Raw genomic sequence first — 55,877 nt, 5'->3', positions numbered from 1 at the left:
AGAAAATTTCAAAGTATTTGGTAAATGTGCCAATCCAAACTGGCATGGCCACAATTATACACTCCTGGTTACAATTAAAGGACGTATCAATTATGAAATGGGTTATCTGATGGATCTTAAAGCGCTGAAAGTGATCATCAACGAACATGTGATCGAAAAACTGGACCATCAGAACTTAAACCTCGATGTGGCTTTTATGCAGGGCAAAATGGCTACCACAGAAATTCTTTGTGCCGAGATTTTTAATCAGTTAAAAGCTCCGGTAGAACAACACAATGGGGTATTGCTTCATTCGATTAAACTTTATGAAACCGAAAATAACGCTGCTGAGTATTTCGGGGAAATATAATTAACACGTCCCATCACGAAAATTTAGTACTTGCTGGGCTCTTTTTAAAAAAATGACTGATATAACATGTTTAGCTTTTTATCCAAATCATGAAAGATTTAACCAACATCACATCAACTTTGAACAGTATCGATAATGCTGACAACATTGCTATGGAAGAACAATCCAATCAAACACTTCTCGCAAATACGGTACATCTGACTGAAAAATTTTCGCTATCCGATTATGAAGATGATGAGGACGATTCTGGCTTCAGTTGCCCTTGTTGCTTACCGCGTTAATCACATTTCTTATTCAAATAGAAGGCCTCCAATTGAAATCACTCAATGGAGGCCTTTTGATGCTAAATAAGATGTAATTTTAAAACCCTCCTAATGAAATACCGCCAGATCATTAAAGAAAATCTTTGAAAAGTCAACGGTAACGCCATCGCCTCCATATTTGACTTTTTTAACCAAAGCGCCGGTTGAGGCGTTATAAATCAACAGGTAATTTACTGTCGAGGCGGCACCATACCCCTGAATTCCGTTTACCACAATATAATCCTTGTTTTTATCATAACGGATAGCTCCGTAAACCATGAAAGGGCTTTCAGTAATGGTAATAAAGGGTTGCGACAATGATGCTGCATTACCATCAACATACTTATAAATGGATTTACCAGAATGATAAAAAACAGCATTTTCTTTTGTGGATGCGGTAATGCGGGTTGGCTCTTCAAAAAGAAAAATACCTACCGGAACTTTTAAGGCAACACCTGTTGTATCCAGATTGTTATCGATAGCAATTAAGCGACTACCAGTTGAGGTCCAAACCTTGCCATTTGGTGTTTGTGCAAAACCACGGTTAATGTTTGAGAAACTTTTCACCAGTGAATAATTGCTTGCTGATACAATTTTAGCACCATTGCTTTGCAACAGATAAACATAGCCGTCTTTTTTCCACATCTCACTTGTATTTAAGGCGCCAACACTGGTCAGTTTGTTTTGCACGGCCAATGTATTCAAGTCGATCTGATAAACACCATCATTTGCACTTACCAGGCCTCTGTTTCCATCAACCTGGATCATACTTCTCCAGTTGCTACTTTCCTGTACACACCTGGCCTCTTCTTTTAAAGTATATTCGTTTAATCTAACAATCGGACCGTTTACCTTACTCATTAAATAAATGCTTCCGTTCATGATTGAAGCAAACTGTAAAGTACTTGTTTTAGCTGCATTTGATAATATTTTACCTGGATTTTCCTTTTCGTAAGCCCTGATGGCCAGGGTATCTGCTCCGTAGCGGTAAAAACTTACTGCACCAGCACTCTGTGCATAAGAGCCCTCACCGATCACAAAGAATCCATCTGCATACTTGCCCGCTACTGGGGCTACCTGCAACTCTTCTGTAACATTGTCCTTCTTACACGAATAAAGCCCGGTTACAAGGAGCAGGCCAGCAAATAATAATTTTCCAGAGTTAAATTGTTTCATATTGTGTTATTTATTTTTTTAAAAGTTTAAGATCTACTGCGCCACCGAATTCGGTCGAAATCTCGCCCAGATAGCGGGAACGTTCGTTGTTATTGTCGGGACTGAAAGGATTGCCATTGCTATTTTGGCCGGTATATACCTTTACAAAATCAACAGCAGCTAAGTTTACCTTTTTACCATTTGCATCTACAGCCGAATCGAAATCGAAAGTATTGTATCCCCTACCCAGCGATTCCTGTAAAGCAATGTATTCGCTCGATCCATTGTCTGCATAACCAGCGGCAAAGGGTTTATTGGTGATGATGTCGCCAGGAGTTAATGTGTTTTTAAGCAGCGTTCCGGTAAAAGAAATTTCATTTGTGGTGGCCCACGAAGGGAAATAATCCTGCTCATGGAATTGATTTCTGAGCACAAGTCCTTCTTTGCCCTGATTATCGGTCCAGCGCACATCGTCCGTTAATTTTGCCGGCCTGTAATAAGTGATCTTATAATTTTTGATGGTTGTTGCGGCGTTATATTCGCTTCCGGCAAGTTCATGCCAAACATCATCCGGCAAGCCGTTTTTGTTTACATCCTGCATTACCGATACAATGCCCGGTTCCGAGAATTCCATATCCACACCGATCAGTGGGTTGCCGTAAATGCCCAGGTCTACCCCTGTTGCATTGCTTATACTGTGATCGAAACCGAATACAATGTAGCCCCCGTATCCGCCAAGCGAAACCAAACCATTGCCCCCATTTCCAATCAGGATATCAGTTTTCACCAGATCGTTGGTAAACTGACCGGGTGCCTGTTTAAACTCGTAAATTTTGTTGATATAGGGCGAGGTGCCAGCTACTGGTTTGTCGCCCGGCCCTTCTTTTTCATCTGCACTTTCCTTTTTACAGGAAAAAAGCACAACTGATAAAAGGCTTAAGGTGATGATCAATTTTGTTTTCATGTTTTAAAAATCGGGTGTCAGATGTCGGAAAACCGAGGCTAAGGCGTCTGATATCAGACGCCTGGCCCCTATGCTCTTCGCTTTTTTGTTTAACATTCAGATTATGGATAATAAAAGCGCGTTAATCCCGGATAATCTTTTTGAGAGATTTATTACATGCCTAAATCTGCGGCGCCTTTAACTTCGGTAGATATTTCGCCCAAAAGAGTATTTCCCTTTTCTCTTTGGCCGGTATATACCTTTACAAAATCGACGGTATTTAAAGCGATTTTCTTTCCGTTTTGATCAACTGCCCAATCTAAATCGAAACTGTTGTATCTTTTCGTGGCGTAATCATCACCGGTCGACCAGCTATCGGTATATCCCCAGGCAAATGGACTATTGATAAAAATACCGCCATTTTTTCCCCAGGTAGAGGGAAGCAAGGTACCTTTTAGCGTTAATTTTTCCTGGTTAGATGCAAATTCAGGATAGTAATTGTGCTTGTGAAAATTGTTGATATCGTATGTTCCACTGCCACCCTGGTTATCTGTCCAGCTTACATTGGCATAACCTTTCGGGTTGGTATAGGTAATTTCGTAGTTTTTGATCGTTAAGGGGTTATTGTATTCGCTACCCGCAAGTTCGTACCATGCATCGTCGGGTTTACCGTTTCCATTTGCATCCTGACTAACCATTACAATACCAGGCTCGGCCCAGGGCGATGCCCCACCAATTGGGTTCCCATAAATGGCCAGATCGGCTCCTGCTTTATTCACTACCGAGTGGTCGAAGCCGAAAACTACATATCCGCCAAAACCGCCCAGGGTAACCATGGAGGTTTGGTTTACATCGCCAATAATTTTTTGTGCCCCGGCAAGGCTTCCTAAACCTTCATTAATAAACTGGCCCGGCGCTGGCAGGTATTCGAAAACCGTTGTAATAAACTTTGTACTGCTTGGGGTAATCGCGACCACAGGAATGGGCACCGTTACGGTATATTGATGTGAGAATGATCCAACATTGTTGCTTGCGGTATACCCGATCACATAAGTACCAGCTGTTGTTGGTGTAAAATCGAAATTATAGGTCGTACTGATTACTTTGCCATCTAGTTTCCATTGGTGGTTAAATCCTTTGCCATTATTTGTTCCCGCAGCAAAGGCAATTTTGCTATTTACTTTCGAGGTCATGCTCTCCCCTTTGATGAAAAGGTTTACATCAGGAGCAGCTTCATTGTCTTTTTTACAACTATAGATTAATGTGGCGATACCCAGCATTAAGGTGAGGTATGTTTTTTTCATGTGTGATATTATTATTATTTGGATATTTTTAATGTAATCAGGTGATTATAAAATTGTCATCCTGTCCAAAGGACTCCTACGGAGAGCCTGTCCAAGGACTAGCATGAAGTCTTCTTTTTTTTATTTATAACTATAATTAAATACGGCGTGCTGCGGAAGACCAGCAGTTTCGAAGCTGAATTTTACCTTTCCATCGGTTCCAACGCAATAGGCAAAACCCTGGCTACCGCTATAGTTATTGGCATCGGCCACCATCACCTCTTTACTGAAAGGGTTTACCGTTAATCCATAAATGGTATTGATGAGCTGACCATCGGTAATCAGGCTTGCGCCAAGCACACCAGAAGCGGTATTGAGTACCTTGATATCGGGATTGCTATACACATCTTTAGCTACATAAGCAGCAGAACCATTGATGGTAATGGCACCTAGATCATAATTGTAAGAAGCAATCCTGGTATCACTCACACTGCTGATCCTATCGAGTGAAGGGTTGTTGTTAATGATATAATCATTCCAGGTGATCACGAATAAATCGCCGTTATCTGCGGTCTGTATCCTTACCGGGTTATTGTTTACCGTGATATCCTTAATTTTGGTAAAGGTGGCCAAATCAACTACAGAAACTTTGTTTTTACCACCATTTTGATAGTATGGATGCGATGAATTGCATACATATAACTTTCCGTTGGCTATGGCCAATTGCTCCAATCCTTCCGAAAGCATAATTTCGCCATCAATGGCCATCGTTGCGGTATCAATACGGCTCACTTTCCCATCATAACGAGATACATAAGCTTTGTCCTTGTAGAAGGCTACAAACCTGGGCATGTAACCATCAGTTGCAGAATTGAACGGAATCCTTTTTAAGGATTTGCAGGTTTTGATATCGATGATATCTAAAAATGATTGTTTTGTACCTTGAATGCCGGCTACAACGCAGTACATTTTGCTACCATATTGCTCCAGGTCGTTTGCGGTTTCGCCAAGCGATACTTTATTCACCTGTTTATAATAATCTGCAACTGTAGTTTTAGTGGCAATATCATAGTACGAAATTGCGCTATTGTTGCCGCCCATCAATCCTTCGCAAAGCATATAAACGCCCTTTGTTCCAGAGATTTCCGGAACCTTCACGGTAAGTTCTTCTGTACTGTCTTTTTTACAGGCGGCCATCAGCCCAATTCCAAGCGTAAGTGCGATAAGTGTTTTTTTGTTCAATTGTAAAGGTGTTTTCATCATATTAAGGTTTTAGCGTTAGTATACAAATGCAAAATGTGCCGGAATATCGCCGGTAACAATCGACCACTTCTTTTTTCCCAAAGGATCAAAACAGTAAAGCGTTCCAGGCGTTACATAATCCCTGGCATCGGTTACATACACATCCTTGGTATAGGGGTCGACAATAATCCCGTATGGAATTTTAATTTGTGCCTCGGTTCCATCGGTAATAAACTTTTTGCCCGTTAAGGTTTCGTCTTTCACATTGATGGTCGCATAGGTAATGGTATTTTTTTGCTGGATGTAACTCCATTCGGTTGCGTAGATATAAGCCGTATCGTCGTCGATCCAGATATTGCTCGCCGCGATATCAAATGTCTTTTTCACCTGATCGGTTTTGGTATCAATTACAAATAGTTTGGAAGGGATATTGTAGTAGTCGCCCCGCGAAGTCACATACAGATCACCATAACGATCGGCCTTCAGCCGGTCCAGGTTAATGGCTACATCGATCCTTTTGATTTCGGTAAAGGAATTCAGGTCAATTACCGAAACTGTTCTTTCGTAATTTGGCGGACTATACCCTCCCGAATTTGCGATATAAAGTTTTTCACCCACAATGGCCATTTCCTCTGGCTGACGTCCCACATCCACCCTTCTGGTAATCTGTAGCGTGGTGGTATCAATTTCCGAAATATTGCCATTGGGCGCATTCGGATCGCCTACCTTACCTAAATAAGCGCTTACATAAACCTTTCCCTTGTGAAAGGTTACATAACGGCAATTGGTAATGTCGATCTGTTTGATTTTTTTGGAGGTTTTTACATCCAGGATTTCCAGTTTGTTGGAAATGTTCACCACTACATATAGTTTAGAACCATACACCCCAATGTCGTTCCCTACATCGCCCAGGCCCTTCACCACTTCAGGGTTGGCCTGACCGTAAATATTCCTTCTGTATATTCCCGTACGCAGATCAACATAATCAAGCGAAGCCTTGTTCATGTTCATATTGCCTTCATTGAGCAGATAGAGCCCTTTTACAACACTCCCTGGATTGGGAGGAAAGGCCGTTTCGGTCTGCTCGGGCGTAACGGCAGGATCCTTCCGGCAGGCTGCAAACATCAACAGCGCCATCATTAAGAACAGCAGGTTATTTCTCATATTGTATAATTTAATTTAAACCGGTAAAATCTTGGTGGCAAGGGGAAATTCGCAATGATATCACGGTTATGATTTAACACATTATTGATCTCGGTGGTGATCTTAGCCGTTTTGCCAAAAAGCCTGAATGTATAACCGATACCCAGATCGTGTGTATACCAGGGTTCCATGCGGCTGTAAACCGCGCTTTGGGCGGTGCTGATCTGATTGTAACGTTCGCCCACGTAGATATAACTGTAGTTCAGCTCCAATCTTTTCCAATCAGCAGCCATGGTAAAAGAACCCGAATGCAGCGGGATATAGGGAATATTGTAAGGGTAGATATCGCCTTCGGTAATATCCCGCGATTGCTGAAAGGTATAACTCAGGGAGGCATTCAGCGAAAGTTTGTCGGATATTGTCCAGGCCGATTGCACATTTGCTTCCAAGCCCTTTATCCTTACCCGGCCGATGTTGTACATTGTCCAACGGTAGAGGTTCGAACTGGGTACGGCAACAATTTTATCCTTAACGGTATTGTAATAGGCATCAACCTGAACAGATAGGGAAGTCAGCAAAGTCTGTTCTGGCTGCAGGGTGTAGGTAGCGCCAACATCATACTGATCGGTAAATTCTGGCCGGAGCAGTGTATTGCCGATAAAAGTGTAATAAAGATCATTAAAGGTAGGCAGCCTGAAGATGTTTTTATAAAAGGCCCTGAACATCAGCCCTTCACTCCAGCCTGGACGGAAGGTTGCGATAAGCGTGGGGCTAAGTTCCTGTTTATTGCCTGCACTGCTATATTCCCTTACCTTGTCGAACACAAATGTGCCAAGCAGCGAGCCCTGTAGGCTAAAGTTTTTAAGTTTGAGCTCCGAAGCCAGCGCAGTAAGTACCGTATGCCTGGTAGGATAGGGAAAACGGTACAGGTTGGCATTGAGTTTATTCCATTGATAATCGGCTGAAAGCGCCACTTCCCAAACCGGCAGGATGCGGAACCGGTTGGCCACAGAAAGGTACACTTCATCCTGATGGTAACGGTTATCCAAAAAGCCGTCATCCTTCACAAAATCAGGATCAAGGTAACGCAGATAATCTTTGGCGTATTTGGCATTAACCATCAGCACATAACGGTTTTGTTCGGGGGTTTGAAAATTGCCCTGCACAAAAAGGTTCCGGTCCCATTGGCGCTGGGTAAAATCGTACCTGTTGGCCACAATCGCACCTGGAAGCCCTCTTTCAGAATAATATCCGTAACCTTTAACAGCCCAGATAGAACTATCGGCCAGCACACCATTTAACCCTGCCTCTAAGCGGTAGGCATCCAGATCGGCATTTGTACGCACAAAGGTGCTATCATTATGTCCGTTGCCCCTGTCGTAGAATTTATACCTGCCATTGGCATTCACCCATTCACCACTTAACGAGGCTGATGTTTTATTTGTTATTTTTTGTTCGTAGGCAAAGGAAGGATTGGCCAGACCAAAGGAGCCTGTTTTAAATCCGGTTTTGAGGTTAAAGGTTTTTCCATCTTCAAAAACCGGTCTTTTGGTGCGCAAATAAATCGTACTCGCCGCAGAAAAAGATTTTGCCGCTTGAAAAATAGTGCTTTTCTGCCCATTGTAAAGCGCCACCTCTTCCATATTATCCAAAGAGAACCTTCCCAGATCTACCTGCCCGTTCTGGGCATTGCCCATCTGCACGCCATCATAGAAAACAGTAGTATGGTTGGTGCCCATGCTCCGCACATTAATGGTTTTTAGCCCACCAATACCACCATAGTCTTTTAATTGTACCCCACTGAAATACCGGAGGGCATCGGCCACCGAAAAACTGTTCAGTCTTTGTAAGGCTTCTCCGCCGATAACCTGTGCAGGAGTGGAAGAAGTATTTCTAACAGATGCTTTATTTGCCCGCACCTTTACTTCTTTGAGGGTATGCACTTTCGTCGAATCCCTAACCTGGGCAGTGGCAACTTGTGCCACAAATACCAGTGCAAGCAATATAACTCCCCGTAATAGCATACCGAAGCTACAACGCCGGGCATTTCTCCCTTTGTCGGCAAATGCCAAATCCATACCTGTCCCAATTTGGGTTACACAGTAGATTAAAATCAAAATCGTAAATTGAAATAATATATACCCCATTCCAGCCCTATTACCCGAAAGCCATTGGAATGATCATGCATATGGTAGGTCTTCTGACTTATCTCCCGGAGTTTCCCGCCTTCCCATTCCGACGGAGTCGGGACAGTGGCAAAATGAATAGAAATCCGTTAATGGAGCTTACAGCTGCGGGACAGTTCCGGACTTACACCGGATTCCCTTTTAATCCCGTTCGTTACGACGGGAACCAAAAAGCGTTGCGAAGTTAAGAAATTATTACGGTGTAGCGTATTTTAATTTTGCGTTGGGGGTGGATTTAGCCTTGCGTTTGGGGTTGGGCGTTTGGCGTAGATTAACTGATTAGACAGTCTAGAGTCCGAAGTCCTGAGTCCATAGTTGATTAATTTCCCCTAATACGTCCTCCTGAACTTGTTTCAGGATCTTTAAAAGAGATAGATCATGGGATTAAGTCCAAATTAGGTTATTGCTAAGGTACACTCGCCAGTAATTGCGAACCATAACATCACAAGTATTAAGATCCCCTCCTGCGCGAGATCCGATAGCTATCAGATGACAACGCAATAAGGGGGACCAATGATCTGTCAATATCATCTTAATTAATCATACAACAGAATGAATAAAAAGATCAATTATAAAAACTACTATCATGAACATTTTTGAATATAAATAAGATGGCAATTAAACTACACACAGGCGAACTAAAAGCAGATTAGTACCGCTAACCAACTGTAACAGAATTGATAAGTTCAGCATACTACTTAACGCGGTATAGCCGGTGAGAAAGTAGCTTCCAAAAAATACTGTATTTTGGGACATACAAAACAAGCTAAGTACTCACTCTTAACTAATCTTATGAAAAACCATCACGTTCACGATCACGGCTGCGCACAATGCTCATGCAACAACCCAGTTTTAGAAATTCTTAAAGAAGAACTGTTCAGTCCCGAAAATCTGGCAAAAATGAAGTCCGGATTAAAGAAAAGCAAACCTGTACCCCCACAAAACCTGATGATCAGTGGTGGTACCATCCGGCCCATGATCAACGGTTTAACCGATACCGTTGAAGCCATCGGCTTTGCCGGTGGATCTGTAGCGATTACTGGCGATAAAAAGACCGTAGCCGCATATATGACTAAAAACCACCCTGGATATCAATCCAAAGAACTATCCCTCAGGGAAACCTTGCTGCCTGGCCTTATCGAACCACACGTGCACATCGTTCCAACCGCAATGATGACGGAATGGATAGACGTAAGCCCTTTCGACGGACAGAATTTAAAGTCGCCATACAATTTAAAATCTGTCGGAAAAGCGATAAACGGCAATCTTCCTACAAATCCGAAATTTGTGATTTTAGGAAGAGGCTTAGACCCCTCGCTGATGCCTTTTATAAAGGTAAATGGTGAAAAAGAATTGCAAACAATTGATAATACGATACTCGATAATATTAATGATAAACTTCCGATGATGCTATTGAGCGCCTCTATGCACACGCTTTATTTAAATACCAAGGGTTTACAGTATGTGTTTGAAAACAACGAGGACGTGCGCAAGGAGTATTTAACCCTTGAACATTATATCAAGAAAACCAAAGGCACGCTGGAGCAAAGTCCGGAGATGACCCCTGCAATGAAAGTAGTGGGCCCACAGATCATGGAGATGGCCGTGAATATTGAACAGTACCTGACCGAACTTTTTCAAACGGCCAATTCGAGGGGCGCTACTTTTATGTATGACGCGGGCCTGAACAGTGGTTTTGAAATACTTTTGAAAAGTTACGTAGCTACCCACCCACACCTCGTGCGCATGGGCGGTGCCTACCTTTGTGCTGATGCGGCTGATGTTGCTGCCCGTGGAATCTATGCACAGCCGGTCGATTACAAACCTGTATATTATGGACATATTAAAGTGGTTTCGGATGGCTCGAACCAGGGACTAACAGGCTACCAAAGTGCGCCTTATCGTTGTGATCCGCCTGATAATACCGGGATCTTCAATTATCCTCAAACAGGCGTGCCGGCAAATACGATGCCACCAAACTACAATAGCTTAATCCGCAGCGTGGTAAACCAGGGCTGGCCTTTGATGATCCACGCCAATGGCGATCAGGCGGTAACCTTTGCCATAGCGGCCTACCAAAGTGCGCTGGCGCAATACAGAGGCCCTGAACTGCGCAACCGTATTGAACATTGCTCACTACTCACCAAAGAACAGATCACCGAGATGTTGCAAATGGGCGTTTCGCCAAGTTTCCTGATTGGCCACGTGGGCTATTGGGGCCATGCTTTTAGCAAGGTGATATTCGGCAAAAAAGTAAAAATGCTCGACCTCTGCGGTTCTGCCCTTGCGGCCGGCATGCGGATTACACTGCATAGCGACAATGAGGTAAGTCCGTTAGGTCCCTTGCGGATGATGGAACAATCCATTACCCGGATTATGGAAGAACATCCCAAAAACATTGAAGTATTAAATGCCGAAGAATGCCTTACGCCTGAGCAGGCCCTGGTTGCCGTTACGTACGATGCCGCCTGGCAATGTTACGCCGACAATTGGGTGGGATCGCTAACCAATGGTTACTATGCCGATTTTGTGATCTTGGCCGAGGATCCGCTTTCCTTAAAAACGCAATCCGAACAGTTTATGAAAATGCGCGATATCCCGGTAGTGGAAACCTGGCTGGGCGGCGTGCCGGTGTATGTGGCGGATGAGCAACTTCAAGGCTAGTAAGAATAGATTTTTAGATAAATGTTATAAATAGAGCTTGTATCATAAATATAAATGTCATCCTGTCCAAAGGACTCCTACGGAGAGCTTGTCGAAGGGCCTATCTTAATCTCTTAAAAGGCGTTTCGACAGGCTCAACGTGACAAATTCGAATGAAACTACCACTTATGATACAGCCTCTATTTTGTTTAAACAGGGCGGAATATTGGATAACCCATCTAGCGCAAGTCTTAGCGCCACGGCCTCAAGAAAGGCCAGACTTGTGCTTTCCTTAAATCAATACCTTAATACCTTTTAGAAATCCTCCTCCCCACAGCATCGCTTTTTGCAACTATTCCACATATTGCCTATCTTCATTGCTTAACGCACTCCATACCATGATTTTTAGATTCACTGAACCGAAAGACACTGCATGTTTCGTATGTAATCATGTCTTAACTAAACAAAAACCAATCTTTACGCTACACAAGGCTAACGATATACGCTAAGGCATGCGACATATGAACCTAAGCACAGCAGTAAAAATAATTTCCATTATTGGATTGGCGTTTGGCCTAAACAGTTGTTTTTCCTCTACAGCAGATTGTGATTCATCAGCACAAAAAACTGCGTTAAGGTCGGAAGATGCTCAATTCAAACAAGAGGTTATTAAAAACATGCCTGCTTATGTACAACTAAAAGATTTTATACTCAAAAATCTACCTGCTATTTTAGCACATAACGATAAAAGAAGTTTACCAGTTGAGCGCTATACCTATGCTTTTTTTGATTATGGAAAAGGAAATGAAATGAAAGATCAGGTTCCCGAGGCGCTTTATCCTGAACTAAAGAAAATTTACCAAAACTTCAATAAGGATAACTTCTATTCAGTTCATTTCGTAAGAGACAGTTCGATTATCATATGTATCACCAACCCTTCTGTGTATAACCAAAGGGGAGTAGGAATAAACCACAGTATTAGATGGGAGAACCCAAAGTATAACACCAGCAATGAGATTTACTCAATATCAAAGACACAACCATTAATGGAGCAGTTTACACGGTGTTTGTAGATTGCTATCGGGGCATTTGAATTCCATATCTCATTGTCGCATATATTTAAATTGAACGACCATATTATGACAGACCAAAACGACATTCCAAATTCAGTTGAAATCATTGACGAACACCTTGATGATTTCTTCGACCCCGCCGAAATCCTGGTGTTACACGAAAAGGAATCTGAAGTTATTCATTCAGACATTTATATCTTTAAACCAGCCGATCACAGAAATTACCATCTGTTGCTCACTTGCGGTATGAGTGCATTAGCCATGAAGGTACCTGATGACCTTGACTATTTAAAATTTGCAGAAATTACCATGTTATTGCCACCTGATTGGAATCCTAACTATGATGAATTTGTTGATGAAAATAATTACTGGCCAATCAAAGCGTTAAAGCAACTTTCGAAATACCCGCATTTAAATCACTCGTGGTTTGGTTATGGACACACCGTACCATTGGATAAAACCAATAAAGTTGACCATACATTCGACAGTATCATTTTACTTAAATCGATGATGCTTCCTGGCGACTTTACTTACATTGAGACCAATGAAAAGGAGATTTATTTTTATTCGGCTATACCCATTTATAAAGAGGAACTTGAATATAAGTTAGAAAAAGGAACAAATCAATTACTTGAACTATTTCAACAGTTCGATATTTCCGAAATTGTGAATGTCAACAGGGTAAATGTTTGCAAACACATCAAAAAATGAACGAGGACAAAATAAGATTGTATTTCGAAAACGTCGACAGTAATATCGAAAAACATGGATTCCACGTAACGTACGTGATGGAGTCGATAGACTTTACTCCTTTTGGCTATTCGACGGGGCTGTATAAAAATTTTGGAATACCCGAAGCGTTTGTTTCCGGATTGCCGAATGGGCTTACCAATACTTTAATTACGAATTATGCTCAGACATTTAAGCATCAAAAAATACCCTTAAATAAAAAATTAGACAATTTAACCGACCGTTTTTCAGTATATATTATCGCTGTGAAAAATGAAGATTTAAGTGAAAAAATATTAAGTTCGTTCAGATGCTATGAAGACAATGACTTCGAATCTGTTCAAATTATTTTTCCTGATTTAGCCGGGAAATTTCCTGAAGAGATGGGCTATGATTATGATCAGGAAATATTCGGTCCTTTACTTAAATGAGAAAAATGAGTTTGCGTGAAACTATGAATTAAATGTGGTTAGACAACCTTATCTAGCGCAAGTCTTAGCGCCACGGCCTCAAGAAAGGCCAGACTTGTACTTTCCTTAAATCATTACCTTAATTCCTTTTAGAAATCCTCCTCCCACAACATTGCCTTTTGTAATTATTGCGGATATTCCCTACCTTCATTGCTTAACGCACTCCATATCATGATTTTTAGATTCACCGAACCAAAAGATACCGCATGTTTCGTATGCCATGATGTTTTAACTAAACAAAAACCAATCTTTTTGCTACAAACGCCCCCATGCAGCTCACAATCCGTGCAATGATATAAGCAGCGAGTAATGACTGAAATTGAAATAAAAGGAAAAATAGTTGATCTATTTAACGAAAAAAGAGAAAGTCCCAATACGAACTTTAATGAATCTCACTTTCTCGACTTTCTAAAGAGTCCTTCTTATAAGAAACACACGATAAAGAATTCTTTTAAAGGAGCGAGACAATATTATAGGTTTATGGATGCGGTAGAACTCGAATTCGGCATCTGCTTTAGGCTATCTGACCTAGATCACTATTATAGTGTGGATAGCCTGACAAAGAAAGTATTGCAACGCATAAAAAAAGGTCGTGGAAACCTAATGATATTAAAACAGCGAAACGCAGAGAAAGAGCAATACTGGATTGAGGCTGTATTGATTACGATTTTAGTGACAACCTATTTTTGGCTTAAAATTCACTGGTTTCCCATCTTACTTACAATTTTATTCGGAATAGCCATTTGGTGGATCTTAAGCAGTAAAGTAAACAATAAGCTGCATAACAAACAATTGACTCTGAAAATTTTGAAAGAAAAATAACAATCTAATCTTATTGCCAACATTATTGAATAAGGATGAATTTTACTTTTTAACCCATGCAAAGCCATAAGATTTTTAAACGGTCTGCCAGTCAGATCAAAGATCTCATCCCACATAGGGGCGGATGTATGGCTACGGATAAAATTACCATAGATGGACTACCTGTTAAATTTATGTACAGACAGGAATTAGATTATGAACACGATACAGGATGGATTTTTCTATCCAGTACAGAAACACAAGGGTATCTTGATGACCATACCAATACCATGATTTACGAAGTAAATACTATCGCCGATTATGATCCTGCCATTATTCCATATCTTAACCTGCCAGTTGGAACTGATTTAGAACGAGTAGACGGTACAGACCGTTTTATAGATTATTCAGGTTAATCTTATCTAAAGCTTATTCCTTCTCTCGAATAAAGAATTAATAAAAGACCAGCATGCTTAAACTATACAAATTAATAGATCAACAGCTTCATTATTGGGAGACCTGGAATGATGACGATAAAACGGCAACCATACATTGGGGCATTGTTGGGAAACATGGCAGTCAAAAGAAAATTACAGGGGGTTTTTTCTCCAGTTTCCAAAAGAAAGTGCAAAAGGAAATCGTAGCTAAACTGAACGAAGGTTATACCGAATTTGATGAGGATAAAAAGGCTTTCCTGGAGGTTGAATATATCGTCGATGGCTTCGGTACAGATGAAGATCTCGATAAACGCCACAGGCTTGAAGATCACTTAGATGAACTTTTAGGTTGGACAGGGCTTGGCCATGTTGACGGCGGTAGCATTGGAAGTGGAACCATGGAGGCAGGCTGTAGAGTTGTAGATTTCGACATCGCCAAAAAAGTAATCGAAGAGAATTTGAAAAACACGGAATTTGCGAACTATTCACGGATATTTAAAATAGGTGAAGAATAAATATGATCACGTTAAAAGAGTCATTAATCTATAAGGAGTCTTAGCGAGAGGCTAAGACCAACTGAGGCAACCAACTCGTGCAAAACAAAAAAAATGATTAAAATAAAGATCCTGATGATATTAATTGTTTTTATAGTAGCCTGTTCAGATAATTACGAACAACATTATAAAGACTTTGAGAGTTTCAATAAAACCAACCTAAGAAACAAAAGCTGGTTCCCTGAAATTATTGATACTTCGGCTTATGATTTTAAGAGCATTTCTCATCTTGAAAAGTTAGCAGGCTTTGGAACATTCAGGTATTCAAAAGCAGAATATTATGATCTTATTTTTAAAGACAGGAAGGTCAGAATCGCGTTCTCCGAATTCAAAAGAAACGTGAATAAACATCCTAAACAAATCCCAGCCTGGTTTATAGATGTAAATAAAGCAGATATACATAGCTTTGAAACCATAAAGATAGACCGATTTTACATCACCAGAAACAGACAGAAAAAACAAATTTATTTCGTGCTGACAAATTAAACCCAACTATGACCGAAGAAGAAATATTAAATACCCTCGACAATTCCAATGATGGATACTATCGCTCATTTGTTGAACTTGGCCATGTATACTCTTACCTGATTGATACCCGGTTAAATGTTTTCGGTAACGACCATAAGCACTGGGCCATTGCTGTTGAGCGGCTTGGATATAACCCAAGGGCAGGGACAATCATCCTCGAAATCCATTATTACGGCAATTGCCTGATCAATCTGGAACATTACAACAAAAGGCCAACAAGTACTTATGATGTATTTCCAATTGATGAAGAAAATTTTAACGAAACGATTGAAGACGAAATCTTAAAACCAGATGCCAAATTTTGGCTGGTTAAAGGACAACAGGTTGCCTTAAGCCATCATGCGCCAGATTATAAAAACGCGGGAATTGAACTGAAAGCCTATACACCAAATGAAATCCGTGCGGAAGAAGCTGGCCGGCTTGCTATTTTGAAAAACCGCGAATTATTCCGTGCAACGGATAAAGAACTATACAAATCAATCCCCACTGACTTGAAGAAAATATTAGTGCTCGACGAGTGGTTTCACAAAGACTTTCCATTGGAAATCCGGCCGACCATGAGCGATGAGCAGTTGCGTAAAACCTATGAACTGAACAAAAACGGTCTTGATGGAATGAGTTTTGAACGTTTCGCGCAAACGATACAACTACAAGAAGTATTAAACGACCAATCAGGCAGAGAAATTTGGGAGCATAACCGGCCAAGCGCGTATGAAACCTGGCCACTCCTGGCGAAAGTGATTGTAACAAAGGATCCAAAACAATATCAACCAACATTAAAGGCAAACACGCACTGGGCTAACTGGCCAGAGTCTGGTAGTATGTAATGGCTTTGGAAAATAAGAGCTCCAGCCCAGATAATATATAAATGTTAGCAATCAGGCTAAAAAGACAATAACAAAAATGAAATGTGAGAGCTGTAACATACGCGAAATTGAAATTGAAGAACCTGCAGGCGAAGGGCAAAATCCTTTTCGTTTGTGTTTGGCCTGTCACAACAGATTATTAAACAGCGCATTAAGACCTCTTGAGTTTTTCAATTTAACGGCAATTCACGGCCATACATACCTTTTACACGATGATTTTTACGATTACGATAACGGGAAAGCTACTCAGCCTCTTATTGAAGTAGTTGATGCGGAAAAGTTTCCCTTTCCTGACTATGAACAAATCAAGAATGATTTAAACCGGCTCGTCGACTTTTCATTCGTTCAGTATTTTACCACCGATTTAGTAATCAGCCAGCTTCGCCGGTTTAATGGTTTGGAAGTGCTTAAAATATTGAAAGAAAAGACCCAATACAATCGGGCAATCAACTACAAAGCGTACGAAATTGTTGGGAAGGTTGTGGGCAGGGATGCAGAAGAATGGATCAGGGAGGAATGGGCAAACAGAAATGAAGATGATCTTTTAATTTTTGCCGAAGCCATAACAAAATGTTTGCACTTCGACGAAGCCTTTAAACTCATCACCAAAGAACTTGAAAACAAAGACGAAAAATTTTTGTCCGAAAATATTTCTGCACTGCTTTATTTCCAAAGCAAGCATACACTCGATTGGATAGAACAAGTTAGCGACGGCATTAAAAACATTTCTTCTAACTGGGGGCAACTTGGAGCAAGTTCACAATTTAGCTGGGAAAGGGCAAATAAGTGGTTAAGCAACGGCCGGCCATTGAGTCTGATCGCGCTTGACAGTTTAATATATTGTACCACAAGCGGCAAAAGATTAAATCAATCGCTTTGGTTGCGACAATTAAACCCGACACTAATTGATCATCCAGAACCAGAAACCGTTGCGAACAGGCTCCGTGAATATTTACTTGCCGACAGTGTTCCGAGAACAAAAAATGCAGTTGAAACCATTATCAACAATTTATCCGAAGCGACTTAGTGAATATTGATAAAGTACCAGATGGTAAGATTAACCAATCAATGGAATAAGAGAAATTTGTTATACGATGACACCATATTTTTACATCACATCTTCACTACTTTTATCGCCGCTAATTGGGAAACTCATTAGCCGAAAATTTAAACGTTTTCCTAAAATCAAAAACATAACTGTTTGTGCACTTTACTTCATGACTTTCCTTACCTGTTTATGTTTGGAGAATAACATCATTACCATTTCACAAAATTTGAATTGGTTTTTAATCACATCAACCTATTTAACCCTCTCCGTTTTACTCTGGTCAATACAGTCAAAAAATAACCAATACATAAATAAGACGGGAATAATATTAAGATATATCATTTTCGGGCCATTGTATTTTATTGCAACATTCGGATTCTTATTCATCTTAATCGCGTCATCAGACTTAGAAACTGATCAAAGAAAGTGGCTAAGTGACCGCATCATTTACAATGAGCGAAATATTGGCCAGGGTCCAGACCCATGGGAGCGACTTAAGAAAATAGAAGTTTATCGCACAGTTAATTCTTTTCCGTTTCTTGCTTATAGAATTAAATCAAAAATTTATGATGAATACCATTTCTCTTTACAAAAACAATTGGATGTATCCTTTACTAAACGGGATAATATAATCCATTTGAAAAGTTTTGTAAAAGGTTATAAAGATTTCAACGACACGATTAACTTATCGCAAAAGTACCGCTAAAAGTGAATTTCCTTTTTTTTGTGATGGGCATTAATCCTTAGGGCGTATTCATCATTCCTATTTATTTGGAAGATCTAAAATGGACAATGGAATAGTACACCAGCTCTGTGCCCTTTGCGCCTTCTCTTTGTGATCTCTGCGGTTAAAGATGAAAGATCTAAAATCGACGATAGAATGGCATCAAGAAGAGAAACCGATCAACGATTTTCAAAATATAAGGAATTTAAAAAATCTGGCAGATGCCAATTGGCCGGCATCAGCAATACACGATTTGATGGGGCAGAAAACATGAAGTCACTACCGGCCAGCTGTTCGTGTCGCGCTTAGTTTCATCGCTTGCTGCATATCCGAAATACCATATCCAAAAGGCACTTCGGGTTTACTGGCCTTATCACCCGATTGCCGCACAACTTCACGCAGTTCAGCTGCTGTTAATTTAGGAAATGCCTGCCATAAACAAGCTACTAGACCACACAGGGTTGGACTTGCAAATGATGTACCGGAACTGTTTTTTTGCGCTCCATCAGCTCCGATCACCGACGAATTGCCCCCTTGTGCCATTACATCAGGCTTCATCCGCCCGTCTACTGTAATACCCCACGAAGAAAAATAGCTCAATTCTTTTTTGTAGCTCACAGAGCCAACAGCGAGCACTCCAGGCGCATCAGCAGGTGCGCCCACCCAACTACGGTCATTTCCTGCGCAGTTTAAGATCAGGATTCCTTTACTTGCTGCCATATTTGCACCGCGTGAGGACATGGCCGTTTTGCCATCCATATCTTCAAATTTATAGCGCCCATAATCAAGGCCATACGATGTTGCATAATATAGAGAAGAATTAATCACATCCACCCCCACACTGTCGGCATACTCAGCCGCAGCTACCCAATAATCCTCTTCAACAGGAAATTCTGATGATCCATCTTCCGTCCGGAATAACCAATAATTGGCTTCAGGTGCTGTACCAACATATTTCCCTGGCAGGTTAATGGCCATGCATGAAGTTACTTCTACACCATGACTACCTATGCTATAAGGATCGTCATTTTCGAAAACAAAGGATTTAGCCCCTTTGATGTTGATATTTTTAAACGTACTGTTGTTTTTAAGTCCGATAAACCCTTCATCAATTACTGCAATATCGATCCCTGCGCCCTTAAATCCCTGTTGATGGAGCACCTGTCCATTATTGATTGAAATATTATCGGTAGCACTGCCGTAATCGAATGTGGTTTGCACAGTGTGGTTGGTAGCCGTTTGGGGGGCATCTACATATTTTGCTGCGGTGACCGCACTTTTTTTCCCCTGCCAAACTTTCACCACATCCTTAACAAATGGCAATGCCTTGTATTGATCTATTAAAAACTGATCTTCGCAATGTACACTTACTGTATTTAGCCATTTGCTTTTGGCCACAATTTTTCCGCCAACAGCTTCAATTGCCCGAAGATATGCGGAGGAAATGGGTAAGTCTGTTGCGTCAATAGCGATGTTTTGTTTTCGCCTCCGCTCAATTGCCTTTGCCGAAAGAAATTTCAGCGGCTGGCCAATCGGGTAATCAGAAACACCCTTGTCTTTTAAAATGAGCCTGAATTTATATTCATTTGCATCGGTTACCGCCACCTTGCATTTCGCAGTTGCCTTTCCATTCCATAATGTGGCCACTACATAGGTGGTCCCTGCACCTTCAGGCCAAACAACCCCCAAACTATCTACTCTTGCTATTCTGGGATTTTCCACGCGGAATACAACACTATCTGATGCTCCTGCTGCAAGATTTTGAACGGTATAGATTAATCTCCGGCCGAGGAAAGACTGATCGTTCTTGAGTTCAATAAGCTGCTGTTCAATTAGGATCTGAGTTTCCAAAACTGGTGGAAGCTCATTCTTTTTACAGGAAATAAAAAGGACAATAGAAAGCAAAAAAGCAATGGAGAAATTTGAGAAACGCGAAAGCATAGACGATGAAAATAATGTAATAAGATATTATTCCACAAAGTTAAGCATTTTAGACTAACTACCTCGCACCAACCTGTAGATTAATGATACGAGTTTGATGAATTACGAATGCATTTTATAAGATTCCTGCCCTTCGCGAGAAACGATAGCTATCGGATGACGATGCAAGAAGAGGAATCGATAAATGAGCCTTGCGTTTGGAGCTGGGCGTTTGGCATCAATAAGCCGATTAAAACAACAGGATAGTTTGCAGTTGCGCATGACGAATAAACGAATGATTATTGAGCTAATGGACCCAACTCTGTGCCCTTTGCGCCTTCTCTTTGTGATCTCTGTGGTTAAAGATGGAAGATGTAACATGGACAATGGAATAGTACATCAGCTACTTTGTGATCTCTGTGGTTAAACCTTAAAGGGGATTGACTTGCGTTTAGGGTAATGCATGTGGCGACAGTTAAACCATTAACCGCTCACTAATTTGACACCCGCGATTACCTGCTTCCTAAATCGGGGCATTTCGATTTTTTACAATCTTAGCCATTGATGATGATATAAATTTGCCTAAGTTTAAACCACAACTTATGCAAAAACTGAAACTCATCACCATCATCTGTTTATTACTGGTTGTTCATAGCAAAACCAGCTTTAGCCAGTCGAAAGAAGAACGGCTTACCCAATCTTTGAAGGCTGTTTTTGAAAAGGATAGCCTGCCCGGGATTTCCGTTATTTTAACAAATACCAAAAAGGTGGTATATGAACAAAATTTCGGCTTTGCCAATGTTGAAGAAAATATTAAATATACTTCACACAGTATCCAGAATATCGGTTCTGTTAGCAAAACGTTTATCGCAATAGCGCTGATGAAAGCCATAGAATTGGGCTACTTCAATTTAGAAACCGACATCAACACGATACTCCCTTTTAAAGTAATTAACCCTAATGATCCTGCAGGGGTAATCACGATCAGGCAGCTTACCAATCATACCTCCGGGATAATCGATAACCCCGCAATTTTCCCTAATGTTTACCATTTTAACACCAGCATAGCCCCTTACGATACTGCGGCCTATAAAATATTACAGGATCTTGGCTACCAACAAAAGATTAGTGATACTTCACTAGCCTCGTTTATGCACGACTATTTAGCACAAAAAGGTCAACATTACCATAAGGAAAATTTTGGTACCGGCGCATCGGGCACAACTTCCAGTTATAGTAACATTGCATCGGCTCTTGCTGCTTATTTAATCGAGTTAAAATCTGGCCTGTCTTATGCTGATTTTACGAAAAAATATATTCTAAAGCCGCTCAAGATGAATCAGTCGGGATGGCAATTCGACAGGCATAATTTAAAAAACTACGCCCGGCCATATTATAGCCCGACGGCGGTTTTTCCTTATTACGATTTCATCACCTACCCTGAAGGCGGATTAAGAACAAATACAGCCGACCTCAGTAAGTATATCATGGCGATGCTCCGCGCCTATCACGGCGATCAGTCCTTATTAAAAAAAGCATCAGTTGATAGCATGTTTAGGCCACAGTTTTCTAAAATACATCCACCAAAAGGCATCAGCCTGGTCAACCGCAATAAAGGTATATTCTGGAATCTTTATACCAATGGTACCATCGGTCATGATGGCGATGATCCGGGTGTAAGTTCCTTTCTATTTTTCAACCCTAAAACAGGTTTGGGCGGTATATTTTTATGCAATAAATACCTGGCCGATAAAACAGCGATTATCAATTTGCTGGTTCAGTATACGAATGAAAAATAGCTGCGATAAATGGCGCTTCTTTTTGTTTTAGAAGATTAATGAGGTCTTAGCGAGATGCTAAGACTAGATGAAGTTCGCGTTTAACTGAAAAGCAGTCTATTTGCACTCATTCGCCGATCTCGTGATCAAATTTTAGTTAAATGACTTTCTAAATTCCAGAGGAGAAAGATTGGTTTTTATTTTAAAAAGCTTGTTAAACGACTGCGAATGTTCGAAACCCAACTGGTAGGCGATTTCGCTGACTGTTAAATTGGTAGTCGATAATTTTTGTTTGGCTTTCTCAACAAGTTTATTTTGTATGTGCTGCTGTGTGGTTTGCCCTGTAAGCTGTTTCAACAAGCTGCCCAAATACTTATTGGAAATATGAAGTGTTTCTGCAATATACTGCACTGTGGGAAGTCCTTTTGATAAGAGATCTTCACGGCTAAAATAGCTTTCCAGCAGCTCTTCCAAACGGTTTAATATCTGGTGGTTTGTGACCTTCCGGGTGATAAACTGCCGTTCGTAAAATCTTTTTGAATACGTGAGCATGACCTCCAACTGAACAACAACCACATCCTGACTAAACTTATCAATATTGATTTCGAACTCCTGTTCGATGTTTTTTACGATGCCATTTATTATACCTTCTTCCCTTTCGGAAAGAAATAAGGCTTCTTTAACCGAATAATTAAAAAACTCGTATTGCCTGATTGTTTTTGCGAGGGAAGTGCCCCATAAAAAATCGGGATGGAGGAATAAAATCCAGCCAGAACGCTCGTCAACAGTATTCTCTTCTGCTGCCAGCACCTGATTGGGTGCCATAAAATATAAAACCCCTTCGTCGAAATCGTATACCTGCTGTCCGTAGCTTAATTTATTGGCACCTCTTTTAAGCGAAATGGAATAAAAATCAAACACCGCACTTACCCCTGCCGGTGCTTCAACCTTTGAGTAGTCGACGATACTGATCAACGGATGTAAAGGCGATGGAAGATTAAGCATCCGATGCAGCTCTGTTATTGTGTTTACCCGAACGGGTGTTGTATTGATCATATGTTAAATATGCGATATTTATTTCCTTTTTGCTTTTTCAATTGTCCTGTCCATAAAGTTAAGGAAAAAGTTAGGTGCAATCCGCCCCATCAACTTTAATGCTTTCGACATACCGGGCAAAATCTCAGTGCGGTCTTTAAGTATCCCCTTAATGGCCTGTTCTACCATCTTATCTACTTTCATACTGGGTGCCGATTTTTCGAGATCTACATCCGGAAAACCGTTTAGCAATGGCGTTTCAGTAGATGGAGGTACTACTTCAAATACCTTTACACCGGTATTTTTCAACTGCAGGCGGAGGATACGGGTATAGGCATGAATCCCTGCTTTGGTTGCGCTGTAAACAGGCGATAGCGGAAATGGAATGAAAGCCAGGCCTGAAGAGATATTTACGATTGCAGCAGTCTTTTTTGTTAATAAATGGGGCAGAAATTGATGAACCATCCGTATCGTTCCAGATAAATTGGTGTCAATTTCCATCGTGATGTTATGTAGATCCATACTGGTATCCAGAAGGTTTAAATCGCGCATGATGCCTGCATTATTAACAATGATATTAAGCTCCGGAAACATTGCCGTAACCTGGCGGTACAATTCTTCAATATCACCAGGTTCGCTCACATTGCTCTGCACGGTATGTATAGCCGGATACTGCTTCTTTGTTCTCTCCAGTTTTGCGGCATCACGTCCTGTTATAATCACCTTTGTGGCGCCTTGCTGTATAAACTGTTTCACCATTTCCAATCCAATTCCGCTCGTACCACCTGTAATGAGTATGGTACTGTTTTGTAATTTCATAATTTTTATTTTTTGATGGATCAAAGTTCATCAGTAAATAAGTAACAGATGTATCTCAAGGTCGGAATGTTGTAGTTAAATAGTCTAATTTGGTGGGTAGCCTGGGTTTTGGACATGTAGGTATGGCGAGATCTTAGTCTTAGCGAGATGCTAAGACCAGATAGAACCTTTACCCATTAATTAAACCTCGCGCTTTTAGCGAAAATTAATATCTTGCAGTAAATAAATTAACAAAATATGCTCAGTTTCAATCTTTCCAACTTGAACATTTATAAACGTTCAAACGCTAACAAGGACTACTTAAAAGATGTAACTATAAAATCAGTTTGGAATGCTTGGTTAACTGCATCCACAATGCCCATACATAAGCAGTTTGATTAGTAAGCATAATGAAAGATAAAAGATAGCCTCAGTGAAGAAGAAAAAATACATTGGAAAACTAATCTCTGTAAAATTTACAGACAGAAAAACACCCATTTATGGCTATGTTGTCGACTACAATAACGATTGGACGTTGATGAAGTCCAATCCTATTGACTTTATAATTGATGGTTACATTATTTTTAAGCACAAAAACATAAAAGGTTTTCGCAGGGATATTGAAGAAAAATGGAGAGAAAAGGTACTTAATCTTAAAGGACTTCAAGTAACGGAGAAAGACATTATTCCGCTGACGGACCTTGAAACTATTTTAGCATATTTAACCAACAGCTTTGGTATTTTTCAGATCTATACAAAATCTGAAACAGCTTGTTATTTGGGGCGGCTTAAATCAATCGACAAAAAAGAATTTGTAATGGATACCCTAAATTCAAAGGGGAAATGGAAAGGACAAATGAAATTTAGAAATGAAGACATTCGCATAATTGAGTTTGATACAGACTATATCAACTCACTAAAACTTGTTCTAGCGACTAAAAAGACAAAGAAATAATTATATTATAATTGTAAATAGGAAGATGCAGAGCTGCTAATATCGGCCTGGCAATATGGAAGATGATTGCCTTTACTGAATATACCCGGAAGGGTTTAATATTAGGAATGTTATTGAACTTTGCACTAAAAATCTGCCACATGGCCAAACAGTAAAACATGGCCAGCTATTTTAATAAACAAACTAACAACGATCACAATGTTTGGACTTTTTGGATCAAAAAACAATAAAAAGAAAGACTTTGTATTTGAAGAATTCAAATCTCAAATAGAAAGCAAAGGAATGAAAATAGACAGTGTTGATGCAACGGGGCTTATTTACATTTCGCAAGGCGAGCTGGAACTAAAAGTCAGTTTGGATAATGTGAGAAGAAATTATGAGAGAGATAAAGACGAAAGCTATATTTCGGATTTAGTTCAAACATTACTTTCCTATTCAATAGAGCTTCCATCAAAATGGGAGGATGCAAAAGATGGAATTTTTATTTCATTATTCCCCAACGACCACGACTTTCAAGATTTTTTACAGTTTAAAATAACTGACGAATTTTGCAAAGTATATGTTTTTAGTGTAGAAAACAAACTCATCTGGATTACAAAAGACGACTTGAAGAAATGGAATATAACAGAAACTGAACTTGATAAACAAGCAAATGTAAATGCAGACAAACTCTTAGAAAAGACACCTATAACCTTCGATACAATCGAAAATCGCAAACTCGGGCTAATTGAACTTGAACACACGACATTAAAAGCGGCATTGCTTTTCGCACCAGCAATGAAAGAAAAAGTAAAAGCTGATTTTGGATTTCCATTTTATGCTGTAATTCCGGTTAGGGATTTTTGCTACATTTTTTCTGAAACAGATTTTGAGTTCTTTTCGGGTAGAATCGGTAAAGTGGTTGTTGATGAGTACAAACAATCAGGTTATCCAATAACCACAGAGGTATTGAAATTTACCGACGAAGGAGTTGAAGCAATTGGAAGATACCCTGTGGAATAAGAAAGATTAGAAATCTAAATTATAGATAACAAGATTTTACCGAATTGACCGATTAAAAAATCATTGCAGTATGCCTAATGAACTTTATTTATGATTTCAACAAAAAACATCAGTTTACTTCCAGATAGAAAATCACTGGAAACCATTTGCAAAGCGATTTCAGTGCTGGATGCCATAATGTGCCAGGAGTGGCAATACCGGTATTACTCCTATCAGTCTGAGTGGGACACAAATGAACAATGTTTTCAAATGCGAAACGGATCTGGCGACGAAATGCATATTTTATTTCGTGAGGATGGATGTGCCATAAATGGCTTCGCACATGAGTACGAGCAGCATGATAAGGCTAAATTAACAGCCAATTTGCCAGCAATTTTCGACGACTTCATTTTTGGAGAACCTGTGGCCTCAATCGGCACTACCTTTTGTTTATGGACAACTGAATTGAAAAATTGGCAGGTTGGACAAATTGAAGACTTTGATGATCACTCTGAAGAAATGTTGAACATTTTGGATGGACAACCTCAAACTTATCTTGATTGGGCAACAGACTATTTTGAAGAAAGTTATAATGAAAGCGGTATACCTTTCGATACCGTTTCAAAAATTTATCTTGGCCAAATATTGACAAAAGAAATGGTTTTATCAATTGTTGAAGAAATTGAAGATTGGGAGCAGCTTGAATCTGACCTTAAAGAAATTAGCTATCCATACGATTTTAATTAATTGAGTTGAATCTGCTAAAAAAATAAAACCACGGTTGAAGATAAATTCACCACTATGGAAAAATTTGAAGAAATATTAACTAAATATAAACCTGCTAAACGGACTGGTAAACCAAAGGTCACTTTTGAAGAAGTTGAAAAAATAATAGATTTCGAACTTCCCGACGACTACAAAAGTTTTGCTTTGAACTATTCGGAATTTGAAGATTTTATCGGAGCAGAATATGTTCGCCTTTGGGACTTCGACGAAATTGTTAAAATGAATACTGATTATCAGATTTTTGACTGTTTACCACATACATTAGCAATTGGCGGAAATGGTAGTAGCGAATATATTGCAATAGAAAAATTAAATGATGATCGTTTGAGAATTGTATTGTCCCCTTTCCTAATCGAAGAAGAAGCACATATTGAAATAGGCGTTTCCTTTACCGATTTTTTAACACGATTAGCCAACGGAAAAGAATGGTTTAGCTAGCAACCTTACCAACCATGCAACAATAGGCCAACACTACCCCCCTTTTAAACATCATTTCGAGAAAACCCATAGTTTAGACTGGTAGGTGCCATACCAAACTTTTTCTTAAAAGAATACGAAAAATGCGACAGGCTTTCGAAGCCCAGGTCGAGATAAATGGATGAGGGTTTCTGATGTTTGCTTTCGATCAGGTGTTTGGCTTCATTTAACCGTTTATCCTGTAGCCAATGACGGGGCGGTGCACCAAATATTTTCAGGAAATCACGTTTAAAACCTGCCAGGCTGCGACCGGTAAGCTGTGCAAATTTTTCGATAGGCACATTGAAATGATAGTTGCTCAGCATAAACTTTTCCAGGTCGATTTTATAGGGTTCTGAAAAGTCGAACAAAAAGTTACGGAGGGTCGGGAGGGCCAGTAATAGCAATTTAATGCCTTCCTTCACTTTCAGGATCCCCATTTCGTCGGTCATGGTAGCGCCCGAGCTTCGGGCATAGGGCACAATAGATTGAAAATAGCCCTGCAAGAATTCGTTTGTTGGAATCAGGATATTTGGCGGACCAATATATTTCCGGTCTGCCTCGAGCTTTTCTTCGAGCACGATCTTGCGCAACAGGTCTTCTTGCAGGGATATCACGATGGTTTCATAGTTCCCGCCGGGCAGTGGTGTTTTGGTGAGCGTACCCAGCTGGTTTTTGCCGATCAACAGTACCTCTCCTCCCCTTATCGAAAGGTTTTGTCCGGAGGTTTCCAGGGTCAGCTGACCTGAAACCTGCAGTACCAAAGTATGGTGGTTCCAGAAACACACTTTCTCTTTCCGCTCTGCAGAGAGGTAAGAATAAAAGATTACGCCGGGGAGAATTTCTGCTGGACTGTTCATTTAACGTTGTAAATACGTGCCACCATGTATAGCACCTATTGCAAAAGTAGTGTTTAAAGTATTCATTTCTTCAGGCGTAAATACAATATCCATGGCTTTCGTATTTTCGGGCAGGCGCGTTCTGCGGCTCATGCTTACCAAAGGCATAATGTTAGTACTTTGCTCTTTTACCCAGGCAATGGCCACTTGTGTTGGCGTACAGCCTTTACTTTGGGCCAGTTGTTTTAAAACTTCTACTTTTTCAAGGTTGTGCACCAGGTTTTCGCCCTGGAAACGGGAGAAATGGCTGTGGTAATCGTTTTCGGCAAGAGGAGCTTTCATTTCACCGGTTAATAAACCTTCGGCAGTATTGGCAAAGGCCACTACAGCAATGCCCAATTCGGCTGCAGCTGGTAAAAGATCGGCTTCTATCTGACGGTCGGCCAGCGAATAACCAATCTCAAGCGCACTAATCGGGTGGATACTGTTGGCCTGGCGAAGTTGATCAGCATTAATTTCGGATACCCCAATGTGGCGCACCTTACCTTCTTTAATCAGGTCGGCAATGGTTCCGATAATGTCTTCCACGGGCACACTGCCATCCATCCGGCAAGGCTGATAAAGGTCGATGGTTTCGATACCCAAACGGGTTAAAGAGTAATTGATAAAATTCTTGATGGCCATAGGTCGCAGATCCAAGCCCAGCCATTGCCCGTTGTGAAAAATTGCACCGAATTTTACGCTGATGAAAGCATCATCGCGCCTGTCTTTAATGGCTCTGCCAATCAGCATTTCATTATGTCCGGCACCGTAAAAGTCTCCGGTGTTTAAAAAGTTAATACCGCTATCTAAAGCTTCATGGATGGTGGCGATGCTTTCTGTTTCGCTAGGTGTTGGTCCACCCCAAACAGACGACATGCGCATACAGCCTAAACCAAGTTTAGAAACGAAGGGGCCATTTTGGCCCAACTGAATTTTTGTGATGTTGTTCATAATACAAAGATCAACATTCGCCGCAGCGGAAACTTTCTTCTACGGCTCAAATATTTTGTCTGTACGGCTCAATATGGTGTTAAAAGATTTTAGCCACGGATACACGGATTTTTATATACCCACCTCAACGGCTCAACATGGTGTTAAAGGATTTTAACCACGGATTTTTATATATCCACCTCAACGGCTCAACAGGGTGTTAAAAGATTTTAACCACGGATATACACAGATTAACACGGATTTTCATATCTCTAACTGGACGTATCTAATCTTAATCATGTTGCTACTTAGCTAGATGCTAAGATCAGGTTACTTGAGCATGGAAATTGTAAACAGAGACATAACTTTAAGAGGCTTGTTTCTGTATCAAAGCAATCGCCCTGCTCCACTTTTTATATACCTCAATAGGCTTGGGATAGGCGGTAATGTCGAATTCCCAGGGGACTAGCACCTCAACATCGTTTGCATCTGCAAGCTCAGGAATCCATTGGCGGATAAAATGCTGCGCTTTGTATTTGTTGGATTGATGTACGGGATTGGTGTACCAGATCTCGAATGCTTGCATATGCCAGTTCATCCAATTTGAGCTGACATCATAATCAATCAGTTTAGTTTCGAAATAAGCGGCACCCCATGTCCAATCTATTTTTAAATCATGCACAAGGTAACTTGCGCAGTTTACCCGGCCCCGGTTACTCATGTATCCGGTTTGGTTTAACTGCCGCATATGTGCATCTACAAAAGGTATGCCCGTAGTTCCCTGGCACCATTTCTCAAACTTAGCAGGATCATTTTCCCATTCGATTTCCTTATTTTTATAACCCTTAGTCTGAAAGATCGAATTGCCGAAACGCATTCCTTTAAAGATAAAATAATCTCTCCACACCAATTCAAAAACCAGCCACCAGGTGCTCTGATTTTTTTTCACTTTGGCTTCGTAAACTTTTACCTTTTCATATATTTCACGCGCAGAAATACAGCCCAATGCCAGATATGGCGAAAATTTAGAGCTATAATCCAGCCCGTCTGATTTATTTCTACTCCACCTGTAACCGGTTAAAAGTTCCGACTTAAAGGTATAATATTCCAATCTTTCCAATGCCGCGGTTTCGCCACCCTCAACAAATGGATTTGAATTTTCATATTCCTTTTTAGTAAACCCATAAATGCTGTACGAAGGAAATTCTTGGGTTTTTAGGTGTGCCACGGCTTTTAAATGAGTAGGCTTGCTAAAAGTTTTCCGGGGTTCGGCTTTTGATCCAACAGGAATCCTATAGGCCTTACTCGTAAGTGGAATTTTTGAGATCTCAAAGGGAATATCATCCTTATGGTATAGTGTTTTGCCCCAGAAAAAATGAAAGCTGATTTCTGGCAAAGCATTCATCACCTGATCAACCAAACTCATTTCGTAACTCGCATATTCCTCTTCTGCATACACATCTGTTATCCCATATTCCTCAACCAGCTCGGGTAGGGTAACAAGAGCTGAAACTTCTCCAATGATTAAATGACCACCATGAGATTCCAGGTTTTTTCTAAGATTAAGCACAGATTGCTGCAAAAACTTGAATCTGATTACATTTACCCTGCGAAAACCAAGATTTAGCTTATCGAAGTCTTTCTTCTCGATACAATAACAAAAAACCAGATCGGTACATTCCTTCTGCGCCCTAATCAAAGCTTCGTTATCATGCAATCTCAGATCGTTCTTAAACCAAACCAGCCCCCGTTTCTTCATGTTATAAAATTTTTACACTTAATATTGACCATCGCACGTGAAGTCTTTGAAATAACATAAAAACATTTAAAAAAGTTCGCGCTAAATGAAAAGGCAATCTTCCCGCTGGCACTCACCGAGATTTGCAATTGAACCCATATGACAAAAAATCTCAAGTCATTTAGCCCATGCCCCCTATCGTTCTAACCTCAACACGAGTAGTACCATAGAAAATAAAACTTATCTTTGCATCACCTTAGTAATCAGCCAGAATAATGGAATCATTAATGTCTTTATTTACCGAAAAGTTAGGATTGGACATGAGCCATTTTGAATTGTTCAGGTCCCAACTAAAATTAAAGAATTTAAAGAAGAAAGAGCATTTGATCCGTGAAGGCTCGGTTTGTCATTTTATTGGCTTTGTATCTTCAGGTACGCTCCGGTCGTATGTGATGAACGAAGAAGGCGAATTTAATAATGATTTTTATTTTGATCATGATTTTGTAAGCGCCTATACCAGCTTTTTAACGCAGATGCCCACCAATTGCAATATAGAAGCATTAACGGATAGCACCATTTATACCATTAGCTCCGAGAAGCTCAATACATTAATAACACAGGATAGCGCCTTCCTTAAACTGGGCAAATATATTTCTGATCTGTATTTCATCAGGAAATGCAGACGCGAGACCTCTTTTTTAAAACAAACAGCAGCAGAAAGATTGGAAGGCCTGTCTACCCTATACCCAGGCATACAACAGCGGGTTTCGCAATATCACATCGCTTCCTATTTGGGTATTAAACCCGAATCGCTGAGCAGAATCAAACTCTTAACCTACATCAATAAATAGCGCCCGATTTAAGCTGAATTTTACCCTCAGTAATTCACTTAAATATTGACGTATGCCCATAATTGATTTAAAAGTAAGCGGTAAGGAAAACCCTGCTTTAGCACAAGAACTCGTAAAAGAAATCGGCCGGTTGACCAAAGAGGTTTTAAACAAAAAACCTGAGATTACCGTCGTTACCCTTTCATTCGTACCGGAGCATCTCTGGTTTGTGAATGCGGTATCGCTGGCTGAACTGAAAATAAAAAGCTTTCATCTGAACATTAAAATTTCGGATTCTACCAATCTTAAAACAGATAAGGCCAAATATATTGAGGCGGTACACCAATCGTTAAGCTCTATTCTTGGCAATGTTCATCCGGTAAGTTATACTGCCATCCACGAAATGAAAGCGGATGCCTATGGTTATGAAGGTTTAACGATAGAGTATAAAATCATTACCAATCAAAAGAAATAAACACTTTCTATGAAGCGTAGGCTTAACTGCTCCTGCGCCTTATTTCGTTCTGTTCAAAAAAACTTAATAAAACATCGAAATGAAACCCGTAAAAATAGTATCAATTCTCCTGCTGATCGCTATACAGCAGGGTTTTGCCCAACAGGTGGCCGATAATAAAAGCGCGATAAACGATATCATCAACAAGTACAGTGAAAGCGTTATTGCGAAAGACTCTGTTACATTTTATAGCTTGTTCAATGATGGTCCTGTGGTTTGGTGTGCCGCAGTTAAAGACCGGTCGCATGCCAAAGAGATAGAGAGAGATGGCATAAAAGCAACTGGCAGCAATTATTTTGCGGGAAGTTACAAAGGCTTTTTAAGGGGCTTATTCAAATATAAATCTACCGAAGATAAGTTTGACAATATTCAAATTATCGAGGATGGCACTGTGGCTTCTGTAATCATGGACTATAGTTTCTGGGCAAATCATAAAATGACCAACTGGGGCAGCAAATACCTCGGTCTAATAAAAAAAGATGGGAAATGGAAGATTACCAGTGTAATCTATTCTTTAGAACTTATTGACTATTTTAAGCAACCCTCGCCTAAAGAACGAATGAAGTCTCGGTCGGGGAGCAAATCATAGCAAGCCATCCGCTGCTGTCATTTCAATTATCACAATAAAACAGATGGAAATGTTATATACCGGACAAATAAACCCGGCCTGTGCATTTCCATCTTTACCTGATCAATATGCCTTTAAAAGGCCTTATGCACCAGAAAATTCTTCGAATGCCGCTTTTGCTATCTTCGCTATTATTGCTTCACGTTGTGTATCATCTGCATAAGAGTCTGTAATCATCACCGCAATACAAAGGTGCCTGCCATTGGGTAACGTTATCGTCGCAATATCATTGGTAGCTGGAGAGAGACCCTTTCCATTTGTTCCGGATGTACCCGAGCGGTGTTCTACTATCGTTCCTATGGGTAAAAGGAACCTGATCCGCTTCGGTGTTACATAGGTTTCCCTCATCCATTTCTGGAGAAGAATATTCGATTTTTCCGAAAGTATTTTTTGCGTTAGGGTCATCTCCAGGAGCGCAACCAGAGATGATGGAGTGGTCCAGTTTAAATATTGTCGCTCCCATGATCCGGCCATTTCGTTTTCATTTACTTTCATCTGGAAATCAGAAATGCCAAGGCCATTTATAAACTTCTGTACTACAGCAGGACCTTTTACCAATTTCAAAAGCAGATCACATGCATTGTTATCACTTCGGGTGACCATGTCTTCTAGCATTTCCCGGACGGTGATATCAACATTTCCATCGGGGTATTTCTCATAGAGTGCACTTACCGTTTTGTGGAGATCAGCTTTCCGGACAAATATTTTCTGGTCGAGTTTCAATTTCCCCTCATCAATCTGTTTCAGTACCAGCATCGCAATTGGAAACTTGAATACACTTTGCATCACGTAATGCTCCTGGTTGTGAAAACTAAGGGTATCTCCGGTTTCCGGAATTTTTATAAAAACACCGAGATGCCCTGCTGAATTATCTGATAACTTACTGATCAGCGACCTTAAAGTGAGGTGCTGTGCGTAAATCTGGCAGCTTATAAATGATAGAATAAGTATTGAAACTAAGCTTTTTTTGATCATAAAATTCTTTCTTTTTAGTAGAGGCGCTACCTATTTTTTTAAAATTCCCTTTGCAACACTTTCGTTTAATAAGTCTTCTGCATAATTCCAGATGGCACAAGAACCATCATTTATCGCTTTCTTTTTCTCATACACCTTTTGGAAAGGCACATTAAATTCTGCCCAGGTTCCACCCTTGTTGGATGCATTCTGCAACAATGGCTCAAATCTATCCATGGCTCTTGCAAACCTGGCTTCTTCGGTAATACCTTCCTCAAACTCTTCCCATATTGCGGTAAATTCTTCTGCCTGCAGGACAGGCAGGATTCCAAATATCCTTTTGGCCGCGATAAGTTCTTCATCGGTATTGGTATGGCTCTTTGTGGTATCGTAGATAAACGTATCACCCGCATCAATTTCTACAATATCGTGGATCAATACCATTTTAAGCACCTTTAGCACATCTACCGGTTTGTTCGAATGTTCGGCCAGTATGATCGCCATCATGGCCAGATGCCAACTGTGTTCGGCATCATTTTCACGCCGGTCGCTATCAAATAATTTTGTTTTTCGCTGAATGTATTTCAACTTATCAATCTCTTTTATGAAAGCGACTTGTTTTAATAGATTATCTGAATCCACACTCTTTTTGATTTATTTACCTTTAAAACTTATTATCTCTTTCAAAGATAGTTGTTGCGCTCAACAATGTTAGGTCTGTGGAGCATATTATCACAAAGACATGCGATAAAATCCTTGGAACCGCATACAGGATGTGCCCACATTTGAAGCAAAAACATTTTAAAAGCAAGGACGGTATTACCCCTCGATAATACCTTCCTTAACTCCGCCAAACAATATCTTTCAGATCGTTATTGGGTGAAGTTAAACTATAGCGGTCACTTCTATCTCAATGATCACGTCACTCCGGAATAAACCTTTTACCTCAACAAGTGTACTTGTTGGTGGATGATTTAGATTAATGAATTGATCTCTGGCTTCTCTATAGCCCGCTATCTGGGAAATGTCTGAGATGAAAATCCCCAGTTTTATGATATCCTCCATGCCAGCACCACAGGCTTCCAAAATATCCCTGATATTTTCAAAAATCTGAATGGTCTGTGTTTTTACATCTTTACCAACTAACTCACCTTGTTTATTAAGGGGAATTTGCCCCGACAGAATAATCATTTTCTGATCACCAAATGGGATTTCAATCGCCTGTGACAAGCCCTTTATTGCAAATACTTTTTCTGCGTTTTTAAATTGTAGCATAACTGTTTATGAATTATTTTTTCACAAAATTCTAATAAATATGATACAATGAGATTGCTTAAAACGCCATATTTCATGACTTTTTGTGTCAACAGAAAAAAGATTTTACGATAATTTCAAGGCTATAAATTATATACTTTTGTCAAAACGCATTACCATGGATGTTGTAAAACAAGTAGCAGATCAGAGTTCATTTCAAGGGACGCATATTATTTTAACTTCAAAGGAAATCGGCACAACAGAGATTTGCCGCCAACAACATAAAACCCCGTTTCATAAACAGAATACGTTAAAAGAACATTTTTTGCTATTTGCCGTGGAAGGGATTAATGAGTTGCACATTGGAAACCATTTCTTTCGGTTAGAAAAGGGCGAAATGTTACTAATAAAAAAGGCTACTTATGTAGAGATTGTGAAAGCTGGCAATGCCCTGGATAATTATATGTATGAAAGTGTTTCTTTCTCTTTAAAGAAAGATATCATCATCGATTTTATAAAATTGATTGAAATGGATGATTATCCAAAAGAGACCGTTTTGGATGATGAAATGATTATTCATCCCTATGGAGGCCGTTTGCAATCATTTCTGACATCTATGAAGCCTTATTTCGACGACAATCAAAATGTAAAAACGGGCTTGTTCAAACTCAAAATCCTGGAATTACTTTATAGCCTTTCGCAGGAAAATCCAAAGTTTTTACAGCAATTGATAAACCTTAACCGCTATGAAACTAAAGATTTATTAAAAACTATAGAGGCACATTACCTTCAGCCCTATACGCTGCAGCAATTGGCTCATATTTCGGGAAGAAGTTTATCGACCTTTCGGAGGGAATTTGAATCTTTGTTTCAGATAACACCTGCCAAATGGATACAGGAAAAACGATTGGAAAAAGCCAGGAGCCTATTCTTTTCCACACAACTAACCATTGCCAATGTATGTTATGAAGTGGGTTATGAAAATGTTTCACATTTCTCACGCTTGTATAAAAGTCATTTTGGATACAGCCCAAGCGAAACTAAAAAACATCGTGCGAGCTGATTTACCTTTTATTGCCAGCCCTTAAACTTCGGGTAATTTAAGTAAAATCGGTGTCCCGAACAGTTTCCATACCCGCAAGCTCAAAAGTAAGATTTACGGAACGCCCGCCCAGCGGCCTGGTGCGATGTTTCACATTTGCAGGGATTGTGAACAGCTGACCAGGTTTAAGTTCCACAGTACGGTCTTCAAGGTCGATTAACAAAATCCCTTCGGTTACCAGAAAGGTTTCATCGCTATTGGGGTGGTAATGCCAGTAAAAAGCTTCCGTCATTATCCCAACTCTCACCACATGATCGTTAAAAAATGATAGTGGAATATTTTTGTTGCTATTGAAAGCGTCTGTTTCCTGTTTAATATCGATTACGGTTAGCGGTGTCATCAATGGGGTAATTTAATTAATGAATATTTAAAACAAATATAGTTAGTGAACAGGCATTTCAGCAAAAATAGCCATCTATTCCGAGCACAAAGTCATTCTGATTTTCTATCCGTTTTAAACTTATTGAATATTTAGTCAAGCCATTGTTAAAGAATGAATGAAATTTAAGATGCCGTTGTAGAAGTCACGAGCAAGTCGTTACATTTATGCAATTAATAAAACATTCTATGAAAGCATTTTTGGGTATGGGCCTGTTGGGCGCAAATTTTGTGAAAGCAATGCTCCGCAAGGGCGAGCAAGTTCAGGTGTGGAACAGAACGGCATCAAAGGCGAAAGTACTGGAAGCCGAAGGCGCAAAAGCTTTTGAAAGCATTATCGATGCCGTAAAAGGCGCTGAAGTGATCCACCTCACACTAAAAGACGATGCCACGGTAAATGAAGTTCTGTTGGCCGCAAGCAGTGGCTTTACACCTGGTGTTACTATTATCGACCATACCACCACTTCAGCACAGGGTGCGATAGAAAGAACAGCAGCGTGGAAAGCCAGGGCATTCACCTACCTGCATGCTCCTGTGTTTATGGGGCCGCCGAATGCGCTCGAAAGTACTGGAAATATGCTGGTATCCGGCGATCAGGTCGTGGTTGAAAGGGTTAAGGACGAACTTTCCAAAATGACCGGAAAGCTGATCAATTTTGGCCCTGAAGAGGGAAAGGCCGCAGGCATCAAACTCATCGGAAATCTTTTTCTAATTTCACTTACCGCAGGACTTTCTGATTGCCTCGGGCTTGCAAAAGCCCTGGGTATTGATACTGCAGATATCTCTTCACTTTTTGCCTCATGGAACCCTGGAGCAGGTGCTCCGGCCAGGTTTGATAAGATCAGGACAGGAGATTTTAGCAAACCCTCCTGGGAACTGGATATGGCACGTAAAGATGCCGGCCTGATGATCAGTGCGGCAAATGAAAAAGGCATTGAACTTACAGTTGCACCAGCTGTAGCGGCCTTAATGGACAGCTGGATCGCAAAGGGACATGGATCGGACGACTGGAGCGTAATTGCTAAGGACAATCTCTAGTGAAGACCATTTCAAGAGGCTTTATTTAAAATAAAAACGGCAAGGGTATCTCTTGAACCTCTTGCTGTTTATACATTAAAAAGATTGAAGCATTTACTTTAAAAAACCATTCAAATAACCTAGTATAGTTTCAGTCTGCATCATCAGGCCTACGTGCGTTTGCCCCGGAACAATGGCCAGATGCGATTTTGGCATTGCACCCATATCTGCAAATTTAACACCGCCCAACAATTGATAGGTTTTGATCAGTTCTATTTTATCCAGGCCATCATTGTCGCCTGCGATGATCAGTACCGGTGCGGTAATTTTTGCAATATTGGCATCACCCATATCGAATGGCACATTGGCATATGCGATCATCTGTTCTAAAAACTTTGTCCATTTAGTTTTGTCGGGTGCAACTGCATCGTAGGCCGTTTTCATTGGGGTGTTTGTTAAAAATTCAGGTTTCATCCCTTTAAAGGCATTATTGACTTCGGGCATCCAGCCAGTGGATTTATAGGTGGAAGAAATAATCACCAGTTTTTTTAGCCGTTTAGGGCTTTGTAAGGCGAACTGGTATGCAATGGTACCACCCATGCTATAACCTACCACATCAGCACTGTCTACTTTTAAATAATTCATCACCGCTTCCACATCACTGGCCAGGGTAGGCTGATCTAATTTACGTTCTGAATAAGGTGTGTGTCCATGTCCCTGCATTTCGATGGCAATTACCTTTCTGGTTTTTGATAATTCGGGTATGAGTTGGCCCCAGTTTCCTGCGATGGTCATAAAAGCACCATGGATTAATACCAGTGGTTTACCCTCGCCGTACACTTCGTAATATACTTTAGTATCTTTAACAGGTGCGTAGCCGCTCTGCGCGGGTTTAACCTGTGCATTTGATTGCGCGGCTGTGATGGTCATGATTGTAATGAGTAATGATTTAACCCGATTACCAGTTTTGAGTAAATTTTTCATATGGCTGTTCGTTTTTGTTGATCTGTATTGACAATACAAATATGGCGCGCATCAAAGAATTTAGTGCGACGTAAAAACGACAACGTTAGATGTGGATTGCGACATATTATATTTAGCAATTTAACCGGCAGACGGCATTGAAGCACAGCGTTGTATCATTCCTGGATTCCTCTTCAATACATACCTCTGATTTTGTCAGTCTGAGCGTAGTCGAAGACCATTATAAATTAAAGGCCATTATTAACCATAGAAGAAATATAAGATCACCTAAGGCTTATATATGCCTTAAATGACTGATATTGTAAAACCACTTCTAGTTCTCTCCTTAGTTAATGTTCCCCGTTTTGTCAGTCTGAGCGTAGTCGAAGACCATTATAAATTAACAGCCATTATTAACCATAGAAGAAATATAAGATCACATAAGGCTTATCTGTTTCTTAAATGACCGATATGGTAAAACCACTTCTAGTTTCTCTCCTTAATAAATGTTCCCCGTTTTGCCAGTCCGAGTTTAGTCGAAGACCTTTATCAGTTAACAACCCTTTTTAACCACAGATGGACACAACTGCCCTACCGTTCAGGTCGGATATAAGAATCCCTGTTTATCTGTGGCATCTGTGGCAAAAAAACATTTAGCTTAATCACATTACCCATATCCTACAATATTTCCTACCCAAACTTAGCTATTGCTTCAGGACTAGCAGGCGTAAACAGGTTTACCAGATTACCATCAGGATCTCTCAGTAACAGCGACTTATTTCCCCAGGGCATCAGGGTGGGTTCCTGAACCACCGGCGCGTTTAAAATGGGGGCCAATCTCCGGAATTCTTCTTCTACGTCGGCAACAAAGAATTCGATAATCGCGCTACGGTTGTGTGCTGCTTCCGCTACCGAATCGCCGCCAAAAAACTGTAAGGTTCTGGTGCTTCCTATAGCAAGTGTGGCCGTTTTGGTTTTCACCTCGGCAAAATCCGGAGTATACTTAATGGCAGGAATGCCTGTTACCCGTTCATAAAAGGTGATCATTTCTCCGATGTTGGCGGTAATGATTCGAATAGATACTAAATTCATCGCTTTAAAATTTTATTTGTAAAGCGAAATTATAATGGCCTTATGACAACTGTTTGTCACTGCTTAAAAAGTTTTTTTCTTTTTCTTCTAAATATTGTTGCAGGCTCAGCTGGTGGGGTGCAAACTTTATCTCCATGGGATAAACCTCGCTGATCCTATCCAGCCGGAACATCCTGAAATCGTTCCGAAGCCTGCAAAAGGCAATCAGCGCCCATTGTTGCTGGCCACTATAATAAAAGGCGAATGGTTCTATCAGTCGCTCGGTATCTCCTTTACCTTCCGCCTGGTAGCGGATGCGTAACAGGGTAAAACTGGTGAGCGCGTTTTGGATCAGGGCCAGCGAACTGCTGGTGGCGGGTTCGATATGCACAGGGCTCACTGCCACCCTTGTAGAAAGGAGTTCCAGTTTCTCTTTGGCCGTATAGTTCAATACGGCTTTAACTTTGTTTACCGCTTGTTCGAAAGCGCTGATTAAGGAACTGTCTTTATTAAGCCTAAGCAATTGTCCGGCGGTAATTAAGGCACTGGCCTCCTCTTCCGAAAACATGATTGGCGGGATTTTATAACCTTCGGCAAGCGAATAACCTTTCCCTTCACTGCTGGCAATGGGAACGCCAATCTGCTCCAGCACCCTGATGTCGCGGTAAATGGTGCGAACGCTGACGTTAAATTTCTCAGCAAGGTCGCCCGAACTTACCACGCGTTTGGTTTGCAGCTGTAATAATATTGCGCTCAGGCGTGTTAGCCTTTTGATATCGTTTGCACTGGCCATGAGGATATTTTATTGCTCAAATATACAATCTGATATTTAAGTGTTTGAAAATAAAATGTACAAGAGAAGAGGAGATATTTCCTTTTTGGATAGACTGCTGTTGTAGATTGTTTGCTGACGAAAATTAATATCTTGGTAGTAAATTAACAATCATAAACTGTCACACCAATCAATGATTTATGGAAAGTAACATGAAGAAATTATGGAGAGAGAAGTGGCTGAACTGCATGAATGAATTAACATCTTTCGATCTTCAAAAGAAATCCTGGCTCGACAGGACGCAGAACAATCCGCATTGGTCATTTGTAGAATTTATGTGCAGTTATTTTGATGACCTGGCTGTTGACAACATTTATAAACCCCCATTAGATAATGGCTGGATAACTTTGCATGAGTACGAAATAATTAAAACCTGGCACGAAGAACTTGCCAAATACTACTCACCCAACCATGATGATTATAACCATGAGGCCATTTTAAATGACCCTAATTGGCTTTACATTTTAAAAATTGGCGTTGATAGCAAGCATACATTAGCAGAATTACTCAATGAAAACGAGAAAGAAATACTGTTAAAAGAAATGGATTATATTTAATTTTGATTGACACCTAAACTTAACAATCTCAAATGGCAGAGTGGTATAGACGAAAAACTTGGGCAAAAATAGATGAAGAAGAATTCTTTGCAAAACTCGGAAGAGCAAGAAAAGACGGGCGGGCCCAATATTTAAAGATACAAGCAATTGAGTTAGTTGAGACCAAAAACAAGGGGCTATTGAATGTCGCCGAAACATTGCTCATTAAAATGTTAACCGATTATCCAGACGACAATTTTAACAGGGGTTCAGCACTCAAGACCCTAGGTGACATTTACAAATTGAATGTAGATTATAAATCAGCAATCGACTTCTACAAACAAGCGCTTGATTTTGAGAAAGTATACCCCAATGTTATAACAGAAGCATATTTAAACTATTCGGAGTTAGTTGTAAAGACAAACCAGTTGGAATTGTTTGATGGGCTTGAAAAAATACTATTAGAGCGTTATTCAAGAATGATGTTTCCAATTGAAAAATATAAAGTAAATTCCATCCTTTCAATAATTAATAATGTAAAAGGGCGACAAGAGAAAGCAAAGCAATATTCAGATTTAGCTGAACAATTTGCATCTGCCAACACTTCAGGACTTAGGTACCATAAATATTTAGGAACAGTTAAAGAGCGGGATAGTTGGCTTGACAAGTTTGTAAGAAAGAAATAAACTGCGTTTATCCATCCTTAAAACAAGTTTGATAAAGAAGAACGTGATTTGGAGGTTGCTCCGATAGCTTGTGGTCACGCCTCAAATCATCTCTCAAACAAAAAATGGAAAAGATTTCACAGAACCAATTGTGCATACCTATGTTTATATCCTATGTATTTTAACGAATCTACTCCCATAACGCTACCTGGCCCCGAAGTGCTCCGCTTTAAATGTGGCAACCTGCGTATTGCTTTTTTAGCTTTCGACATGGTGTTCTGGATGTTTACCTTGGTTTTTCTTTTTGCGATAGCGTCGCATAATGGTTATCCGGCACTTGCCCAGCGTGCCAGGGAAGTAAATAATTATTTCGGAACGCATACAACGGCTTTCATGGCCGGGCCCGCAATCATCGGCATTACCCTATTGTATTTTGCCTATGGCCGCAATACGATCAGCTGGCAAGACGGTCTGCTTATGGATGCGAAGCCAAAACAAATTTTAGGTTATCAGTTTAAATCATTTTTTGGGGGCGTACCCCTCATTTATCTCTCAACGGCTTCCGGAAAATATATCGTATATCCGGCAACTTCGCAGGATGGAAGGAAGTTCCCTGATATCAAAATCATGCAAAAGGAAATGGCAGAGAACCAGGTTAAAGTAGATCTGTTGAGGCAAAAGCTCAGCGAATCTGCTGTACCCGAAAGGCGCTTCTGGTTTTTCAGTTGGGATGTTGGCTTTTCTTTTGCGGTTTTTTTGATCGTAACCGCAACTGCGTTTTTGTTGTAGTATCGCCTTATACTGGCTCCATTAATTATAAATTCTTTTACCTAACGCTTTTTGCCAAATGGCAAATGTTATCTTGTAACGTTCACAGATCTTTGTCTTATTCATTAATTTAATATAAAAATGACAAAGACAGTATTGATTACGGGCGCATCCTCAGGCATTGGTAAAGCCACAGCGATTTACCTGGCGCAAAACAACTATAATGTTTACGGAGCGGCACGCAGAATAGAAAAGTTAAAGGAATTACAGGAATATGGTATAAAACCTATCGCTTTAGATATTACCAATGAAGAAAGTATGGTTTCCTGCTTTGATCTGGTGATGGCGGAGGCCGGAAGTATCGACATCCTGATCAACAGCGCCGGACTTGGCTCCTACGGTGCATTAGAAGATGTACCAGTTACCGAGGCGAAAAATCAGTTAAACATTAACCTGTTTGGCGCCGCGCGACTGATCCAGCTCGTATTACCAGTTATGCGTAAAAACCAGTACGGGAAGATCATCAATATTTCATCGGTAGGTGGTAAAGTGGGTTTACCTATGGGCAGCTGGTACCATGCGAGTAAATTTGCCATTGAAGGCCTGAGTGATGCTTTGAGAAATGAAGTAAAACCATTTGGCATCGATGTGATTGTTATAGAACCAGGCGGAACGCAATCAGAAATGATTGGGATCGGTGCCGAAGATCTGATGCGTTCATCAGGCAATACCGCCTATCAGAAGCTCGCAAAAGCAATGGTAAAAATGTACGGAGAAATGGAGAAAAACGCCGTAAAACCGGTAGTTATTGCTAAATTGATCAAAAAAGGTATTGAGGCCAAATCACCAAAAACGCGGTATGTGGGTGGCGCAATGGCAAAACCAATGTTATTTTTGAGAAAAATATTATCGGATAAACTATTCGATAAAATACTGATGAGCCAGATGAAATAATGCAAATATGGAACAACTGATTAATTACCTGCTGCTGTTCGGACAACTGAACCCACAACAGATCGACCTGATTAGAGGTAAAGTGGTAATGAAGGAAATTAAAAAAGACCAGTACTATCACGAAGCCGGACAGATTGCCCGCGAAGTCATCTTTCTTACGGAAGGTGTTATGCGGGTATGTTATTATAACCATAAAGGCGACGAAATAACCAAGTACTTTCTGGACGAAAATCATTTTATCGCCGATCTAGACAGTTATAACCTGGCAATACCTTCTGTTGAATATGTTCAGGCCATTACAGATTGCAAGTATATCGCGATATCGAAAACCGTAATGGAAGAACTGTCCATGATCATCATTGGTTGGGATGCCATCATTGCCAAAATTACGGCTAAAGGAATGGCAGAAAAAGTAAACCGCATCAGCACAATGATGCCTAGTGATGCGAAAGAACGCTATTTAAAGTTCCTGACCAATTTCCCTGCCCTGGCCAACAGAATTCCGCTGTCGTACCTCGCTTCCTTTATCGGCATTACCCAGTCGTCTCTAAGCAGGATCCGAAAAAACATTGATCAGTAGCGATTTACACAAGCTTAGTTTAGCATGAGATTTTTTCACAGTTTGGATTTAGTAAATGTCATTAATACATATATTTGTTATTACGCTTTGATTAGGATAAAACCTGGCAACGAACGACTATTTTAAAAATCTAGAAAAATGACTCCACAAGAATTAGCGCAATTAACAGACGAAGCATTATTACAGGAAGCAAAAAAGATGAAATCCAGTAAACTTACCGATGGGCTTTTTATTGGCTTACTGCTCGGAATCGCGGTTTACAGCACCGTTAGAAACGGCTTTGGTTTTTTAACTTTTCTCCCCTTTATTTATTTACCAATGGCCGGCAGGAATAAGGTGAAAAATAAAGCCCTGGAAGATCTTTTAAAAGAAAGAAAACTGAAATAAGTAAGTGTTTGTTTTAACCTAAGGTATAAAGCGGGCGATAGGAATTAAAGAATACAATATGGAATCCAATATACAGATCACCGATAAAAGTGAAGGAGAATTTCTCGGCATAGCTGGCGGCAATTACAGAATTATCATTTCAGGAAAACAGACCAATGGCAATTATGCGGTGATCGAAATGACGGTTCCGCCCGGTGGTGGTCCGCCACCGCATGCCCACCCCGATACCCAGGAAATGTTTCATGTGCTGGAGGGCGAGGTGGAATTTAAAACCGAGGCGGACAAACAAACCGTTACGAAAGATGGCTTTGTAAACATTCCTTTTGGTGGTGCCATACATTGTTTTAAAAATAACTCCGATAAAGACGCGCGATTGCTGTGCACGGTAGTTCCGGCCGGTTTGGAAGCATTATTTCAGGAAATCGGCGTACCAGTACTCCCAGGTCAGCGGGCACCAATCCCCGAACTAACCGAAGAGCGGAAACAGCTTTTAAAGGAGATGGATCTGAAATACAATCAAAAAACATATCCTATGGATTTTTTGGGATAGGATGAGGTTTAAATGCTGCGGCTATATACTTATTTAAAGCGTAAGGTTTGATCAGTGATTAGTATAGATAAAAGAGTCTATACTATAATTTATAGTTTCATTCGGATTTGTCTCGCTATGCCCCCGAGAAGTCGGTACGGGTGGTCGAAACCCCTTGTATGACATTTAATTAGGCCCTTCTACAAGCTACCATTTACAGGCTCCAGTGAAGCGGCCGTCATCCGATAGCTATCGGTGCAAGGTACTAAGCCTGCCTGCTGCAGGCAGGAAATCCTAAAGCGCATGCTAGTAGCGATCGTTGTAAGATCGCTTCGCCGGCTGAAAAAGCCTTCTCGCAATGACGATACTTTGAGGCGATTTACCCCCCATTCTCTCCTGTCAATCATATTGATTTTTATCCAATAAATTATCCCTCAGAATGACAATTTATAATTAGTTATAGTTTCTTTATTGTTAATTAAACGATGCCCGGAACGCCAAAGGCGAAACCTGTGTTTTTGCCTTGAATAATTTGCTGAAGGATTGTGGATGTTCAAAACCCAATTGATACGCAATTTCGCTTACGGACAAACTGGAGGTAGACAATTTCTCTTTTGCCTTTTCAATTAACTTGTTGTGGATATGCTGCTGGGTACTTTGCCCGGTTAATATATTGAGCAAACCGCTGAGATATTTTACCGATACCGCTAAGCTATCGGCAATGAGCTGAACAGTGGGCAAGCCCTTGGTTACCAAGCTTTCGCTATTAAAACAATCATCGAGTAACGTTTCTAACCGATCGAGAATTTGGTGGTTGGTAATTTTCCTGGTAATAAACTGTCTCTCATAAAACCGTTCCGAATAGTTTAGCAAGGTTTCAATATGCGAAATAATGATGCTCTGGCTAAACCGATCAATGTTTGCATGATATTCCTGCTGAATGTTGGCAATAATATCATTAATGGTTACTTCTTCTTTGGCAGAAAGGAACAGGGCTTCATTTACCGAATAATCAAAAAAATGATATTGTTTGATGTTTTTGGCAAGTGAGGTATTCCAAAAAAAATCAGGATGGATCAACAGCATATAACCCGACTGTTCGGCTGTTGGATTGGCATCCGCTTCTATCCTGAACACCTGATTGGGCGAAATAAAAAACATAATGCCTTCGTCAAAATCGTATACCTGTTGCCCATATTTGATTTTGGCATTCATACCGCGTTTGATAGAAACTAGATAAAAGTCGAGCACCCAGTTTACTTCACTAATATCTGCCGGGCGTTTCATCGTACTGTAATCGATCACACTGATTAAAGGGTGCTCGGCTGCAGGTAAGTTTCTCAGTTTATGGTATTCGCTGATTGTTTTTATCCTTTGTGTACGTTTCTGTTCCATGCTGTAATTTAAAATTAGCTTTTTTAATTTAATGTTAAAACACAGTTCGTTTTTTTCAAACTGCTTATACCCCATTTTCAATTTACCCAGAAGCTGAATTGAGAGAAATTAACCACTACTTGTGCCGACTTTAGGAGATAAAAAGCCTGCCCAGCCATTCAGGCGGGGATAAACACATATGCAATATTAAATCTGTGTTTATCTGCGAAATCTGTGGCAAAAAAAACTTATTTAAAGGCATTGGCCTATCCCTGGTTTTTAGTCTTCAGCTTGATAAACCGTGGCAAAATCCTTTGCAAAATCTTTAAGTTTTACTTTACCCAGAACCGGTTGATTGCGATAATAATCTTCATACAGTACACCACTGCCCTGACTGGCCTGCATTTCTACAAAACCCCTGGCAACCTGTTCGTTGAAACCAATGCTCAGCCAATTCGTTAAAAGCTGTTCGTCTGGAATGACTTTCCACTGCAGATCAGGTTTACCAATGGCCTCGCCCAGGGCTTTTGCAATTTCGTTTGGCGAAACCTCATCACTTGCTACATAACGGACGGTTCGGCCGGCAAAAGGTTTATCCATTTCTTCAGCGATTACATCTGCGATATCTAAAGGCGAAACCCATGGCTCTTTGGTATCGCCACCATAATTGGAAATGATTGTACCTTTATATTTGATACTTTGCACAAAGGAGAACATGTTGATGTAAAAACCAACCGGACGAATAAATTTAATGGCGACATCGGCAGGAAGTTGCTTCAACATGTTTTCTACGTTGTAGTGAAAAATTAAAATACCCGTTCCCTTATTGGTATGTGCACCAATGCTGCTCAGGTGCACAACTTTTTTTACGCCCGATTGTTCAATGGCTGTTTTATAGCTGTTACCAATTTTGTTGATGGTTCCGATAAAATCGATTTCTTTGTCAAACATATCGCCCGCGGCTTCCATGGTTTCCATGAGGTAAACAATATCCGCACCCTTGAATGTCAGGCTTAAAAAATCAGCATCGAACATGCTGCCAATAGCGGCTTTTGCCCCCAATGCTTCAATATCTGCTTGCCTTTCAGCACTACTGCTGATTACGGTTACCTGATGCCCTTTTTCTACCAGTTCCTGCGTGAGTGGTTTTCCGATGTTCCCTAAGGAACCTGTTAATACGATATTCATTTTTTGTTCTTTTTATTTGTTGATACAAAATTGCGCAACAATCGAAAAGCAGCTGTAGCCAAATGTCAGCATCTTGTAGCCAAAATCATAGTTTTCAACCTTATCATTTAAAACCAAATTCATCTTCATTTTCTTGAACGCCGCTCTGGTGAAAAGGAGTTTCAGCAACAATTTTATTAAGCACGACCTGGCATTTGGATTTTGCCACGAAATATCTAATTATCAAGATCAAAATACTACAAATCAACGCAAAAAGAAATGGATCTGCTTTAAAAATGCTCATTACGATTAATAGTGATATCCAAAACAATTCAAATGTTAATGTTAAATAGTAGCTGAACCATATTATTCTTTCTTCACCAGATTCAATTATATCAAATGTTCCTCTGTTTATTTTGTCAAATTGTTTACCGTTTGGTCCCCAAGGAAATGCTATCATCGTTTTGCGCAATTAAATTATAATCAGCTTTATTTAACCATAAAAGTATTTTTTCTTTTAAAGCTTTCGCTTCCAATTTTGATGTGCGTTATATTTTAAAATGAATTTTCATTTTTATTGATTTCAAAGACTTTAAAATACTCAGTTAGGGATTAATTTTAAAATGCCGTACAATAGTCCTAAGCCTCCCTCAAAATCTTCTCCATCTTCCTGCCCTTGGCCAGTTCATCAACCAATTTATCCAGATACCGCACTTGCTTGGTTAAATGATTTTCGATATCTTCTATCCGGTAGCCACAGATTAGTCCGGTGATGAGGGAAGCATTGTGGTTTAAAGTAGCTTGCTGGAAGAATTCCTCAAAAGTAACTTTTTTGTCGATGAGCTCTTTTAGTTTACTGTCATTAAAACCTGTTAACCAGATAATTACCTGATGCAATTCTGCAATTGTTCTGCCTTTCTTTTCTACCTTGGCCACATACATGGGATAAACCGAGGCAAAGGTCATTTTTGCCATGCGCTCGTTGTGTGTTTTAGAAGTATTCATGCCTTTGTATTTAATCTTAATCTCCTTATTGTTTTAATGGATACCAAATTAACATTTATTTGGAAGATGACCGAGTGAAGGAGAAATAATCCGGATCCCAAGTTTATGGTTCTGCTTGAGGAGATCGGGAAACGAATCGAGGTTTAACATAGCGTAAAAATAGCTAAATCATGGCTGGATTGATTGATGATCCTGCACTTGTAATTCGGCTATCGGTCTAAAATATTTCAATAAAAATTAAACAAGCGAAGCAGTCATTTCCTTTGACCTAACAAGCATAACATTGAGGGCGATTAAGAAATTGTGCCTGTAAAATCCTAATATTTCAACAAAACATCAATTAAAAAGCCCAAAAACATTACTGAAAGACCGAAAGTAATCATCCCTAAACCATAGGCCGCTAGCGCTTTGAAATAGTTCATCACTTTCTTCTGGTTAAAAAACTGTGTAATGGCCCAGATGCAGTAAGTTACCCCTATGATGCCTGCAATCTTCATCATTCCGAATTTTGTCAAACCTTCTACAACAGCGAAAGCAGCAAAAATCAGCATACCCATGCCCATTACAAAACACAATAGAATTAGAATTTCGAAAAAATTGTAACCGTATTGCCTAAAAAACAATTTCAGCCAAAAGGCAATATATACCCCCATAATCATGTTTCCATAACCATAGTGGTTTTGTACCCAGCCGAATATTAAACCTGCGGTTGACACTTTACTATTGCTATAACTCACATATCCTTGTTCGATATGAAAGAAATGATCGATTATCGTATAGATTAAGGAAGTGATGATAATAAAGATAATCGGCTTTACCAGTCTACTCCGGTTATCGGCAATAAATTCCCTGATGTTATGTCCGGGCTTTACCAGTAATTCTTTTATCGTGTACAATATGCCTTTTTCAAAATGCAGCACATGCTGAATTTCGTGCAGCATATAATGCCAGTCTACCCTTTTAACCTGCACGGGCTGGCCACAATGGCCACAGTAATCTGTATCAATGGCATGGTTACAGTTTCTACATTTTATTAAATCAGGGAGCATATCATTTATTGATTAACATTTTCTTTTGATGTAATTCTATTCCTCACCTATCGAATTAAGACGCTACATATGAATAATTTATGTAAGTTAAAGTACCATAACCAGGTTAAATAGCATGAATTTTGCTTTAAGGAAAAATAATGCAAAACCAATGATCAAAGCCAATACCACGCACGCAATTAAAGCCAACCTTAACATTGGTCCAATTTGTTTTAACTCCACTAAGCCAAATTCAGACCTTCTTTTCATTTCAAAATTATTTCCTGTAAAAGTGGACACAAAAATATTTTCAAAGGCTACACTTTAGTGTAAATTTGCAGTTAAGCCTTCCTAGTAAATGACAAACCACCTTCACTCGAGCCTGTTTACCAAGAATAAGGTCGGGAAAATAGTAGCAGAAGACCACCTTCAGCAGCAGGATTACCTCGAAGCCATAAAAGCTTTTGCCAGGTTAACCTACGAGAGTATGTATGTGATTGATTATGAAAAGATGGCTTTTGAGTATGTTTCGGATAACCCTTTGTTTTTATCTGGTTATTCGGCAGAAGAGGTACTCAACCTGGGTTACGGATTCTATTTTAAAAATGTACCCGAAAAAGATTTAGCCCTGTTAAACCTGATCAATGAAGCTGGTTTTGATTTCTTTGCCAAACTGCCAGGTAAGGAGAAAAAGCAATACAGTATCTCCTATGATTTCCATTTGCTCAATCAGGAGGGCAAACCTATGCTGATTAACCACAAGCTTACGCCACTGTTTTTAACCAGCGAAGAAAAGATGTGGAAAGCGATGTGTGTTGTTTCCATATCGCATCACCAGCAGGCGGGTAATATTTGCATATACAAACAGGGAACCGAAGACTTCTGGGAGCTGGATATCCAAAGTAAAATCTGGCGAAAATCGGAGAAACCAAAACTCAGCAAAAGGGAAATAGAAATATTGCGTCTGCATGCGCAAGGTTTAACCATTAACCAGATTGCCGATAGAATTTTTGTGGCACCCGATACCGTGAAGTATTACAGACGCCGGATTTTTGAACGTTTGGGGGTAAGCAATATGGTAGAGGCCCTTTCGTTTGCGGTTAATAGTAAGATGATTTGATCAGCCTTTCTTTGTATGCCACGGAGCTCCTCCTCAAACCAATCTTATAGTATTAGCTGCGCATATTTTGCTTCTTCCTCATCTGAACCATCCTTAAACGGTTATATTGTTGCAACATGATGGGATAAATATTATAGATGATATTAAGCAATGTAATCAGTATTGCGATGATATATTGTGTATAGTAAAGTGCGTGCAGGGTAGAAACAGAAAAAACATCATGCCCATCCAATGAAACCGCTCGTACATCTTCGTTGTTTTTAAGAAGTTCAGCCCTTTATTTCTGGTCACGATCTGGTGTGAAGGATGACTTCTTTTATTCATTTTATTGATCCAAACCCCGTTTTGCACAACTTTTTGCACTATCCGCACACCTAAATCTTCATAAAACTTCTTTTTACCGCTTAATTTTAAAAAACATAAGGGAAAGACTGAAATCAACGTGTTAAACAAAAGCGAGATACAAAACCGCATCGTATCCCAAGCGCTGTACCCGTGAACGATTATTACTGAAAAACTCAGTGCAGACCAGAATATGTTGATCAATTGATTAACCGTCTTCATAGGCTACAACTTGCTTATTCGGTTCTGGATTTCAAAAGGCTTGTGAGATAAATGGAGAACTAACGTTTGGTCGCCATAAATCTCTATTATTGCCAATTAAGTTTTTTAAGCTCCATTTCTACGGCGAGCATAGTCTTCAGATCGCCCTGCACAACAATCCGTTCATTTTGCATTAGACTTTTTTTAACCGCATCTAATAATTCGTTTACTTTAATAATCCTGATTTGTTCTACAATTGGCTTCAACTTTTCCGAATTGACGCCAATTTGAAAATCAGGTACAATGGCTCCTCCTTTTAAATATGCCGAGGAAGTGCTTTTCCAGTTGTTAAAATCTAATTCACTACTTTGAATTGGGAAATTGCTAAATGCCAAACGCTGAATGACCGCTTTCCAAAAATCTCCATGGGTATGAAAATTGCTTATGCTAGACTGATTTTTTATTAAGTTATACAGCACGATAGTACTATAAACTTCTTTGTGGGGATAAACCATTTTATCATGTCTACTTATCTTTTCCTTAGTTGATGCAAGCGCATAGTACAAATAACTGAAGTCCCTTTCCCAATTAGTTACCTGAATATTTCCGTCAATCGCAATCTGCCTTAACAAACCCGACTCTCCTACTATTTTATAGGGAGTGAGTGTACTGTTGGCTATATCTCCAAACCCTTCCACAAGAATTTCTCCAGGTTTAAAATCGGTTACCTTTTCTTTTAGAGTAGCATCCATTTTCTTATAACTTTTCCATTGATCATCTGTTCTTCCACAGAATAAAACTTTCTTTTTCCCTAATGCAAGTTCTTTGATGTAAAGCTCCTCCTCTCCTAATTTTGGCATATCACCAAGATTAGACAATGAAGTTATTTCTGCCAATGATTTTAAAGCTACTAGATTATTTAAATATGAGTTGAGTACAATACGCATAGAACCCAGATGTGCTGCGCCACAGATGATAAAAATTTTATCGTGGGTTTTAAGTATCCTTGCAATAACCGCTAGCATATTTTGATCTCTAAGCAATATATAACGGTTATTTATAATATTAAAGATGCCATTTTTGAAAACCTTATGGTAATGCTCCAGATCACTCTCGCTTGGGGCGCTGCTATATGTTTGTGAAAAATGTTTTTTGTATAGCGTCAAGAAATATTCCGACTTTGATTCATCAATGGTTAATGGATAGCCCATATTTGTCATCATCGTAACGATATTACTAAAAAAAACTTCGAATGTAATACCCCTTGGAGTATATGCTTTTGTTAAAAAGGATACGATTGTGATGTACACATCTTCGCGCTTATATTCTCTGAGCAGTTGATTGATAACTGACCCAAACTTAGCATTATCCCAAAGATGTGTTTCAGTGCCTCTTTTAAATGCTTCAAAAACACCGAAACCACTTTCGCCCCCAAAAGCTACTGTTTTTTCAATGTCTGGAAAGACAATGCCATAACTTTCAGTAAGGATTACGCTAGGATTGAGTTTATCAAGCTCAAGTTGTAAACTTTTATACATTGAATCCTCAACATTCGAAACCGCATGATTTGTTCCAAAAATTTCAATTGTTTTGCCATTTACATTAAATATCGAATGTGCGGTTTTTAATTTATTGTAGTCGAGTGTATCGTAATAATGGCTAATTTTTTTGGCGATATTTTTTTCTATGGTGGTTTGCGAACTGCAATGTTCACTCAGGAAAATCAAAAGGCTTACTGAAAAGACAGCATTGATAAAAATTAACTTACTAAGCTGACAAAGATATTTGGCTAGAAACATTGAGGCTAATTTATCGTCTAAGATAGAAAATTCATACCCAAAAGCTGCCAATCCCGACCAATATTAGCTTATTTATAATCTCCTTAAGCATTCAACCCACCATCGATGGTTAAAAACGAACCGGTGATGTATTTCGATTCATCACTTGCAATAAAGTTTACAAATGCGGCGATATCCTCTACAGCACCATAATCAGGCAGTGCTAGTCGGGTCCTCAAGAAATCGGCCAGGGGTGCATTCGCAGGGTTCATATCGGTATCAATCGGCCCTGGCTGAATCAGGTTTACGGTAATTTTTCGTGCGCCAAGATCGCGTGCCAAACCACGTGTAAAACCTTGCAGTGCCGATTTGCTCATGGTATACAAAGTGGTTTCGGGTCCTACGGCATTATCGCCCATGTTACTGCCAATGGTAATAATCCGGCCACCTTCGGGCATTCCTTTTACAGACGCCAAAGCCGCTACAAAAACTGCCTGTACATTAACCGCCATAATTTCATTATAATCTTCAAGCGTATGCTCGGTAAAAGCTTTGCCCACGTAAATGCCTGCATTGTTGATCAGGATGTCAACTTTGCCAAAATCGGCAATCGTTTTGTCTACCGCCGCGGTTACTTCTGCGGGTACAGCACTACTTGCCTTTAGCGCAACGGCCACACCACCTGCAGCTTCAATTTCAGTCACAACTGCTGAAGCCTTTTCTAGCGAATTGGCATAGGTGAATACTACTTTTGCGCCTTCGGCAGCTAATCTTTTTACTATTGCTGCACCTATGCCCCTGCTTCCTCCGGTTACCAGAGCTACTTTATCTTTTAATTTTTTCATGATTTTCCTAAATTTTCTGCTAAAGTAAAAGAGATACTTTACATTTGCAGGTAAGCAGCAAATTGTTAGGTACTAACAAAAAAGTAAGAAATGAGAAAAGAAACTTCTACCAACGCTTTGAACGAAAGAATGATGATCGACAGTTGCGGAATGTCTTCTTCACTGGCCGTAATTGGCGGGCGCTGGAAACCGGCCATATTGTGCCGTTTATCCTATGGTACTATGCGCTATGGCGAACTTAAAAAAGATATTGAAGGCATATCCGAGCGTATGTTGGTGGCGCAATTAAGAGAACTGGAGAAAGACCAGATTATTACACGTGTGGTTTTTCCTGAGGTTCCACCAAGGGTGGAGTATCGACTAACCGATTTGGGCCGTTCAATGAAACCGATGCTGGATGCCATGTCTGACTGGGGGAATATGTATAGAAACAAAATCAATCAGGCAGCAGATCTATCAGTTGAGGTAGCTCCAGAAGGGTAGATAAATAATATCTCTTTTTTTGGAAAGCAATTGCAGAAACATTTCGGTAAATGCAGCCATGCTATCCGCTTTATCTCACTACGTTCGATGCCCGCTCCTATCAGGTTTAAAACGCAGTGCTATTGCCGCTATCGAAGGTTAAATAGCATGATGCCCGATAATTAATTTCATTTTTCAGTGCCCTGCAAACCCTAATAGGACCACCACCCGCGCCACCTAAACCCGATCGAAGCGGGATGCTGATTATCCAATCGGCAGAAGCGTGAGCGGGGCGGACTCACCCAAAAGCGCCTGTTCCTGCTTTCCAAGAATCATTTACAAAGCAGATCGCAATTAAAATGGTATCTCTTTTTTTGCCAGGTCTACCTTAAAGGTTATCATCCCTTTTCACCACAGCCGCCGTAACCATCAGCTGACCAACATGTCGCATGGTATGTTCTGCTGCATGGAACAACAAGCCAATAACGGTTGATGGAAGTCCTGCGCGGCCTACACCTCTATAATCAGGCAGCGTAGCTATATCAGTAATTTTAAGCTGTACTAATGCGAGGTCTACCTGTTTATTGAAACGGTTGACCAGATCGGCCACGGTATAACCATCTATAGCGTCGCTGCCTTCTTCTGCCAATTGTGCAAACTGAAATTGGGATAGCCCCTGTGCTTTGGCATAGGTAAATACCCGATCGAGTACACCACTTAAATGCTGGAGGTGAAAACCTGTAGAGGCCATTCCGGCAGGGCGTACCCACAATAAAGCTACAGGAAAATCCTGCATGTATTCCACAATTTCTTCCCTGGCTTGTAAAAGCGCATGTGCGACCGGCTGGAGTAAGGGATCAATATCGGGCAGTGGACCTCTTTGCCAGACTTCTAATTTTTGCGACATCGTTTTAAATATATGCGATGGTTACAATCACGATCCAGATCACACTAAACACACCACCAAAATAAACCATCGGCATATTTTGTTTCAGGTTTTTCTTTACAAAAGCGGCATACAAAATCCAACCAAAAAAGGCAATAAAATATAAGGGAACTGCGAATAACAACATAGCTTAAAAATTGATACTCAAATATAAACAAAACGCGGTAGATTCCTTTAATAACAGCCTGAATTGATCAGTAGCGTAACCCAAAGAATTTGTTACACAAGCATCAATGCTTCCATGGGTATTAAATTTATATTTGATCTCTTACCGAAGCCAAATAACCAACCCACCATGAAAGGAAACCAATATCTTAAGCTCCTGTTTTTAACCTGCAACCTTCTTTTAACAAACATTACGTTTGCACAAACCAAAACGGCGGCAACTAAAAGGCCTTACGATGTAGCTGCTTTTCTCTACCCTGCTTATGCAAGTGATGACCCCAGGTTACGTCCGTTCTGGCCAGCAGGAAATGGGGAGTGGGAAACGGTGCTGAACATGCAGGAACGCTTTCCAGGTCATTACTGGAACAGGAAACCATTATGGGGGCCGGTTAACGAGGCAGATCCTGCTGTAATGTCGATGGAAATTAACCAGGCGGTAACACATGGTGTAAACGTATTTATTTTCGACTGGTACTGGTATGATGGCAGGCCGTTTATGGAAACCACGCTGGATAACGGTTTCTTAAAAGCCGATAATAAGGATCAGATGAAATTTTACCTGATGTGGGCTAATCATGATGTGGTAAACACCTGGGATACCCGTTTAAATAAATACAATGAAAACAATGTGATCTGGACGGGAAAAGTGAGTCGTGCAGAATTTGAAAAAATCTGTAAGCGGAATATCGAAAAGTATTTCAAACTGCCTCAATACTATAAAATAGATGGCAAACCAGTTTTTATGATT

At 40.1% G+C, this 55,877-nt stretch carries 63 protein-coding genes and 1 riboswitch (2 of these 64 cut by a window edge); of the genes, 33 read left to right on the top strand and 30 right to left on the bottom strand.

The window, feature by feature from the left end; all coding sequences use genetic code 11:
- On the top strand, window positions 1-349 hold the 3' portion of the coding sequence (locus tag R2S57_RS15310) for a 6-pyruvoyl trahydropterin synthase family protein (protein WP_316845830.1). It extends 74 nt beyond the left edge of the window; 349 of the gene's 423 nt are visible here — the last part of the coding sequence; its start codon lies beyond the left edge, outside the window; it ends in the stop codon at window positions 347-349.
- An 89-nt stretch (window positions 350-438) separates the two neighbouring features.
- Complete coding sequence (locus tag R2S57_RS15305) at window positions 439-630, top strand: hypothetical protein (protein ID WP_316845829.1); 192 nt, start codon at window positions 439-441, stop codon at window positions 628-630.
- A 90-nt stretch (window positions 631-720) separates the two neighbouring features.
- Here the strand turns inward: R2S57_RS15305 and R2S57_RS15300 are convergent, their stop codons facing one another.
- The 6 genes from R2S57_RS15300 to R2S57_RS15275 all read right to left on the bottom strand — a co-directional run bounded on the left by R2S57_RS15300 (window position 721) and on the right by R2S57_RS15275 (window position 8,495).
- Window positions 721-1,827: a DUF5074 domain-containing protein gene (locus tag R2S57_RS15300; RefSeq protein WP_316845828.1), complete on the bottom strand. Its 1,107-nt coding sequence runs from the start codon at window positions 1,825-1,827 to the stop codon at window positions 721-723.
- Window positions 1,828-1,837: 10 nt separating this feature from the next.
- A complete protein-coding gene (locus R2S57_RS15295; protein ID WP_316845827.1) occupies window positions 1,838-2,770 on the bottom strand; it encodes a PKD domain-containing protein in 933 nt (310 codons plus the stop codon).
- 152 nt (window positions 2,771-2,922) lie between these two features.
- Complete coding sequence (locus R2S57_RS15290) at window positions 2,923-4,053, bottom strand: PKD domain-containing protein (protein WP_316845826.1); 1,131 nt, start codon at window positions 4,051-4,053, stop codon at window positions 2,923-2,925.
- A 120-nt stretch (window positions 4,054-4,173) separates the two neighbouring features.
- The gene (locus tag R2S57_RS15285) at window positions 4,174-5,295 is read right to left on the bottom strand and encodes a YncE family protein (RefSeq protein ID WP_316845825.1); all 1,122 of its coding nucleotides are present in this window, start codon (window positions 5,293-5,295) and stop codon (window positions 4,174-4,176) included.
- Window positions 5,296-5,310: 15 nt separating this feature from the next.
- Window positions 5,311-6,438 carry a YncE family protein gene (locus R2S57_RS15280; protein WP_316845824.1) on the bottom strand — a complete coding sequence of 376 codons (1,128 nt, stop codon included), beginning with the start codon at window positions 6,436-6,438 and terminating at the stop codon, window positions 5,311-5,313.
- Window positions 6,435-8,495 carry a TonB-dependent receptor gene (locus R2S57_RS15275; RefSeq protein ID WP_316845823.1) on the bottom strand — a complete coding sequence of 687 codons (2,061 nt, stop codon included), beginning with the start codon at window positions 8,493-8,495 and terminating at the stop codon, window positions 6,435-6,437. Before R2S57_RS15275 ends, R2S57_RS15280 begins: the two co-directional genes overlap by 4 nt.
- A gap of 94 nt (window positions 8,496-8,589) precedes the next feature.
- Window positions 8,590-8,789: riboswitch (cobalamin riboswitch) on the bottom strand.
- A gap of 606 nt (window positions 8,790-9,395) precedes the next feature.
- Between R2S57_RS15275 and R2S57_RS15270 the strand changes: the two genes are divergently transcribed.
- The 11 genes from R2S57_RS15270 to R2S57_RS15220 all read left to right on the top strand — a co-directional run bounded on the left by R2S57_RS15270 (window position 9,396) and on the right by R2S57_RS15220 (window position 18,750).
- Window positions 9,396-11,267 carry an amidohydrolase gene (locus R2S57_RS15270; RefSeq protein WP_316845822.1) on the top strand — a complete coding sequence of 624 codons (1,872 nt, stop codon included), beginning with the start codon at window positions 9,396-9,398 and terminating at the stop codon, window positions 11,265-11,267.
- Between the two features lie 500 nt (window positions 11,268-11,767).
- Entirely contained in the window at window positions 11,768-12,319 is a 552-nt protein-coding gene (locus R2S57_RS15265; RefSeq protein WP_316845821.1) for a hypothetical protein, read from the top strand.
- 66 nt (window positions 12,320-12,385) lie between these two features.
- The gene (locus tag R2S57_RS15260; RefSeq protein WP_316845820.1) at window positions 12,386-13,030 is read left to right on the top strand and encodes a suppressor of fused domain protein; all 645 of its coding nucleotides are present in this window, start codon (window positions 12,386-12,388) and stop codon (window positions 13,028-13,030) included.
- Window positions 13,027-13,479, top strand: a complete 453-nt coding sequence (locus R2S57_RS15255) for a DUF4262 domain-containing protein (protein ID WP_316845819.1) — start codon at window positions 13,027-13,029, stop codon at window positions 13,477-13,479. Before R2S57_RS15260 ends, R2S57_RS15255 begins: the two co-directional genes overlap by 4 nt.
- Window positions 13,480-13,827: 348 nt before the next feature.
- On the top strand, window positions 13,828-14,340 hold the full coding sequence (locus tag R2S57_RS15250) for a hypothetical protein (protein ID WP_316845818.1): 513 nt from the start codon (window positions 13,828-13,830) through the stop codon (window positions 14,338-14,340).
- 56 nt (window positions 14,341-14,396) lie between these two features.
- The gene (locus R2S57_RS15245) at window positions 14,397-14,735 is read left to right on the top strand and encodes a DUF2185 domain-containing protein (protein ID WP_316845817.1); all 339 of its coding nucleotides are present in this window, start codon (window positions 14,397-14,399) and stop codon (window positions 14,733-14,735) included.
- Window positions 14,736-14,788: 53 nt separating this feature from the next.
- Entirely contained in the window at window positions 14,789-15,271 is a 483-nt protein-coding gene (locus R2S57_RS15240) for a hypothetical protein (RefSeq protein WP_316845816.1), read from the top strand.
- A gap of 93 nt (window positions 15,272-15,364) precedes the next feature.
- The gene (locus R2S57_RS15235; RefSeq protein WP_316845815.1) at window positions 15,365-15,796 is read left to right on the top strand and encodes a hypothetical protein; all 432 of its coding nucleotides are present in this window, start codon (window positions 15,365-15,367) and stop codon (window positions 15,794-15,796) included.
- 8 nt (window positions 15,797-15,804) lie between these two features.
- On the top strand, window positions 15,805-16,665 hold the full coding sequence (locus tag R2S57_RS15230; RefSeq protein WP_316845814.1) for a DUF7003 family protein: 861 nt from the start codon (window positions 15,805-15,807) through the stop codon (window positions 16,663-16,665).
- Between the two features lie 76 nt (window positions 16,666-16,741).
- A complete protein-coding gene (locus tag R2S57_RS15225; RefSeq protein WP_316845813.1) occupies window positions 16,742-17,731 on the top strand; it encodes a hypothetical protein in 990 nt (329 codons plus the stop codon).
- 875 nt (window positions 17,732-18,606) lie between these two features.
- Complete coding sequence (locus R2S57_RS15220) at window positions 18,607-18,750, top strand: hypothetical protein (RefSeq protein ID WP_316845812.1); 144 nt, start codon at window positions 18,607-18,609, stop codon at window positions 18,748-18,750.
- Window positions 18,751-18,755: 5 nt separating this feature from the next.
- On the opposite strand, the gene R2S57_RS15215 is transcribed toward R2S57_RS15220, so the two are convergent.
- A complete protein-coding gene (locus R2S57_RS15215) occupies window positions 18,756-20,327 on the bottom strand; it encodes a S8 family peptidase (RefSeq protein WP_316845811.1) in 1,572 nt (523 codons plus the stop codon).
- A gap of 671 nt (window positions 20,328-20,998) precedes the next feature.
- Between R2S57_RS15215 and R2S57_RS15210 the strand changes: the two genes are divergently transcribed.
- On the top strand, window positions 20,999-22,195 hold the full coding sequence (locus tag R2S57_RS15210; protein ID WP_316845810.1) for a serine hydrolase domain-containing protein: 1,197 nt from the start codon (window positions 20,999-21,001) through the stop codon (window positions 22,193-22,195).
- A gap of 132 nt (window positions 22,196-22,327) precedes the next feature.
- Here the strand turns inward: R2S57_RS15210 and R2S57_RS15205 are convergent, their stop codons facing one another.
- Window positions 22,328-23,230, bottom strand: coding sequence for a helix-turn-helix transcriptional regulator (locus R2S57_RS15205; RefSeq protein WP_316845809.1), 903 nt, complete (start codon window positions 23,228-23,230; stop codon window positions 22,328-22,330).
- A gap of 18 nt (window positions 23,231-23,248) precedes the next feature.
- Window positions 23,249-24,028 carry an SDR family oxidoreductase gene (locus R2S57_RS15200; protein WP_316845808.1) on the bottom strand — a complete coding sequence of 260 codons (780 nt, stop codon included), beginning with the start codon at window positions 24,026-24,028 and terminating at the stop codon, window positions 23,249-23,251.
- Window positions 24,029-24,440: 412 nt separating this feature from the next.
- On the opposite strand from R2S57_RS15200, the gene R2S57_RS15195 reads away from it, so the two are divergent.
- From R2S57_RS15195 to R2S57_RS15180, 4 genes are all read left to right on the top strand, one after another.
- Window positions 24,441-24,962, top strand: a complete 522-nt coding sequence (locus R2S57_RS15195) for a hypothetical protein (protein ID WP_316845807.1) — start codon at window positions 24,441-24,443, stop codon at window positions 24,960-24,962.
- Between the two features lie 198 nt (window positions 24,963-25,160).
- Complete coding sequence (locus R2S57_RS15190) at window positions 25,161-25,964, top strand: hypothetical protein (RefSeq protein WP_316845806.1); 804 nt, start codon at window positions 25,161-25,163, stop codon at window positions 25,962-25,964.
- A 90-nt stretch (window positions 25,965-26,054) separates the two neighbouring features.
- Complete coding sequence (locus tag R2S57_RS15185; RefSeq protein ID WP_316845805.1) at window positions 26,055-26,690, top strand: hypothetical protein; 636 nt, start codon at window positions 26,055-26,057, stop codon at window positions 26,688-26,690.
- A gap of 54 nt (window positions 26,691-26,744) precedes the next feature.
- Entirely contained in the window at window positions 26,745-27,167 is a 423-nt protein-coding gene (locus tag R2S57_RS15180; protein WP_316845804.1) for an SMI1/KNR4 family protein, read from the top strand.
- 44 nt (window positions 27,168-27,211) lie between these two features.
- Here R2S57_RS15180 and R2S57_RS15175 read toward each other — a convergent pair whose 3' ends face one another.
- The 3 genes from R2S57_RS15175 to R2S57_RS15165 form a co-directional block, all read right to left on the bottom strand.
- Window positions 27,212-28,045 carry an AraC family transcriptional regulator gene (locus R2S57_RS15175; RefSeq protein WP_316845803.1) on the bottom strand — a complete coding sequence of 278 codons (834 nt, stop codon included), beginning with the start codon at window positions 28,043-28,045 and terminating at the stop codon, window positions 27,212-27,214.
- Entirely contained in the window at window positions 28,046-29,017 is a 972-nt protein-coding gene (locus tag R2S57_RS15170; RefSeq protein ID WP_316845802.1) for an aldo/keto reductase, read from the bottom strand.
- A 346-nt stretch (window positions 29,018-29,363) separates the two neighbouring features.
- Window positions 29,364-30,755 carry a DASH family cryptochrome gene (locus R2S57_RS15165; RefSeq protein ID WP_316845801.1) on the bottom strand — a complete coding sequence of 464 codons (1,392 nt, stop codon included), beginning with the start codon at window positions 30,753-30,755 and terminating at the stop codon, window positions 29,364-29,366.
- 254 nt (window positions 30,756-31,009) lie between these two features.
- Here R2S57_RS15165 and R2S57_RS15160 point away from each other — a divergent pair, with 254 nt between their 5' ends.
- The 3 genes from R2S57_RS15160 to R2S57_RS15150 all read left to right on the top strand — a co-directional run bounded on the left by R2S57_RS15160 (window position 31,010) and on the right by R2S57_RS15150 (window position 32,667).
- Window positions 31,010-31,585, top strand: a complete 576-nt coding sequence (locus tag R2S57_RS15160) for a Crp/Fnr family transcriptional regulator (protein WP_316845800.1) — start codon at window positions 31,010-31,012, stop codon at window positions 31,583-31,585.
- Window positions 31,586-31,637: 52 nt separating this feature from the next.
- A complete protein-coding gene (locus R2S57_RS15155) occupies window positions 31,638-32,039 on the top strand; it encodes a 4-oxalocrotonate tautomerase (protein ID WP_316845799.1) in 402 nt (133 codons plus the stop codon).
- 79 nt (window positions 32,040-32,118) lie between these two features.
- Window positions 32,119-32,667 (top strand): hypothetical protein, encoded by a 549-nt coding sequence (locus R2S57_RS15150; RefSeq protein WP_316845798.1) that lies wholly within the window; start codon window positions 32,119-32,121, stop codon window positions 32,665-32,667.
- A gap of 123 nt (window positions 32,668-32,790) precedes the next feature.
- On the opposite strand, the gene bla is transcribed toward R2S57_RS15150, so the two are convergent.
- The 3 genes from bla to R2S57_RS15135 all read right to left on the bottom strand — a co-directional run bounded on the left by bla (window position 32,791) and on the right by R2S57_RS15135 (window position 34,935).
- Complete coding sequence (gene bla, locus R2S57_RS15145) at window positions 32,791-33,681, bottom strand: class A beta-lactamase (protein WP_316845797.1); 891 nt, start codon at window positions 33,679-33,681, stop codon at window positions 32,791-32,793.
- 30 nt (window positions 33,682-33,711) lie between these two features.
- Window positions 33,712-34,302 (bottom strand): HD domain-containing protein, encoded by a 591-nt coding sequence (locus tag R2S57_RS15140; RefSeq protein ID WP_316845796.1) that lies wholly within the window; start codon window positions 34,300-34,302, stop codon window positions 33,712-33,714.
- Between the two features lie 243 nt (window positions 34,303-34,545).
- Window positions 34,546-34,935 (bottom strand): RidA family protein, encoded by a 390-nt coding sequence (locus R2S57_RS15135; RefSeq protein ID WP_316845795.1) that lies wholly within the window; start codon window positions 34,933-34,935, stop codon window positions 34,546-34,548.
- Window positions 34,936-35,092: 157 nt separating this feature from the next.
- Here R2S57_RS15135 and R2S57_RS15130 point away from each other — a divergent pair, with 157 nt between their 5' ends.
- Window positions 35,093-35,977: an AraC family transcriptional regulator gene (locus R2S57_RS15130; RefSeq protein WP_316845794.1), complete on the top strand. Its 885-nt coding sequence runs from the start codon at window positions 35,093-35,095 to the stop codon at window positions 35,975-35,977.
- A gap of 37 nt (window positions 35,978-36,014) precedes the next feature.
- On the opposite strand, the gene R2S57_RS15125 is transcribed toward R2S57_RS15130, so the two are convergent.
- Window positions 36,015-36,356, bottom strand: coding sequence for a cupin domain-containing protein (locus R2S57_RS15125; RefSeq protein ID WP_316845793.1), 342 nt, complete (start codon window positions 36,354-36,356; stop codon window positions 36,015-36,017).
- 227 nt (window positions 36,357-36,583) lie between these two features.
- On the opposite strand from R2S57_RS15125, the gene R2S57_RS15120 reads away from it, so the two are divergent.
- Window positions 36,584-37,432 (top strand): NAD(P)-dependent oxidoreductase, encoded by an 849-nt coding sequence (locus R2S57_RS15120; protein ID WP_316845792.1) that lies wholly within the window; start codon window positions 36,584-36,586, stop codon window positions 37,430-37,432.
- A gap of 93 nt (window positions 37,433-37,525) precedes the next feature.
- Here R2S57_RS15120 and R2S57_RS15115 read toward each other — a convergent pair whose 3' ends face one another.
- The 3 genes from R2S57_RS15115 to R2S57_RS15105 all read right to left on the bottom strand — a co-directional run bounded on the left by R2S57_RS15115 (window position 37,526) and on the right by R2S57_RS15105 (window position 40,238).
- On the bottom strand, window positions 37,526-38,395 hold the full coding sequence (locus tag R2S57_RS15115; RefSeq protein ID WP_316845791.1) for an alpha/beta hydrolase: 870 nt from the start codon (window positions 38,393-38,395) through the stop codon (window positions 37,526-37,528).
- Window positions 38,396-39,064: 669 nt separating this feature from the next.
- On the bottom strand, window positions 39,065-39,466 hold the full coding sequence (locus tag R2S57_RS15110; protein ID WP_316845790.1) for a VOC family protein: 402 nt from the start codon (window positions 39,464-39,466) through the stop codon (window positions 39,065-39,067).
- A 40-nt stretch (window positions 39,467-39,506) separates the two neighbouring features.
- On the bottom strand, window positions 39,507-40,238 hold the full coding sequence (locus tag R2S57_RS15105; RefSeq protein WP_316845789.1) for a YafY family protein: 732 nt from the start codon (window positions 40,236-40,238) through the stop codon (window positions 39,507-39,509).
- 179 nt (window positions 40,239-40,417) lie between these two features.
- Between R2S57_RS15105 and R2S57_RS15100 the strand changes: the two genes are divergently transcribed.
- The 7 genes from R2S57_RS15100 to R2S57_RS15070 all read left to right on the top strand — a co-directional run bounded on the left by R2S57_RS15100 (window position 40,418) and on the right by R2S57_RS15070 (window position 44,717).
- Window positions 40,418-40,834 (top strand): hypothetical protein, encoded by a 417-nt coding sequence (locus tag R2S57_RS15100; protein WP_316845788.1) that lies wholly within the window; start codon window positions 40,418-40,420, stop codon window positions 40,832-40,834.
- 32 nt (window positions 40,835-40,866) lie between these two features.
- On the top strand, window positions 40,867-41,499 hold the full coding sequence (locus R2S57_RS15095; RefSeq protein ID WP_316845787.1) for a hypothetical protein: 633 nt from the start codon (window positions 40,867-40,869) through the stop codon (window positions 41,497-41,499).
- A gap of 153 nt (window positions 41,500-41,652) precedes the next feature.
- Complete coding sequence (locus tag R2S57_RS15090) at window positions 41,653-42,267, top strand: hypothetical protein (RefSeq protein ID WP_316845786.1); 615 nt, start codon at window positions 41,653-41,655, stop codon at window positions 42,265-42,267.
- Window positions 42,268-42,387: 120 nt separating this feature from the next.
- Window positions 42,388-43,200 (top strand): oxidoreductase, encoded by an 813-nt coding sequence (locus R2S57_RS15085; RefSeq protein ID WP_316845785.1) that lies wholly within the window; start codon window positions 42,388-42,390, stop codon window positions 43,198-43,200.
- A gap of 7 nt (window positions 43,201-43,207) precedes the next feature.
- Complete coding sequence (locus R2S57_RS15080) at window positions 43,208-43,780, top strand: Crp/Fnr family transcriptional regulator (protein ID WP_316845784.1); 573 nt, start codon at window positions 43,208-43,210, stop codon at window positions 43,778-43,780.
- Window positions 43,781-43,918: 138 nt separating this feature from the next.
- Entirely contained in the window at window positions 43,919-44,167 is a 249-nt protein-coding gene (locus R2S57_RS15075) for a hypothetical protein (RefSeq protein WP_316845783.1), read from the top strand.
- A gap of 58 nt (window positions 44,168-44,225) precedes the next feature.
- Window positions 44,226-44,717 carry a cupin domain-containing protein gene (locus R2S57_RS15070; protein WP_316845782.1) on the top strand — a complete coding sequence of 164 codons (492 nt, stop codon included), beginning with the start codon at window positions 44,226-44,228 and terminating at the stop codon, window positions 44,715-44,717.
- 453 nt (window positions 44,718-45,170) lie between these two features.
- On the opposite strand, the gene R2S57_RS15065 is transcribed toward R2S57_RS15070, so the two are convergent.
- The 5 genes from R2S57_RS15065 to R2S57_RS15045 form a co-directional block, all read right to left on the bottom strand.
- Entirely contained in the window at window positions 45,171-46,091 is a 921-nt protein-coding gene (locus tag R2S57_RS15065; RefSeq protein ID WP_316845781.1) for an AraC family transcriptional regulator, read from the bottom strand.
- 258 nt (window positions 46,092-46,349) lie between these two features.
- On the bottom strand, window positions 46,350-47,258 hold the full coding sequence (locus R2S57_RS15060) for an NAD(P)H-binding protein (protein ID WP_316845780.1): 909 nt from the start codon (window positions 47,256-47,258) through the stop codon (window positions 46,350-46,352).
- Window positions 47,259-47,361: 103 nt separating this feature from the next.
- Window positions 47,362-47,697 carry a hypothetical protein gene (locus R2S57_RS15055; protein WP_316845779.1) on the bottom strand — a complete coding sequence of 112 codons (336 nt, stop codon included), beginning with the start codon at window positions 47,695-47,697 and terminating at the stop codon, window positions 47,362-47,364.
- Between the two features lie 179 nt (window positions 47,698-47,876).
- Window positions 47,877-48,242: a DUF2200 domain-containing protein gene (locus R2S57_RS15050; RefSeq protein WP_316845778.1), complete on the bottom strand. Its 366-nt coding sequence runs from the start codon at window positions 48,240-48,242 to the stop codon at window positions 47,877-47,879.
- Window positions 48,243-48,559: 317 nt separating this feature from the next.
- Window positions 48,560-49,291 carry a DUF3667 domain-containing protein gene (locus tag R2S57_RS15045; protein WP_316845777.1) on the bottom strand — a complete coding sequence of 244 codons (732 nt, stop codon included), beginning with the start codon at window positions 49,289-49,291 and terminating at the stop codon, window positions 48,560-48,562.
- Between the two features lie 337 nt (window positions 49,292-49,628).
- Between R2S57_RS15045 and R2S57_RS15040 the strand changes: the two genes are divergently transcribed.
- Window positions 49,629-50,390, top strand: coding sequence for a helix-turn-helix transcriptional regulator (locus R2S57_RS15040; RefSeq protein WP_316845776.1), 762 nt, complete (start codon window positions 49,629-49,631; stop codon window positions 50,388-50,390).
- A 52-nt stretch (window positions 50,391-50,442) separates the two neighbouring features.
- Here the strand turns inward: R2S57_RS15040 and R2S57_RS30535 are convergent, their stop codons facing one another.
- The 4 genes from R2S57_RS30535 to R2S57_RS15030 all read right to left on the bottom strand — a co-directional run bounded on the left by R2S57_RS30535 (window position 50,443) and on the right by R2S57_RS15030 (window position 53,556).
- Window positions 50,443-50,622, bottom strand: coding sequence for a hypothetical protein (locus R2S57_RS30535; RefSeq protein WP_410479076.1), 180 nt, complete (start codon window positions 50,620-50,622; stop codon window positions 50,443-50,445).
- A complete protein-coding gene (locus R2S57_RS30530; RefSeq protein ID WP_410479077.1) occupies window positions 50,547-50,864 on the bottom strand; it encodes a hypothetical protein in 318 nt (105 codons plus the stop codon). Before R2S57_RS30530 ends, R2S57_RS30535 begins: the two co-directional genes overlap by 76 nt.
- A gap of 176 nt (window positions 50,865-51,040) precedes the next feature.
- Window positions 51,041-52,732: a hypothetical protein gene (locus tag R2S57_RS15035; RefSeq protein WP_316845775.1), complete on the bottom strand. Its 1,692-nt coding sequence runs from the start codon at window positions 52,730-52,732 to the stop codon at window positions 51,041-51,043.
- 83 nt (window positions 52,733-52,815) lie between these two features.
- On the bottom strand, window positions 52,816-53,556 hold the full coding sequence (locus tag R2S57_RS15030; RefSeq protein ID WP_316845774.1) for an SDR family NAD(P)-dependent oxidoreductase: 741 nt from the start codon (window positions 53,554-53,556) through the stop codon (window positions 52,816-52,818).
- Between the two features lie 90 nt (window positions 53,557-53,646).
- Here R2S57_RS15030 and R2S57_RS15025 point away from each other — a divergent pair, with 90 nt between their 5' ends.
- Complete coding sequence (locus R2S57_RS15025) at window positions 53,647-54,039, top strand: helix-turn-helix domain-containing protein (protein WP_316845773.1); 393 nt, start codon at window positions 53,647-53,649, stop codon at window positions 54,037-54,039.
- A gap of 367 nt (window positions 54,040-54,406) precedes the next feature.
- On the opposite strand, the gene R2S57_RS15020 is transcribed toward R2S57_RS15025, so the two are convergent.
- Both R2S57_RS15020 and R2S57_RS15015 read right to left on the bottom strand, forming a co-directional pair.
- Window positions 54,407-54,925 carry a DinB family protein gene (locus R2S57_RS15020; protein ID WP_316845772.1) on the bottom strand — a complete coding sequence of 173 codons (519 nt, stop codon included), beginning with the start codon at window positions 54,923-54,925 and terminating at the stop codon, window positions 54,407-54,409.
- Window positions 54,926-54,929: 4 nt separating this feature from the next.
- Entirely contained in the window at window positions 54,930-55,091 is a 162-nt protein-coding gene (locus R2S57_RS15015; RefSeq protein ID WP_316845771.1) for a hypothetical protein, read from the bottom strand.
- A 168-nt stretch (window positions 55,092-55,259) separates the two neighbouring features.
- Between R2S57_RS15015 and R2S57_RS15010 the strand changes: the two genes are divergently transcribed.
- Window positions 55,260-55,877 carry the 5' portion of a glycoside hydrolase family 99-like domain-containing protein gene (locus tag R2S57_RS15010; protein WP_316845770.1) on the top strand. It continues 588 nt past the right edge of the window, so the window shows 618 of its 1,206 coding nt (coding positions 1-618); its start codon is at window positions 55,260-55,262; the stop codon falls past the right edge of the window.

This window comes from Pedobacter psychrodurus (assembly GCF_032678585.1).
Lineage (GTDB): Bacteria > Bacteroidota > Bacteroidia > Sphingobacteriales > Sphingobacteriaceae > Pedobacter > Pedobacter psychrodurus_A.
The sequence above is the reverse complement of the archived record's forward strand: the minus strand, read 5'-3'. Positions and strand labels throughout refer to the sequence as shown.

What these genes read in the sequence shown, in the direction of transcription:
- R2S57_RS15175 (WP_316845803.1), bottom strand. Translation starts at nt 28,045, where the DNA reads ATGAACAGTCCAGCAGAAATTCTCCCCGGCGTAATCTTTTATTCTTAC.
- R2S57_RS15155 (WP_316845799.1), top strand. Translation starts at nt 31,638, where the DNA reads ATGCCCATAATTGATTTAAAAGTAAGCGGTAAGGAAAACCCTGCTTTA.
- R2S57_RS15280 (WP_316845824.1), bottom strand. Translation starts at nt 6,438, where the DNA reads ATGAGAAATAACCTGCTGTTCTTAATGATGGCGCTGTTGATGTTTGCA.
- R2S57_RS15180 (WP_316845804.1), top strand. Translation starts at nt 26,745, where the DNA reads ATGGAAAAATTTGAAGAAATATTAACTAAATATAAACCTGCTAAACGG.
- R2S57_RS15270 (WP_316845822.1), top strand. Translation starts at nt 9,396, where the DNA reads ATGAAAAACCATCACGTTCACGATCACGGCTGCGCACAATGCTCATGC.
- R2S57_RS15070 (WP_316845782.1), top strand. Translation starts at nt 44,226, where the DNA reads ATGGAATCCAATATACAGATCACCGATAAAAGTGAAGGAGAATTTCTC.
- R2S57_RS15055 (WP_316845779.1), bottom strand. Translation starts at nt 47,697, where the DNA reads ATGATAGCATTTCCTTGGGGACCAAACGGTAAACAATTTGACAAAATA.
- R2S57_RS15150 (WP_316845798.1), top strand. Translation starts at nt 32,119, where the DNA reads ATGAAACCCGTAAAAATAGTATCAATTCTCCTGCTGATCGCTATACAG.
- R2S57_RS15190 (WP_316845806.1), top strand. Translation starts at nt 25,161, where the DNA reads ATGTTTGGACTTTTTGGATCAAAAAACAATAAAAAGAAAGACTTTGTA.
- R2S57_RS15220 (WP_316845812.1), top strand. Translation starts at nt 18,607, where the DNA reads ATGAAAGATCTAAAATCGACGATAGAATGGCATCAAGAAGAGAAACCG.
- R2S57_RS15275 (WP_316845823.1), bottom strand. Translation starts at nt 8,495, where the DNA reads ATGGATTTGGCATTTGCCGACAAAGGGAGAAATGCCCGGCGTTGTAGC.
- R2S57_RS15135 (WP_316845795.1), bottom strand. Translation starts at nt 34,935, where the DNA reads ATGCTACAATTTAAAAACGCAGAAAAAGTATTTGCAATAAAGGGCTTG.
- R2S57_RS15050 (WP_316845778.1), bottom strand. Translation starts at nt 48,242, where the DNA reads ATGAATACTTCTAAAACACACAACGAGCGCATGGCAAAAATGACCTTT.
- R2S57_RS15090 (WP_316845786.1), top strand. Translation starts at nt 41,653, where the DNA reads ATGTATTTTAACGAATCTACTCCCATAACGCTACCTGGCCCCGAAGTG.
- R2S57_RS15035 (WP_316845775.1), bottom strand. Translation starts at nt 52,732, where the DNA reads ATGTTTCTAGCCAAATATCTTTGTCAGCTTAGTAAGTTAATTTTTATC.
- R2S57_RS15080 (WP_316845784.1), top strand. Translation starts at nt 43,208, where the DNA reads ATGGAACAACTGATTAATTACCTGCTGCTGTTCGGACAACTGAACCCA.
- R2S57_RS15060 (WP_316845780.1), bottom strand. Translation starts at nt 47,258, where the DNA reads ATGAATATCGTATTAACAGGTTCCTTAGGGAACATCGGAAAACCACTC.
- R2S57_RS15040 (WP_316845776.1), top strand. Translation starts at nt 49,629, where the DNA reads ATGACAAACCACCTTCACTCGAGCCTGTTTACCAAGAATAAGGTCGGG.
- R2S57_RS15300 (WP_316845828.1), bottom strand. Translation starts at nt 1,827, where the DNA reads ATGAAACAATTTAACTCTGGAAAATTATTATTTGCTGGCCTGCTCCTT.
- bla (WP_316845797.1), bottom strand. Translation starts at nt 33,681, where the DNA reads ATGATCAAAAAAAGCTTAGTTTCAATACTTATTCTATCATTTATAAGC.
- R2S57_RS15225 (WP_316845813.1), top strand. Translation starts at nt 16,742, where the DNA reads ATGAAATGTGAGAGCTGTAACATACGCGAAATTGAAATTGAAGAACCT.
- R2S57_RS15120 (WP_316845792.1), top strand. Translation starts at nt 36,584, where the DNA reads ATGAAAGCATTTTTGGGTATGGGCCTGTTGGGCGCAAATTTTGTGAAA.
- R2S57_RS15130 (WP_316845794.1), top strand. Translation starts at nt 35,093, where the DNA reads ATGGATGTTGTAAAACAAGTAGCAGATCAGAGTTCATTTCAAGGGACG.
- R2S57_RS15030 (WP_316845774.1), bottom strand. Translation starts at nt 53,556, where the DNA reads ATGAAAAAATTAAAAGATAAAGTAGCTCTGGTAACCGGAGGAAGCAGG.
- R2S57_RS15095 (WP_316845787.1), top strand. Translation starts at nt 40,867, where the DNA reads ATGGCAGAGTGGTATAGACGAAAAACTTGGGCAAAAATAGATGAAGAA.
- R2S57_RS30530 (WP_410479077.1), bottom strand. Translation starts at nt 50,864, where the DNA reads ATGCGGTTTTGTATCTCGCTTTTGTTTAACACGTTGATTTCAGTCTTT.
- R2S57_RS15240 (WP_316845816.1), top strand. Translation starts at nt 14,789, where the DNA reads ATGCTTAAACTATACAAATTAATAGATCAACAGCTTCATTATTGGGAG.
- R2S57_RS15230 (WP_316845814.1), top strand. Translation starts at nt 15,805, where the DNA reads ATGACCGAAGAAGAAATATTAAATACCCTCGACAATTCCAATGATGGA.
- R2S57_RS15025 (WP_316845773.1), top strand. Translation starts at nt 53,647, where the DNA reads ATGAGAAAAGAAACTTCTACCAACGCTTTGAACGAAAGAATGATGATC.
- R2S57_RS15255 (WP_316845819.1), top strand. Translation starts at nt 13,027, where the DNA reads ATGAACGAGGACAAAATAAGATTGTATTTCGAAAACGTCGACAGTAAT.
- R2S57_RS15075 (WP_316845783.1), top strand. Translation starts at nt 43,919, where the DNA reads ATGACTCCACAAGAATTAGCGCAATTAACAGACGAAGCATTATTACAG.
- R2S57_RS15020 (WP_316845772.1), bottom strand. Translation starts at nt 54,925, where the DNA reads ATGTCGCAAAAATTAGAAGTCTGGCAAAGAGGTCCACTGCCCGATATT.
- R2S57_RS15065 (WP_316845781.1), bottom strand. Translation starts at nt 46,091, where the DNA reads ATGGAACAGAAACGTACACAAAGGATAAAAACAATCAGCGAATACCAT.
- R2S57_RS15295 (WP_316845827.1), bottom strand. Translation starts at nt 2,770, where the DNA reads ATGAAAACAAAATTGATCATCACCTTAAGCCTTTTATCAGTTGTGCTT.
- R2S57_RS15085 (WP_316845785.1), top strand. Translation starts at nt 42,388, where the DNA reads ATGACAAAGACAGTATTGATTACGGGCGCATCCTCAGGCATTGGTAAA.
- R2S57_RS15015 (WP_316845771.1), bottom strand. Translation starts at nt 55,091, where the DNA reads ATGTTGTTATTCGCAGTTCCCTTATATTTTATTGCCTTTTTTGGTTGG.
- R2S57_RS15205 (WP_316845809.1), bottom strand. Translation starts at nt 23,230, where the DNA reads ATGATCAATACAACACCCGTTCGGGTAAACACAATAACAGAGCTGCAT.
- R2S57_RS15290 (WP_316845826.1), bottom strand. Translation starts at nt 4,053, where the DNA reads ATGAAAAAAACATACCTCACCTTAATGCTGGGTATCGCCACATTAATC.
- R2S57_RS15125 (WP_316845793.1), bottom strand. Translation starts at nt 36,356, where the DNA reads ATGACACCGCTAACCGTAATCGATATTAAACAGGAAACAGACGCTTTC.
- R2S57_RS15185 (WP_316845805.1), top strand. Translation starts at nt 26,055, where the DNA reads ATGATTTCAACAAAAAACATCAGTTTACTTCCAGATAGAAAATCACTG.
- R2S57_RS15285 (WP_316845825.1), bottom strand. Translation starts at nt 5,295, where the DNA reads ATGATGAAAACACCTTTACAATTGAACAAAAAAACACTTATCGCACTT.
- R2S57_RS15265 (WP_316845821.1), top strand. Translation starts at nt 11,768, where the DNA reads ATGAACCTAAGCACAGCAGTAAAAATAATTTCCATTATTGGATTGGCG.
- R2S57_RS15170 (WP_316845802.1), bottom strand. Translation starts at nt 29,017, where the DNA reads ATGAACAACATCACAAAAATTCAGTTGGGCCAAAATGGCCCCTTCGTT.
- R2S57_RS15235 (WP_316845815.1), top strand. Translation starts at nt 15,365, where the DNA reads ATGATTAAAATAAAGATCCTGATGATATTAATTGTTTTTATAGTAGCC.
- R2S57_RS15250 (WP_316845818.1), top strand. Translation starts at nt 13,828, where the DNA reads ATGACTGAAATTGAAATAAAAGGAAAAATAGTTGATCTATTTAACGAA.
- R2S57_RS15165 (WP_316845801.1), bottom strand. Translation starts at nt 30,755, where the DNA reads ATGAAGAAACGGGGGCTGGTTTGGTTTAAGAACGATCTGAGATTGCAT.
- R2S57_RS15100 (WP_316845788.1), top strand. Translation starts at nt 40,418, where the DNA reads ATGGAAAGTAACATGAAGAAATTATGGAGAGAGAAGTGGCTGAACTGC.
- R2S57_RS15200 (WP_316845808.1), bottom strand. Translation starts at nt 24,028, where the DNA reads ATGAAATTACAAAACAGTACCATACTCATTACAGGTGGTACGAGCGGA.
- R2S57_RS15245 (WP_316845817.1), top strand. Translation starts at nt 14,397, where the DNA reads ATGCAAAGCCATAAGATTTTTAAACGGTCTGCCAGTCAGATCAAAGAT.
- R2S57_RS15160 (WP_316845800.1), top strand. Translation starts at nt 31,010, where the DNA reads ATGGAATCATTAATGTCTTTATTTACCGAAAAGTTAGGATTGGACATG.
- R2S57_RS15115 (WP_316845791.1), bottom strand. Translation starts at nt 38,395, where the DNA reads ATGAAAAATTTACTCAAAACTGGTAATCGGGTTAAATCATTACTCATT.
- R2S57_RS15210 (WP_316845810.1), top strand. Translation starts at nt 20,999, where the DNA reads ATGCAAAAACTGAAACTCATCACCATCATCTGTTTATTACTGGTTGTT.
- R2S57_RS15110 (WP_316845790.1), bottom strand. Translation starts at nt 39,466, where the DNA reads ATGAATTTAGTATCTATTCGAATCATTACCGCCAACATCGGAGAAATG.
- R2S57_RS15260 (WP_316845820.1), top strand. Translation starts at nt 12,386, where the DNA reads ATGACAGACCAAAACGACATTCCAAATTCAGTTGAAATCATTGACGAA.
- R2S57_RS15305 (WP_316845829.1), top strand. Translation starts at nt 439, where the DNA reads ATGAAAGATTTAACCAACATCACATCAACTTTGAACAGTATCGATAAT.
- R2S57_RS15105 (WP_316845789.1), bottom strand. Translation starts at nt 40,238, where the DNA reads ATGGCCAGTGCAAACGATATCAAAAGGCTAACACGCCTGAGCGCAATA.
- R2S57_RS15045 (WP_316845777.1), bottom strand. Translation starts at nt 49,291, where the DNA reads ATGCTCCCTGATTTAATAAAATGTAGAAACTGTAACCATGCCATTGAT.